This window comes from Streptomyces sp. NPDC001339 (genome assembly GCF_042895955.1).
In the GTDB taxonomy this organism is placed as follows: domain Bacteria; phylum Actinomycetota; class Actinomycetes; order Streptomycetales; family Streptomycetaceae; genus Streptomyces.
Window position 1 is genome coordinate 56,490 of the sequence record NZ_JBIAWT010000005.1, and the last position, 57,233, is coordinate 113,722.

Genomic DNA, 57,233 nt, shown 5'->3' on the forward strand with positions numbered 1-57,233 from the left:
AGCGGAGTGGCGGATTCGGGTCGGCAGGATCGATGGCGCGGGGACGGCCGGACGCCTGGCCGCTCGCGATGCAGTACGCAGCAGTACGCAGATGCAGGCAGCAGTACGCACCGCTGGACCGCCGGGATGTTCTGAGGGGGGGCATCCCGGCCGTCCCCGACCAGCACCAGCCACCAGCACCAGCACCCGAACAGCTTGAGGACTGGCGCGACCAGCTCGGGGGCCGGGGGCGCGCCCGGTGCGGGTGCCGTCCGGGGCACGGTGGACAATGGCCGGGTGACCCGAGCATCCCTGGACAAGCAGCCGCACGAAGTCGCCGCGATGTTTGACGACGTGGCGGCGCGGTACGACCTCACCAACGACGTGCTCTCCCTGGGGCAGGCGCGACTGTGGCGCAAGGAAGTGGACCGCGCGGTGGCCGCACGGCCCGCCGAGCGGGTGCTCGACCTCGCGGCCGGCACCGGCACCTCCTCGCTGCCGTTCGCCAGGGCCGGTGCGTACGTCGTGCCGTGCGACTTCTCCGTCGGCATGCTCGCGGAGGGCAAGAAGCGGCACCCCTGGCTGCCGTTCACCGCTGGGGACGGGACCCGGCTGCCGTTCGCGGACGGGGTGTTCGACGCCGTCACCATCTCCTTCGGGCTGCGCAACATCCAGGACACCGATGCCGCGCTGGCCGAGCTGTACCGGGTCACCAAGCCCGGCGGCCGGTTGGTGATCTGCGAGTTCAGCGAGCCGACCTGGGCGCCGTTCCGGACCGTCTACACCGAGTACCTGATGCGCGCGCTGCCGCCGGTCGCCCGCGCGGTCAGCAGCAACCCGGACGCGTACGTCTACCTTGCCGAGTCCATCCGTACCTGGCCCAACCAGCCCGAACTCGCCGCCCGGCTGCAGGGCGTGGGCTGGACCAAGGTCGCCTGGCGCAATCTGACGGGCGGGATCGTGGCGCTGCACCGGGGGACGAAGCCGGCTGACGGATGACGACAAGACCATCAATGGATGACGGATGACGGCCCGGCGGTCCGATGGCCGGCGGTCGTGATGGTCGACGGTTGATGGGCTTGGGGCGTCTCGGGGGGCTTTGGGCTTGCTTGGGGTGTCAGCTGGGCTGGGCGGTGTCGTAGGTCCGATCCCCGGGGCCGGAGTCGTGGCCGGGGCCGGAGTCGTGGTCATGGTCGTGGCCGTGGTCGAGGCCCTCGTGGAGGGGGACGGCCAGGGCGTCGACCACGTTTTCCAGGCGTTCGGTGCGCTGGTACACGGCGCGTTGTCGTGCGGCGCCCGTGCCGTGTTCTTGCAGGCGCGACAGCCAGCGCCGGACCGTGTCGAAGTCGCCGGCGGTGTGCAGGTGCCCCTGGACGCGCATCACCAGGGCCGTGGCCAGATACCAGGCCGGGACGGTCCTGGGCGGGCCGGGCAGCGGTACGGCCAGGGCCCGGCCTGACATCCCGTCACGGGCGGCGCGCCAGGCTGCCGCGCGCAGGACGGTGTCCTCCACCGGCGGGGCCGGTTCGCCTTTGCGTATCTTCGTCAGCGCCGTGGCGACCAGGGCGCGGACCAGCAGGGCGTAGGCGACGGTGTCCTCGGCGCTGGGTAGGACGTCGGCGACCCTGATCTCGACGGTGGGCACGTGCCGGGAGGGGCGGACGGACCAGTACACCATGGCCGGATCCATCGCCGCCCCGCTGTCCACCAGCGCGGAGACGACCTGCTCGTAGTGGTCCACCGAGCGCAGGTACGGGGGCGGGGCAGCGGTCGGCCAGCGGCCCCACAGCATCGCCCGCCAGCTGGCGTGGCCGGTGTCGCGGCCGAGGCAGAAGGGGGAGTTCGCGGTCAGGGACAGCAGGAGCGGTGTCCACGGCCGCAGGTGGTTGATCACCTGGACGGCCTCTTCCGGATCCGGCACTCCCACGTGCACATGACAGGCATTGGCGCACTGCTGGTCCACCAGAGCCCGGAACTGGGCGGTGATCGCGTGATTGCGCCGGCTGTCCACGACCGGTGGCGGCCCGGGATCGCCCAGCGGCGCCGTGCCGCAGGCTACCAGCAGGTAGCCGGCCTCGCGTGCGGCTCGGGCGGCACACCGGCGTAATCGTGTGACCTCTCCGTACAGCTGCCGTGCGTCGGAGCACACCCCGCCGACGGTCTCCACCTGCCCCAGCGCCAACTCGGCCACCACCTGCCCGTGCCCCGCCAGTCGGTCGGCCGTCTCCACCACGCCGTTCGCCGTGAGCACCGCCTCGCGGGTCACCGGGTCCGCCAGGATGAACTCCTCCTCCACTCCCACCGTCAGTTCCCCGCGTCCTGCCCGGGCCCCCGAACCCCTGGCACCCCTCGCACCCACCGCGTAGGACTCCCGCATGCCGCCTCCACCCTCCGCACCACGCAGCACGACCACGACCGAGCGGCTCCCACAGTAGGCAGGCACGGGGCGATGCGCTGGGCGCGAATGAGGCATTCTCGGTTCGCCTTTGGTTTGCCCTCGGTTCGCCGTTGTCGGCGGAGGTGTTGCGCTGCTGTGCTTCCGCTTTCCGCTGTCATCGGTGCGTTGGGTCCGCACACCGGGCTCACCACAGTCCGGTCGTACGCCGTCGGCCGTTCCCCGCGCCCGAAGCGCCCGAAGCGCCTGAAGCACCCGTACGCCAAGCCGGACAACCCTTCGGGTTCTGCGCGACCGAGGCCCCCATAGACTGCGGGTGCCCAGTGCCGGTCGGCACCCGGATGCCCAGGTATCTAGGTATCTACGTATCCCAGGTAGTCCAGGTAGCCCAGGTATCCGGGTATCGACTTCTATCGACTTCCGGGAGACTTCGCCGTGACCGAGTCCGAGTCCGCGTCCGAGTCCGAGTTCGCGTCCGTGACCGATTCCGTGACCACAGCCCGCTCGGAGTACACCGCGGACGTGATCGTCGTCGGGGCCGGTCCCGCCGGCTCGGCCACGGCCTACCACCTCGCCAAGTCCGGTCTGGACGTGCTCCTTCTGGAGAAGACGGCGTTCCCGCGCGAGAAGGTCTGCGGTGACGGTCTGACGCCGCGCGCCGTCAAGCAGCTGGTCGCGATGGGTATCGACATCTCGGAGGAGGCGGGCTGGCTGCGCAACAAGGGGCTGCGGATCATCGGCGGCGGCTCCCGGCTGCAGCTGGACTGGCCGGAGCTGGCCTCGTTCCCGGACTACGGACTCGTCCGCAGGCGCGACGACTTCGACGAGCAGCTGGCGCGGCAGGCCCAGAAGGCGGGCGCCCGCCTCTACGAGCGCTGCAACGTCGGCGCGCCCCTCGTCAACGAGTTGACCGGCCGCATCACGGGCGTGCAGGCCAAGCTCGGTGAGGAGAAGACGCCGGTCACTTTCCACGCGCCGCTCGTCGTCGCCGCCGACGGCAACTCCACCCGGCTGTCGCTGGCCATGGGCCTGCACCGGCGCGAGGACCGTCCCATGGGCGTGGCCGTCCGTACGTACTTCACCTCGCCCCGGCACGACGACGACTACCTGGAGTCCTGGCTGGAGCTGTGGGACCGCCGCGGTGCCCAGGACCGGCTGCTGCCCGGCTACGGGTGGATCTTCGGCATGGGCGACGGTACGAGCAACGTCGGCCTGGGGGTGCTCAACACCTCGGCGGCCTTCCGGGAGCTGGACTGGCGGGAGATCCTCAAGGCGTGGTGTGCCTCGATGCCCGCCGACTGGGGCTACACACCGGAGAACATGACCGGTCCGATCCGCGGCGCGGCGCTGCCCATGGCCTTCAACCGCCAGCCGCACTACACACGCGGGCTGCTGCTGGTCGGCGACGCGGGCGGCCTGGTCAACCCGTTCAACGGCGAGGGCATCGCGTACGCCATGGAGTCCGGTGCGATTGCCGCCGAGGTCATCGTCCAGGCGCACGCCCGCGCCACGTACGCCCAGCGTGAGCTGGCCCTTCAGCGCTACCCGAAGGTCCTCAAGGACACCTACGGCGGCTACTACTCGCTCGGCCGTGCCTTCGTGAAGCTCATCGGCAGCCCCAAGGTCATGCAGATCGCCACCCAGCGTGGCCTGACCCACCCGCTGTTGATGCGCTTCACCCTCAAGATGCTGGCCAACCTCACCGACCCCACGGGCGGCGACGCGATGGACCGGATCATCAACGGGCTGAGCAAGGTCGCGCCCAAGGCGTGATCACGGGTGGCCCTGCGGCCCCGGGCACCGCGGGGCCGGGCGCCCGGGGCCGTCGTGTCACATTCTCCGTGGGGAGATCCGTCAGTGGGGGTGAGTACCGGTAAAGACGAGATTCCCTGAGGAGAGCCGTGATGGAAGCACGTATGAAGAACCCCGCCGTCGTCATCCCGGAGGCCATGCAGCCGCTCCTGGACGTGGTCAAGGCGACGCGGACGGGCGGAGTGGCGGAGTCGGTGCTGGAGCTGGTGCATCTGCGCGCCAGCCAGATCAACGGCTGCAGTTTCTGCGTCGACGGGGGCGTGAAGAGCGCCCGTAAGGCGGGGGTCGGCGACGACAAGCTGTTCGCGGTCGCGGCCTGGCGGGAGGCGCCGTACTTCAGTGACGAGGAGCGGGCCGCCCTGGCGCTCGCCGAGTCGGCCACCCGTCTCGCCGACAGCTCCGACCCGGTGCCGGACGCGGTGTGGGACGCGGCCGCCGACCACTTCGACGAGAAGCAACTGGCGGCGATCGTGCTGACGATCGGGATCACCAACCTCTTCAACCGGCTCAACGCGACGACCCGGCAGCCGGCGGGGGCGGGTTGGTAGGACAGGGTCGGTAGGACAGAGTTGGTAGGAGAGCGGCAGGCGGCCCACCGGGACGGCAGTACGCCGAGCCGGTGGGCCCCTGGGGCCCTGGGTACCTGGGCCCTGGGCTGTCTATCGGTTCAGTGGACGAGCTGTCGGTTCAGTGGACGAGCCGGGGGCTGTGACCGGGGCCCCGCCCGGCCGTGGCCGGTGCCCGGTCCGGGGCTGGGGCGGCCGGTGCCGTGACCGGGGCTGGTGCCGGAGCCGGGGCCGGGGCCGGGAGGCGGCGAGTGGGGGCGGTGAGCTGTTCGGCGCCCGGCGGGACCGGGACGGCCGCGAAGATCGCGTTCTGCTGCTCCTGGAGTTCGCGGACCCGCTCGGGCGGGGTGCCGGGCAGCCGCTGCTCCTCGTAGAGCTTGTGCGTCACCTCCTGCGCCCGCTTGCTCTCGGGGGTGTGGAACTGGACCTCGAAGAGCTGGTGGGAGCGGGGCGCGCGCCAGGCGGAGTTGATGCCCTTGTAGCCGTGGGAACTGCTCCAGGTGTTGGACCAGCGGGTGGAGTCGTTGCCCCAGGAGGACAGCAGCCCGGCCGCCGTGGTGACGCCCCTGCGGTACGTGGCGTCAGGCCACTGGAGGGTGAAGCGGACCGCGTCATTGATGGTGCCGAGCGCCTGATCGACGGTCTGCCCCGGGTGCTGCTTCAGCTTGGTGGCGACCTTGCGCTTGAGCGAGTCCGGGGACTTCAGCCGGTGGTCGAAGCCGATCAGCTGGGCGTTGGCGATCAGGGCGGCGGCGCGGACCTGGGGGCTGATGGCGCGTTCGGCCCGGCGGGCGCGGGCGGCGAAGGCATCGACTTTTTTGTTGTCGGCGGAGTTCAGCGACAGCCCGTCCTGGTGCCAGCCGCCGTCGGAAGCGGGGCGCGGAGCGGAGGCGGGGTGCGGAGCGGGGGACGTGGTGCGGGGCGGGGCCGCCGCTTCGGCGGTGTGGATCGCCCCCAGGCCGAGGGCGGTGGCCAGGGCGGCGGCCGTCGTCACCCTGGCGAGGAGGCGGCGGGTGGGGCGGTGGGTGTTCACCGGCGGGTGGGTGGGCATCGGTGCGTGGGATTCCTCTCTGCGGGCGCCGCGCCGTTCCTGCGGGGGCAGGTGCGCGGCATGTGGCGAGAGGTGTAACGGCACGGACCGGCCGTCGGTGGCTTTTTGGGCGCACCGGGCCGGTACCTGGCTTGATGATGGCCTCATACGACGCGAAGTCATACATCGTCATGCGTCGTCGTACGTCGTCGTATATCGCGAAGCCATACGAAGCGAAGAGGCCCGCCGTACGAAGCGAAAGCGTGGCGTCGTACCGGGCCCGGGCCCCGTAGCCCGAGCCCGAAGCAGGTTGCCCGTAGCCGTAGCCCGTACACGCAGGACCGCCCCTCCCGGGCGGCGGGAGGGGCGGTCCTGGCGAGGAACGCGGCGGACGGCGGTCCCAGGGCCCTGGGCAGCCCCAGAGAGCCCTGGCGGCGACCCGAGGGAGCCCAGGGGGCCCTGGAGGCCCTGCGGGAGCGCCGGAGTGGAGTCCTGGTGGAGTCCTAGAGGACGCGCACCGCGCCGGTCGGCATGTCGTAGCTGAGCGGGCGCTCGACGATGCCGGTGCTCGGGTTCTGGGCGCCGATGAACTTGCCGTCCCCGGTGTAGACGGCGACGTGGTAGGCGCTGCCCGCGCTGCCCCAGTACAGGATGTCGCCGACCTGGAGGTTGCTCAGGCCCACCTGGGTACCGGTGGTGGACTGGTCCTGCGAGACGCGCGGCAGGTCGATGCCGACCTGCTTGAACGCGGCCATGGTCAGGCCGGAGCAGTCGTACGAGGAGGAGCCGGTGGCGCCCATCACGTACGCCTTGCCCAGCTGCGCCTTGAGGAAGGAGACCAGCGTGGCGACGGAGCCGGTGGCGGACGACGACGAGGTCGAGGTCGAGGCGGAGGACCCGGACGACGAGTCGGACGAAGAGCCGGTCAGGGTCGAACGCTCGGCGGAGCGCGAGGCGCGGGCCTGCGCGGCCTCCTCGGCCTTCCGCTCCTCCTCGGCCTTCTTCTTCGCCTCGGCCTCGGCCTTGGCCTTCTTCACGGCCTCGGCGGCGTGCTCGCCGGCGGCCTTGGCGGCCTCGGAGAAGGCGGTGTCCTGGAGCGCCTGACGCTCGTAGGTGAACGCGACCTGCTCGGCGGTGTCGGCGCTCTTGGCGGCGCTGGTCGCCAGCGCGGCCGTGATCGTCGGCATCTCCTGGGTTTCGGCGACGGGCTTGTCCGTGGCGTTGGCCGGTACGGTCGCGCCGGTCACGGCGAGAGTGAGGAAGCCACCGGTCACACCTGCACGCAGCGCGCGCGAGGACGCGGAGCGACGGGGCTTCCGGTGGCTGGGTATGACTGCGTTCGGGGACATGGGCATAACGGCTATCAGGAGCCTCAGGTTGCTGCCAACAAAGGTGTGTTGCGCCACACTTGACGCGTACGCGATGAACAAAACGGACTTTTGACTACCCATCGACTCGGCGGCGCGATGTCCGGATTTCGCGATCATGTTCCTGGGCACGGCATTTACTGCCCTGTACGGGCCCGCGAGGCGCTTACCACTTCTCCGTGCGCCACGCCAAGGGTTCCGAGGCGTCAAGGATTTGGCGTGGCAATTCACGTGGGATAGGTCACTCTTGAGTGTCCGTTATGTTCCCGTGATGCGACCGTGATCCGGGAGGCGTCGCCATCGGGGCGCCGCTCGTGGAGGGAAGTGCGGGGAAGCCCGCGGCGACTGTCGCGGCCGGAGCGCGAACGGCATCGTGAACGACATCGCGAACGGTATGAGGGCGCCCCGGCTCGACTGCGGTCGACGCGCCACGCATCCAGTCCGACCCATCCAGCCTCATCCGGCCGGCCCCATCCAGTCCCACCCAGAGGGTCGGCCCGCAGCCGGCCCGCGCCGACAGGCCTGCCCCCTATATCAGTTGAGGGCGCCCAGCACCAATTTGCCTGCGATGCCCGCCACTTGATATTGGCCACCCGCCTCTGACCAGTGGTAACCCATGCGAATGTCACCTCTCGTGATCACTCGCGCGCTTCACGTATGAAGATCACCGCCTGTCCTGCTTCATGATCCTTCGCCGGGTGGTGAAGATCACAAAGGTGTTATTCGCCCCCGTGTCGCAGATCACAGACCGGCGGGCATAAGATGCAGGCGGCTTGGGCTTGTGAACTGCCTCACATGTGCACGATCACCGCGAGGCAGGAAGAGATCTCCATAGGGCAATCAGGGGCACTCGAAGAGCCCGAGCGGACCGCCATCCAGTCATCGTCGACTGAAGGGAGCGAGGACGGTGAACGCTTACGCGCCCATCCTCGTACTGGGAGCCCTCGGGGCAGGCTTTGCGATCTTCTCCGTCGTCATGGCCGCGCTCATCGGGCCGCGGCGCTACAACCGGGCCAAGCTCGAGGCGTACGAGTGCGGAATCGAGCCGACGCCACAACCGTCCGGTGGCGGTCGATTCCCGATCAAGTACTACCTGACGGCGATGCTCTTCATCGTCTTCGACATCGAGATCGTCTTCCTCTATCCCTGGGCCGTCACCTTCGACGCCCTGGGGATGTTCGGGCTCGTCGAGATGCTCCTCTTCGCGCTCACCGTCTTCGTCGCCTACGCCTATGTCTGGCGTCGTGGCGGCCTGGAATGGGACTAGGGGCCACACATGGGACTGGAAGAGAAGCTGCCGAGCGGCTTTCTGCTGACCACTGTCGAACAGGCCGCGGGCTGGGTGCGCAAGTCGTCGGTCTTCCCCGCGACCTTCGGGCTGGCCTGCTGCGCCATCGAGATGATGACGACCGGCGCCGGGCGGTACGACCTGGCCCGCTTCGGTATGGAGGTCTTCCGCGGCTCCCCGCGGCAGGCGGATCTGATGATCGTGGCCGGCCGGGTGAGCCAGAAGATGGCCCCCGTGCTGCGGCAGGTCTACGACCAGATGCCGAACCCGAAGTGGGTGATCTCCATGGGGGTTTGCGCCTCGTCGGGCGGAATGTTCAATAACTACGCGATTGTGCAAGGGGTCGACCACATCGTCCCCGTCGATATCTATTTGCCGGGCTGCCCGCCGCGTCCCGAGATGCTGATGGACGCCATTCTCAAGCTCCACGACAAGATCCAGCACTCCAAGCTCGGGGTCAATCAGCAGCAGGCCGCACGCGAGGCCGAGGAAGCGGCCCTCAAGGCACGCCCGCTGATCGAGATGAAGGGGCTGCTGCGATGAGTGAGCAGAAGAACCCCGGGCCGGAGAAGAACCCCGAGCAGAAGAAGAACTCCGAGCCGAAGAGCCCCGAGCCGAAGAGCCCCGAGCGCCCCGGCGAGCCGGACGGCATCGCCGACGCCCTCCCGGCACAGCGCGACGACACCGGCGAGGTGATCGCCACCCGCCGCGGGATGTTCGGCGCCGACAACGGCGGCGACACCAGCGGCTACGGCGGCCTCGTGCGGACCGTCCGGCTCCCCGGCGCGTCCCAGCGGCCGTACGGAGGGCCGGGTGGCGAGGGGGCCGGGAGCGGGGGAGGGTTCGGCGATTTCGACGAGATCGCCGACGAGCTGGAGGGCGCCCTCGACGAGCAGGGGCTGGTCCCCGAGAACGTCATCGCCAAGACCGTCGTGGACCGCGGTGAGCTGACCTTCCACATCGCGCGGGAGTTCCTGCCGGCCGTCGCCAGGATCCTGCGGGACGACCCGGCGCTCCGCTTCGAGCTGTGCACCGGCGTCAGCGGGGTGCACTTCCCGGGCGACCAGGGCCGTGAGTTGCACGCCGTCTACCACCTGCGCTCGATCACCCACAACCGGCTGATCCGGCTGGAGGTCTCCGCCCCGGACGCCGACCCGCACATTCCGTCGCTGGTCGGGGTCTATCCGACCAACGACTGGCACGAGCGCGAGACCTACGACTTCTTCGGCCTGGTCTTCGACGGCCATCCCGCACTGACCCGGATCATGATGCCGGACGACTGGCAGGGCTTCCCGCAGCGCAAGGACTACCCGCTCGGCGGCATCCCCGTCGAGTACAAGGGCGCCCGGATTCCGGCTCCCGACCAGCGGAGGTCGTACAGCTGATGACTACTGCACCGCACTCGCACTCCCCGAACGGCCACCGCACGTCCAGTGACTTCGACACACCGGAATCCCTGGCCCGTGAGACCACCGAGGGCACCGTCTACAACGTCACCGGCGGCGACTGGGACGAGGTGGCGGCCTCCGCCGTGAAGTCCGACGACGAGCGGATCATCGTCAACATGGGGCCTCAGCACCCCTCCACGCACGGTGTGCTGAGGCTGATCCTGGAGATCGACGGGGAGACCGTCACCGAGGCCCGCTGCGGCATCGGCTATCTGCACACCGGCATCGAGAAGAACCTCGAATACCGGACCTGGACGCAGGGCACCACCTTCGTCACGAGGATGGATTACCTCACCCCCTTCTTCAACGAAACGGCCTACTGCCTGGCCGTGGAGCGGCTGCTCGGCATCACCGACGACATCCCCGACCGGGCCACGGTCATCCGCGTGATGCTGATGGAGCTCAACCGGCTGTCGTCCCATCTCGTCGCCATCGCCACCGGCGGGATGGAGCTGGGCGCCACCACGATCATGATCTACGGCTTCCGGGACCGTGAACTGATCCTCGACATCTACGAGCTGATCACCGGCCTGCGGATGAACCACGCCTACATCCGGCCCGGCGGCCTGGCCCAGGACCTGCCCCCGGGTGCCGTGGACCAGGTCCGCTCCTTCGTCAGGAAGATGCGCAGGAACCTCCCCGAGTACGACAAGCTCGCCACCGGCAACCCGGTCTTCAAGGGCCGTATGGAGGGCATCGGCTACCTCGACCTGGCCGGCTGTATGGCCACCGGCGCCACCGGGCCGATCGTGCGCTCCGCCGGGCTCCCGCACGACCTGCGCAAGGCGCAGCCGTACTGCGGCTACGACACGTACGAGTTCGACGTGCCGACCGCCGACACCTGCGACGCCTACGGCCGGTTCCTGATCCGGCTGGAGGAGATGCGGCAGTCGCTGCGGATCGTCGAGCAGTGCCTGGACCGGCTGGAGCCCGGCCCCGTGATGGTCGCGGACAAGAAGATCGCCTGGCCCGCGCAGCTGGCGCTCGGTCCGGACGGCCTGGGCAACTCCCTCGACCACATCAAGAAGATCATGGGCACCTCGATGGAGGCCCTGATCCACCACTTCAAGCTCGTGACCGAGGGCTTCCGCGTCCCGCCCGGACAGGCCTACGCGGCCGTCGAGTCGCCCAAGGGCGAGCTGGGTGTGCACGCCGTCAGCGACGGCGGCACCCGCCCGTACCGGGTGCACTTCCGCGACCCGTCCTTCACCAACCTGCAGGCCATGGCGGCGATGTGCGAAGGCGGCCAGGTCGCCGACGTCATCGTCGCCGTCGCGTCCATCGACCCCGTGATGGGAGGCGTCGACCGGTGACCACTGTGTCTCCCCGGGGGGCAACCCCCGAACCCCCCACCGAACTGGGGATGCCCGCGCTCCCCGCCCCCGACTACCCGGCCGAGGTCCGGGCCCGGCTGGAGGCGGACGCCAAGGAGGTGATCGCGCGCTACCCCGGGGCGCGCTCGGCCCTGCTGCCGCTGCTGCACCTCGTCCAGGCGGAGGAAGGGTTCGTCAGCCGTACCGGCATCCGCTTCTGCGCCGAGCTGCTCGGCCTGACCACCGCCGAGGTCACCGCCGTCTCGACCTTCTACACCATGTACCGGCGCCGGGACGGCGGCGACTACCAGGTCGGGGTCTGCACCAACACCCTGTGCGCGGTGATGGGCGGCGACGCCATCTTCGAGGAGCTCACCGAGCACCTCGGTATCGACAACGGCGAGACCACCGAGGACGGCAAGGTCACCCTCGAGCACATCGAGTGCAACGCGGCCTGCGACTTCGCCCCCGTGGTGATGGTCAACTGGGAGTTCTTCGACAACCAGACGCCGGAGTCCGCCCGGCAGTTGGTCGACGACCTGCGGGCCGGCCGGACCGTCGAGCCCACCCGCGGCGCCCCGCTGTGCACCTTCCGGGAGACCGCCCGGATGCTCGCCGGTTTCCCCGACGAGCGGCCCGGCGCCGTCGGGGCCACCGGAGGCGCCGGCCCCGCCTCCCTGATCGGCCTGCGCCTGGCCAAGGGCGAGGCCGCCCCCGCCCGCGGCGCCGACCACGTCGTCTCCCCGCGGACGACCACCGACGGCCCCACCGCCCAGGGCTCCGGCACGGACGGTCCCGCCGGCGATGCCGGCTCCAGCGCAGAGGAGGGGGAGTGATGACCGTGGCAGCCGACTACGGGGGCGCCTCCCGGCCGCCGGCCGGGGGAGAGGCGAGCCCCGAGAAGCTCCTCACACCGGTCCTGTCCGCCTTCTGGGACCAGCCGGAATCCTGGACGCTGGAGACCTACCGCCGGCACGAGGGCTACGAGGGCCTGCGCAAGGCGCTCGCCATGCCCCCCGACGACGTCATCGCCTACGTCAAGGACTCCGGGCTGCGCGGCCGCGGCGGCGCGGGCTTCCCCACCGGGATGAAGTGGCAGTTCATCCCGCAGGGCGACGGCAAGCCGCACTATCTAGTTGTCAACGCCGACGAATCGGAGCCGGGGACCTGCAAGGACATCCCCCTCCTCTTCGCGAACCCGCATGCCCTCATCGAGGGGATCGTGATCGCCTGTTATGCGATCAGGTCGCACCACGCCTTCATCTACGTGCGCGGTGAGGTCGTACCCGTACTGCGCCGGCTGCACGAAGCCGTACGCGAGGCCTACGCGGCGGGCTTCCTCGGTAAGAACATCCTCGGTTCGGGACTCGACCTGGATGTGATCGTGCACGCGGGCGCCGGCGCGTACATCTGCGGTGAGGAAACCGCGCTGCTCGATTCGCTGGAGGGCCGTCGCGGACAGCCCCGGCTGCGTCCTCCTTTCCCTGCCGTGGCCGGCCTCTACGCCTGCCCCACTGTCGTCAACAACGTCGAATCCATCGCGTCTGTTCCCGCGATTCTGAACCGGGGCAAAGAATGGTTCCGTTCGATGGGCAGCGAGAAGTCCCCGGGCTTCACGCTGTACTCGCTCAGCGGCCATGTCGCCAACCCCGGCCAGTACGAAGCCCCGTTGGGTATCACCCTGCGCCAACTGCTCGACATGAGCGGCGGGATGCGCCGCGGCCACCGGCTGAAGTTCTGGACCCCCGGCGGCTCCTCGACGCCGATGTTCACCGCCGAACACCTCGACGTGCCCCTCGACTACGAGGCCGTCGGCGCGGCCGGCTCGATGCTCGGCACCAAAGCGCTGCAGTGCTTCGACGAGACCACCTGCGTGGTCCGGGCGGTCACCCGCTGGACCGAGTTCTACGCACACGAGTCCTGCGGCAAGTGCACGCCCTGCCGTGAAGGGACGTACTGGCTGGTCCAGTTGCTGCGCGACATCGAGGCCGGTGAGGCCGTGATGAGCGACCTCGACAAGATCGCCGACATCGCCGACAACATCAACGGCAAGTCCTTCTGCGCCCTCGGCGACGGCGCCGCCTCGCCGATCTTCTCCTCGCTGAAGTACTTCCGCGACGAGTACGAGGAGCACATCACGGGCCGGGGCTGCCCCTTCGACCCCGCCAGGTCGACCCTCTGGGCCGACAACGACGCTCACCTGGGGGTGAACGCATGACCGTCACGACAACGGGGTCCACCAGCGGCGCCGCCGCGGTCCCCCCGGAGGACCTCGTCACCCTGACCATCGACGGCATCGAGATCTCCGTCCCCAAGGGGACGCTGGTCATCCGCGCCGCCGAGATGCTCGGCATCGAGATCCCGCGCTTCTGCGACCACCCGCTGCTGGACCCGGCGGGCGCCTGCCGGCAGTGCATCGTCGAGGTCGAGGGCCAGCGCAAACCGATGGCCTCCTGCACCATCACCTGCACCGACGGCATGGTCGTCAAGTCGCAGCTGACCTCCCCGGTGGCCGAGAAGGCCCAGCGCGGGGTGATGGAGCTGCTGCTGATCAACCACCCGCTGGACTGCCCGGTCTGCGACAAGGGCGGCGAATGCCCGCTGCAGAACCAGGCGATGCAGGTCGGCGACCCGGAGTCCCGCTTCGAAGGCCGGAAGCGCACGTTCGCCAAACCGGTGCCGATCTCCACCCAGGTACTGCTGGACCGCGAACGCTGTGTGCTGTGCGCGCGCTGCACCCGCTTCAGCAACCAGATCGCCGGCGACCCGATGATCGATCTGATCGAGCGCGGTGCCCTCCAGCAGGTCGGCACCGGGGAGGGCGACCCCTTCGCGTCGTACTTCTCCGGCAACACCATCCAGATCTGCCCGGTCGGCGCGCTCACCTCCGCCGCGTACCGCTTCCGCTCCCGCCCCTTCGACCTGGTCTCCTCGCCGTCGGTCTGCGAGCACTGCGCGGGCGGCTGCGCGACCCGTACGGACCACCGGCGGGGCAAGGTCATGCGCCGGCTGGCCGCCAACGACCCGGAGGTCAACGAGGAGTGGATCTGCGACAAGGGGCGCTTCGCGTTCCGCTACGCGCAGCTGCGCGACCGGCTGGAGCACCCGTGGGTGCGCAACCGGGAGTCCGGTGAACTGGAGCCCGCGAGCTGGCCGGAGGCCCTGGAGGCGGCGGCCCGCGGACTGGCCGCGGCCAGGGGCCGCACCGGCGTCCTGACCGGCGGACGGCTGACCGTCGAGGACGCCTACGCCTACGCCAAGTTCGCCCGGGTCGCGCTGCACGGCAACGACATCGACTTCCGCGCCCGGGTGCACAGCGCCGAGGAGGCCGACTTCCTGGCGGCCATGGTCGCCGGCCGGGGCCGTGACCTGGACGGCGGAGGAGTCACGTACACCGCCCTGGAGCAGGCGCCGGCCGTCCTGCTGGCCGGTATCGAGGCCGAGGAGGAGGCCCCCGGCGTCTTCCTGCGGCTGCGCAAGGCCCACCGCGGGCACGGCCAGCGCACCTACGGGCTGGCCAGTCACGCCTCCCGCGGCCTGATGAAGGCCGGCGGCACCCTGCTCCCGGCCGCCCCCGGCACCGAGACCGAGTGGCTGACGGCGCTGGCCCAAGGCGGGCTCGCCGGCGGCGCCGGCCTGGACGGCGAGGGGCGCGCCGCGGCCGAGGCGCTGCGCGCGGACGGCGCGGTGATCGTCGTCGGGGAGCGGCTGGCGGCGGTGCCCGGCGCGCTGACCGCCGCGGCCCGTACCGCCGCCGCCACCGGCGCCCGCCTGGTGTGGATGCCCCGCCGGGCGGGCGAACGCGGCGCCCTGGAGGCGGGCGCGCTGCCCGGTCTGCTGCCCGGCGGGCGGCCGGCCACCGACCCGCGGGCCCGCGACGAGGTCGCCGCCGCCTGGGGTGTGGCCGAGCTGCCGCACCGGCACGGCCGGGACACCGGCCAGATCATCGAGGCCGCCGCGACCGGTGAACTCGGCGCGCTCCTGGTGGCGGGCGTCGAGGTCGCCGACCTCCCGGATCCGGCGCGCGCGCTGACGGCGCTGGACGAGGTCGGCTTCCTGGTGAGCGTGGAGCTGCGGCCCTCCCAGGTGACCGAGCGGGCGGATGTGGTCCTCCCGGTGGCCGCGGTGACCGAGAAGGCCGGAACGTTCCTCAACTGGGAGGGCCGGGCCCGGCTGTTCGAGGCGGCGCTCAAACCGGACCAGATGACCCGCCGGCAACTGCAGCCGGACTGCCGGGTGCTGACCCTGCTCGCGGACGCCATGGCGGCGGCCGGCGGCGGCTCCGGCACGGGGCGGCTGGGGCTGCCCGACGTCCGCTCCGTACGCCGTGAGATGGACCGGCTCGGCAGCTGGGACGGCCCGTACGCGGCCGGTCCCCTGGAAACCGCGCGGCCACTGCCGCGGCCCGGCACCGGCGAGGCCGTGCTCGCCGGACACCGGCTGCTGCTGGACCGGGGGGTGCTCCAGGAGGGCGACGAGGCGCTGGCCGGCACCCGGCACGCCGCCGTCGCCCGGCTGTCGCAGGCCACCGCGGAGGAGACCGGCGTCAAGGACGGTGATCTGCTGGCGGTCGGCGGCCCGGCCGGTTCGGTCTGCCTGCCGCTCCAGGTCACGCCGATGCCCGACCGGGTGGTGTGGCTGCCGCTCAACTCCACCGGCGGCGGGGTCGCCGCCGACACCGGGGCCCGCCCCGGGGACCTGGTGAGGATCTCCGCCGTCCCGGGCACACCGGAGCCGGCCAAGGAGGTGGACGCGTGATGCGGCTCGACCAACTGGCCGCGGCGGGCGGTGCGCTGGCCCAGGAGGACCTGTCGCTGTTCGGCCGCGACCCGTGGTGGCTGATCGTCATCAAGGCGGTCTTCTGCTTCGCGTTCCTGATGCTGACGGTGCTGTTCTCGATCGTCTGGGAGCGCAAGGTCGTCGCCTGGATGCAGCTGCGGATCGGCCCCAACCGGCATGGCCCGTGGGGGCTGCTCCAGTCGCTCGCCGACGGCATCAAGCTGATGCTGAAGGAGGACCTGGTCGTCAAACGGGCCGACAAGGCGGTCTACCTCCTCGCCCCGGTCGTGGCGGCCATCCCCGCCTTCATGGCGATCGCGGTGATCCCCTTCGGGCCGGCCGGCAACGAGGTCTCCGTCTTCGGCGTCCGCACCCCGATGCAGCTGACCGACCTGCCGATCGGCGTCCTCTACGTCCTCGCCACGGCCTCGGTCGGCATCTACGGCATCGTGCTGGCGGGCTGGTCGTCCGGTTCGACGTACCCGCTGCTCGGCGGTCTGCGGTCGTGCGCGCAGATGATCTCGTACGAGATCGCGATGGGCGCCGCCTTCGCGTCGGTCTTCCTCTACTCCGGGTCGATGTCGACCTCGACGATCGTGGAGGCCCAGCAGAACCGTTGGTTCGTGGCGCTGCTGCCGGTGTCGTTCCTGATCTACATCGCGACGATGGTGGGGGAGACCAACCGGGCGCCGTTCGACATGCCGGAATCCGAGGGCGACCTCGTCGGCGGGTTCAACACCGAGTACTCGTCCATCAAGTTCGCGATGTTCATGCTCGCCGAGTACGTGAACATGGTGACGGTCTCGGCGGTCGCGACCACCCTCTTCCTGGGCGGCTGGCGGGCCCCGTACCCGGTCTCCGCCTTCTGGGAGGGCGCGAACCACGGCTGGTGGCCGATGCTCTGGTTCACCGTCAAGGTGCAGCTGCTGCTGTTCTTCTTCATCTGGCTGCGCGGCACGCTCCCCCGGGTGCGCTACGACCAGCTGATGCGGCTGGGCTGGAAGGTGCTCATCCCGGTCTCGCTGGTCTGGCTGCTGCTGGTCGCCGCCGTGCGGGCGCTGAAGAACGAGGGCTACGACTTCTCACAGATCGTGCTGTACGTCGGCGGCGGTGCGGTCGCCCTGCTGCTGGTCTCCCTCCTCGTGGACTTCTTCCGGCGCGGTGAGGAGGAACCGGAGACGGACGGCGACGGGGAGGCCTTCGACCCCATGGCGGGCGGTTTCCCCGTGCCGCCGCTGCCCGGACAGAGCCTGCCGCCCGTGCCGCGCCGAGGCCCGCGCCGGCCGCGCGAGTTGATTGTCAGTGGTCGGGTGGACACTGCCAGTGACGGAAAGACAACCGACGGAAAGGGGGGCGACGGTGCCTGAGTTCCAGAACCCCGTGGCCGGCTTCGGCGTGACCTTCAAGGCCATGTTCAAGAAGCGGCTGACCGAGCAGTACCCGGAGGAGAAGAAGCCGACGGCGCCGCGTTTCCACGGCCGCCATCAGCTCAACCGCCACCCCGACGGGCTGGAGAAGTGCATCGGCTGCGAGCTGTGCGCCTGGGCCTGCCCGGCGGACGCGATCTATGTCGAGGGCGCGGACAACACCGACGAGGAGCGCTACTCGCCCGGCGAGCGCTACGGCCGCGTCTACCAGATCAACTATCTCCGCTGCATCCTGTGCGGCCTGTGCGTGGAGGCCTGTCCGACCCGCGCGCTCACGATGACCAATGAGTACGAACTCGCCGACCGGTCCCGCGAATCGCTCATCTATACCAAGCAGGAGCTGCTCGCCGGCCTGGAGGACACCATGGTCGACACACCGCATGCCATTTACCCCGGCATGACGGAGAAGGACTACTACAACGGGCTGGTCACCGAGGCCGCACCGGGAACGGTCCGCCAGACCGCCGTCTCCAAGGGCGAACAGCCCGCCGATGAGGGGGTGCAGGCATGACCGGCCTCACCGCCTCCGTGACCTCCACGGGCGAGGCCGTCCAGTTCTGGATCCTGGGCGCCGTCGCCGTCCTCGGCGCGCTGGGCACGATCCTGATGAAGCGGGCCGTGCACAGCGCCCTCTCACTGGCCGGCACCATGATCGTCCTGGCGGTCTTCTACCTCGCCAACGGCGCCTACTTCCTCGGCGCCGTCCAGATCGTCGTCTACACGGGCGCGGTCATGATGCTGTTCCTGTTCGTCGTCATGCTGGTCGGTGTCACCGCCGCGGACTCCCTCAAGGAGACGCTCAAGGGCCAGCGCTGGCTCGCCGCCGGCCTGGGCGTCGGCTTCGGCGTCCTGCTGATCGCCGGGATCGGCAACGCCTCCCTCAAGGAGTTCAACGGGCTGGGCGAGGCGAACGCCGGCGGCAACGTACAGGGTCTGGCAGCCCTCGTCTTCACCAAGTACGTCTACGCCTTCGAGCTCACCGGCGCCCTGCTGATCGCGGCGGTCGTCGGCGCGATGGTGCTCACCCACCGGGAGCGCACGGAGCGCGCCAGGACGCAGCGCGAGCAGTCCGAGGCAAGGATCCGCGAGGGCAGGCACATCCCGCCGCTGCCCGCTCCTGGTGTCTACGCCCGGCACAACGCCGTGGACATCCCCGGCCTGCTGCCCGACGGCACCCCGTCCGAGCTGACCGTCAACAAGACCCTGCGGGAGCGCGGCCAGATCCGCGACGTCTCCGGTGAGTCGCTCGCCGAGCTCAAGGCGCTGGAGGAGCGCTCCGAGGACTGGCTGGGGCGCGGCCGGGAGGACGAGCCCGGGACCGGGCCGTCCGGTGGCGCGACGCGGAACGAGCACACCGAGGGGGCCACGAAATGAACCCGGTCAACTACCTCTACCTCGCCGCCCTGTTGTTCACCATCGGCGCGGCCGGGGTGCTGATCAGGCGGAACGCCATCGTGGTGTTCATGTGCATCGAGCTGATGCTCAACGCCTGCAACCTCGCCTTCGTCACCTTCTCCCGGCTGCACGGGAATCTGAACGGCCAGATCATCGCCTTCTTCACGATGGTCGTCGCCGCGGCCGAGGTCGTGGTCGGCCTGGCGATCATCGTGACGATCTTCCGCACCCGTCATACGGCCTCGGTCGACGACGCCAGCCTGATGAAGCTGTAAGGGGTCGACAACGTGGAGAACCTGATCGCGCTGCTGGTAGCGGCACCGCTGGCCGGTGCGGCCCTGCTGCTGTGCGGCGGCACCCGGCTCGACCGCACCGGCCACTGGATCGGCTCGCTGCTCGCGGTGGTGTCGTTCGCCGTCGGGGCGGTGCTCTTCGCCGACCTGCTCGGCCGGAGCCCCGAGCACCGCACCCTGCACCAGCATCTGTTCAGCTGGATCCCCGTCGGCGGCTTCCGGGCCGACGTCGCCTTCCAGCTCGACCAGCTGTCGATGACCTTCGTCCTGCTGATCACCGGAGTCGGATCGCTGATCCACATCTACTCGATCGGCTATATGGAGCACGACGAGCGGCGCCGCCGCTTCTTCGGCTACCTCAACCTCTTCCTCGCGGCGATGCTGCTGCTCGTCCTCGCCGACAACTACCTTCTGCTGTACGTCGGGTGGGAGGGCGTCGGCCTGGCCTCGTACCTCCTCATCGGGTTCTGGCAGCACAAGCCCAGCGCGGCCACCGCCGCCAAGAAGGCGTTCCTGGTCAACCGCGTCGGCGACATGGGCCTGTCGATCGCGGTGATGGTGATGTTCACGACGTTCGGGACGTTCACCTTCGGCCCGGTGCTCGGCGCCACCGGTGACACATCCCAGGGCACGCTGACCGCGATCGGGCTGTTGCTGCTGCTGGCCGCCTGCGGCAAGTCGGCGCAGGTGCCGCTGCAGTCCTGGCTCGGTGACGCCATGGAGGGCCCGACCCCGGTGTCGGCCCTGATCCACGCCGCCACCATGGTCACCGCCGGCGTGTATCTGATCACCCGCTCCGGGGCGATCTTCAACGCCGCGCCGGACGCCCAGCTGGCGGTCGTCGTGGTCGGCGCGGTCACCCTCCTCTTCGGTGCGATCGTCGGTTGCGCCAAGGACGACATCAAGAAGGCGCTGGCCGGCTCCACGATGTCGCAGATCGGCTACATGATCCTCGCCGCCGGGCTCGGCCCCGTCGGCTACGCCTTCGCGATCATGCACCTGGTGACCCACGGCTTCTTCAAGGCCGGCCTCTTCCTCGGCGCGGGCTCCGTGATGCACGGGATGAACGACGAGGTGGACATGCGCCGTTACGGCGGCCTGCGCAGGTATATGCCGGTCACGTTCCTCACATTCGGCCTCGGCTATCTGGCGATCATCGGCTTCCCCGGCCTGTCCGGCTTCTTCTCCAAGGACAAGATCATCGAGGCGGCGTTCGCCAAGGGCGGCACCGAGGGCTGGATCCTCGGCGGCGCGGCCCTCCTGGGCGCGGCGATCACCGCGTTCTACATGACCCGGGTGATGCTGATGACGTTCTTCGGCGAGAAGCGCTGGGACCCTGCCGAGACCCATCCGCACGAGTCACCGAAGGTCATGACGATCCCGATGATCCTGCTGGCCGTCGGATCGGTCTTCGCGGGCGGGCTGTTCAGCGTCAACGAAGCCTTCGTGACGTGGCTGGAGCCGGTCACCTCGTTCTCCCACGGCCACTCCCCGGTCGGCGCCACCACGGTCACCGCCTCGACGATCGTCGTGCTGCTCGTCGGCGTCGGCATCGCCTGGCTGATGTACGGCCGCAAACCCGTCCCGGCACGCGCCCCGCGCGGCTCGCTGCTGACCCGGGCCGCCCGCCGCGATCTGCTCCAGGACGACTTCAACGACATCGTCTTCGTCCGCGGCGGCGGCCAGGTCACCCGCACGCTCGTCCAGCTCGACCGCTCCCTGGTGGACGGCGCGGTCAACGGCACGGCGGCCTCGATGGGCGGACTCTCCGGCCTGCTGCGCCGGTTGCAGAGCGGTTTCGTCCGCTCGTACGCGGTCCAGATGCTGGGCGGGGCCGCCGTTCTCGTCGCCGCGACCCTGCTGATGAGGGGTGTCTGAGCCATGTCGTTTCCCCTGCTGACGGCAGCGGCCGCGGTACCGGCGATCGGTGCGATCGCCACCGCGGCGCTGCCCGCCGCGAAGCGCACCGCCGCCAAATGGCTCGCGCTGCTCTTCTCGCTCGCCACCCTGGTACTGGCCCTGGTCATCGCCGTACGCTTCGACCCCGGTGGCGAGGGCCCGTACCAGCTCACCGAATCACACGCCTGGATCCGGGACTTCGGCGTCCGCTACGAACTCGGCGTGGACGGTATCGCCGTCGCCCTGATCGCGCTGACCGCCGTGCTGATCCCGTTCGTCATCCTGGCCGGCTGGCATGACGCCGATCCCCTGGAGGCAGCCACACCCGACCGGCGCTGGCGGCCCACCCAGGGCTTCTTCGCGCTGATCCTGGCCGTCGAGGCGATGGTGGTGCTCTCCTTCGAGGCCACCGACGTCTTCCTCTTCTACATCTTCTTCGAAGCCATGCTGATCCCGATGTACTTCCTCATCGGCGGCTTCGGGGACCGCGCGGGACCGGACGGCGAGGAGCAGGCGGCCGGCCGGCGCTCGTACGCCGCGGTGAAGTTCCTGCTCTACAACCTCGCCGGCGGACTGATCATGCTGGCCGCGGTGATCGGGCTCTACGCCGTCACCGCCGACCAGCTCGGCACCGGCACGTTCTCCCTCCAGCGGATCGTCGAGGCGCGGGCGGCCGGCGAGCTGGACATGGCCACCGGCACCGAACGGCTGCTGTTCCTCGGCTTCTTCTTCGCCTTCGCGGTGAAGGCGCCGCTGTGGCCGCTGCACACCTGGCTGCCCGGCGCCATGGGCGAGTCGACCGCGCCGGTCGCCGTGCTGATCACCGCCGTGGTCGACAAGGTCGGCACGTTCGCCATGCTCCGCTTCTGCCTCCAGCTCTTCCCGGAGGCCAGCGCCTGGGCCACCCCGGCGATCCTGGTCCTCGCGCTGATCAGCATCGTCTACGGCGCGCTGCTCGCGGTCGCCCAACGGGACATCAAGCGCCTGATCGCCTACGCCTCGATCTCCCACTTCGGCTTCATCATCCTGGGCATCTTCGCGATGACGTCCCAGGGCCAGGGCGGCGCCACCCTCTATATGGTCAACCACGGCCTCTCCACCGCGGCCCTGATGCTGGTGGCCGGTTTCCTGATCAGCCGCCGCGGCTCGCGGATGATCACGGACTTCGGTGGTGTCCAGAAGGTCGCCCCGCTCCTCGCCGGCACCTTCCTCATCGGCGGTCTCGCCACCCTGTCGTTGCCCGGCCTGGCACCGTTCATCAGCGAATTCCTCGTCCTGGTCGGCACGTTCAGCCGCTATCCGGTGATCGGCGTCATCGCCACCTCCGGCATCGTCCTCGCCGCCCTCTACGTCCTCGTCCTCTACCAGCGGACGATGACCGGGCCCGTGAAGGCCGAGGTGAAGAGCATGCCCGACCTGCGGGTCCGGGAGCTGGTGGTGGTGGCGCCGCTGGTCGCGCTGCTGATCTGCCTCGGGGTGTATCCGAAGCCGCTCACCGACATCGTCAACCCGGCGGTCCAGCACACCCTGTCCGTCGTCGACGAGCAGGATCCCCAGCCCACGGTGCAGGTGAACGCCGTGCCCGGCGGAGACCGGGACGGCCACACCGTGAATGACCGAGATGCGGAGGCCGCGAAGTGAGTTCCGTGGCAAGTGTCCACAGCCTGTGGACGGTGGCGGCCGGCACACCGGGCAAAATCCCGGCGCCGCACATCGAGTACGCCGAACTGTCGCCGGCCCTGATCGTCTTCGGCGCGGCGGTCGCCGGCATCCTCGTCGAGGCGGCGGTGCCGCGCCGCCACCGCTACGCCGTCCAGCTGCTGCTGTCCCTGGTGGCGCTGGCCGCCGCGTTCGCCGCGGTGATCGGCCTCGCGGCCGCCGGCTTCGGCTCGTCCAAGGCACATATCGCGGCGATGGGTGCCCTCGCCGTCGACGGCCCGGCGCTGTTCCTCCAGGGCACCCTTCTCCTGGTGTCCCTGGTCGCCGTCTTCACCTTCGCCGAGCGGCGGCTCGACCCGGCGGCGGACGGCAACCGGGTGGACTCCTTCGCGGCGCAGCCCGCCGCCGTCCCTGGCGGCCCGGCCGAACAGGCCGCCGTCAAGGCCGGGTTCACCACCACCGAGGTCTTCCCGCTCCTGCTCTTCGCGGTCGGCGGGATGCTGGTGTTCCCCGCCGCCAACGATCTGCTGACGCTCTTCATCGCGCTGGAGGTGTTCTCCCTCCCGCTGTACATCCTGTGCGCGCTGGCCCGCCGCCAGCGGCTGCTGTCCCAGGAGGCCGCGGTGAAGTACTTCCTCCTCGGCGCCTTCTCCTCCGCCTTCCTCCTCTTCGGCATCGCCCTGCTCTACGGCTACGCGGGCACGGTGACCTACGCCGGAATCGCCGAGGTCATCTCGGACGGCGCCAAGCAGATCGATCCGGCGCTGGCCGGTTCGATGGGCAGTGACGCACTGCTGCTGATCGGCGGGGCACTGGTACTGATGGGGCTGCTGTTCAAGGTCGGCGCGGTCCCGTTCCACATGTGGACCCCGGACGTCTACCAAGGCGCCCCCACCCCGGTCACCGGCTTCATGGCGGCCGCCACCAAGGTCGCGGCCTTCGGCGCGCTGCTCCGGCTGCTGTACGTCGTCCTGCCGGGCTTGCGCTGGGACTGGCGGCCGGTGATGTGGGGCGTCGCGATCATCACCATGCTGGGCGGCGCCATCGTCGCCATCACCCAGACGGATATCAAGCGGCTGCTGGCCTACTCCTCCATCGCGCACGCCGGATTCATCCTCGCCGGCACCCTCGCCACCAGCGAGGACGGCATCTCCTCGGTGCTCTTCTACCTCGGCGCCTACTCCTTCGTGACGCTCGGTGCCTTCGCCGTCGTCACGCTGGTCCGGGACGCCGGCGGCGAGGCCACCCAGCTGTCCAAGTGGGCTGGCCTCGGCCGCCGTTCGCCACTCGTGGCCGCGGTGTTCGCCGTCTTCCTGCTGGCCTTCGCGGGCATCCCGCTGACGTCCGGCTTCGCCGGGAAGTTCGCGGTGTTCAAGGCGGCCGCGCAGAGCGGCGCCGGCTGGCTGGTGGTGGTCGGTGTCCTCGCCTCCGCCATCGCCGCGTTCTTCTACATCCGCGTCATCGTGCTGATGTTCTTCAACGAGCCCAAGGCGGAAGGGCCGACCGTCGCGGTGCCCAGCCCCCTGACGACCACGGCCATCACCATCGGCGTCACGGCCACACTGGTGCTGGGCCTGGCGCCGCAGTACTTCCTCGACCTGGCCGGCCAGGCGGCGACCTTCGTGCGCTGAACCGCCGCGCCTGCCGTTGCGTGTGAGCGGTGGGGTGGCGGTCGCGGTCAGTTCTTGGGCAGGCCGCTCGGCAGCTCCGGCATCTCGGGGATCTTCACGCTGCCGTCCCCGGACTTGGTGTACTTCTCGGTGGGGCCGTTCTTCCATTCCACGGTCAGGGTCTTGCCGTCCGCCCCGGGCTTCAGGGTGCCCATGGTGCGGGTGGTGTCCCCGTCGGTGCACTTGAGCGCGGCCATGGTCATCCCGGCCATCTCCTGGACCTTGCCCAGGCAGGCCGCCTTGTGGCCGTTGCTGAAGGCGACCGTTCCCTTGGTGATCACGAGGACCAGCGGGCTGCTCGCCGATCCCGCCTTCCACGCGCCCTCGACCGCCTCGGGGCTCGCGGGCTTGTCCGCGCCTCCCGGAGTCGACGGAGCGGCACCCGGCGTCTTGTCCGGCTTGCTGTCGCTGCCCTTGTCGCCGCTGCTTCCGCAGCCGCTGAGCAGCATCGCGGCGATGGCTGCCGCCCCGGCGATCTGCGCTGCCTTGCGCACGTACGTCTCCTCCGTTGTGGGACAGGTCCGTTGTTCCGTTGCGGGACAGACCCGTTGTAGGACGGTCTGTCAGGGAACAGGGAGACGCGAGGCTAGCAGCGGCCCCCGCCCCCGTCCGGCCTCTCGCCGGGATTGCGGCTACGCCGGTACGGACTTGGTGTGAGCCTGTGACAGGAAAAACGGCCGTGCCGGGCGAAGGGGATGAAGCGGGCGGGGTGGAGGGGTTCCCTTCCCTTCTGGGGGGGGGCTCCCCCTCCCCCTCCCGCCCCCACCCCTCCCTCCCGCCCCCACCAGCCGCCGACGATGCACGGCACACCGGCAACGCTCCTGTCGGGGCACCCCCGGGGCATCCCGACGTACTCGTACTCCCTCTCGTCCCTGGACCCCCTGGGCCTCTCCCCCCTGGGCCTCCTAGGCGCCGCCCCCCGCCGCGCTCTTGTCGTGCTGGACGGCGCGGAAGGCGGCGTACGCGGTCCACTCCTCCTTGGCCAGGCGCCGCAGGTCGCGCCGTAGGGGGCGATGGGCGCCGCCCGGCAGGAGGCCGGTGTCCAGACCGGTTGCCGAGACGTAGGCCGCCAGCAGTCGGCCGCGCCGGTCGGGGAACCGGGCATCGGCAGCCGCTGTGAAGCGGGCACGGGCCGGGGCCGCCAGATCCACCGGGCCCGCCGGGAAGCGGTCGTACGGGAAGAGCCCCAGGGCCCGGTGGTGCTCTCTGCGCAGAGCGCCACGCTCCTCCAGCCGGCGGAGGCACAACTCCTGGACGGACCGGCCGGAGCCGCGTACCCAGCGGTGCGCCTTGACGCCGTCGCCGCCCTTGGCCGGTGCGGGGAGCGCCGTCAGGGCGTGGTCGAGTACGGGATCGTCCAGCGGCAGTGGGTTGGTCACGGTGATGCGGTCGCCGCGGTCGACGGCGATCCGGCCGGCCGCCTCCAAGTCGGCCAGTGCCGCCCCGGCCAGCCCGTACCGGAGATACGTGGGGTTGTTCAGGAGGCGGCCGCGGACCGGGTCGAGGGCGAGGAGGAGTAACTCCTCGGGGAGCGTGAGCGGATTGCCGGTCATGTCGCCTCGCGGTCCGGGACGGCGGGCGCGGGCAGGATGCGGCCGGTGACCTCGCCGAAGCCGATCCGGGCGCCGTCGGGGCCCGGCGCCCAGGCCGTGAGGGTGACCTCGTCGCCGTCCTGGAGGTAGGGGCCCTTGCCCTGGGTGAGTTCGAGCAGACAGCCGAGCTGGTCCGGCTCGGGTCCGGAGACGGTGCCGGACGCGAAGAGGTCACCGGTGCGCAGGGAGGCGCCGTTGACGGTCATATGGGCCAGTTGCTGGGCCGCGGTCCAGTACATCGTGGAGAACGGGGGCCGGGAGACGGTCTCGCCGTTGATGTGGACCTCGATGCGGATGTCGATGCCGCCCGGTTCGGCGGTCGTGTCGTCGAGGTAGGGGAGCAGCGGCAGGTCCCGGGCGGGCGGTGTCGTACGGGCCGCGTCGAGGGCGTCGAGCGGGGTGACCCAGGCGGACACGGAGGTGGCGAAGGACTTTCCCAGGAACGGGCCGAGCGGCAGGTACTCCCAGGCCTGGATGTCCCGCGCGGACCAGTCGTTGAGCAGGCAGACGCCGAAGACGTGATCGCGGAAGGAGTCGAGTCCGACCGGCTCGTGGAGTGTGGACGGTGTGCCGACGACGAAGCAGACCTCGGCCTCGATGTCGAGGCGGATGGACGGGCCGAAGACCGGCGCCTCGTCCGTGGGCGCCTTGCGCTGGCCGTTGGGCCGTACGACCGGGGTGCCCGTGGCGACGACCGTGCCCGCCCGGCCGTGGTAACCGATCGGCAGATGCTTCCAGTTGGGGGGCAGGGCCGCACCGTTCGGGCGGAAGATCCGGCCGACGTTGGTGGCGTGGTGCTCGCTGGAGTAGAAGTCGACGTAGTCCGCGACCTCGAAGGGGAGATGGAGGGTGACCTCGTCCAACCGGTGGAGAAGCGGCGCCACTTCGTCGCGGTGCGTCCGGTCGGTCACGGCGCTGTGGACGGCCGTGCGGATCTGCTGCCAGACGGGGCGGCCCGCGGCCATCAGCGGGTTGAGGGTCGGTGCGGCGAGCAGTTCGGCGTGCGGATGGATGGCGGCGGGCAGCGCGCTGGGCAGGGCGCTCAAGTCGAGGACATGGCTGCCGTAGCGGACGCCGAGGCGGTGCTGGTCGGGCGCGTCGGTGGTACTGAAGACGCCGTAGGGGAGGTTGTGCGGGCCGAAGGGGTCGCCTTCTGCCAGGTCGAACGGGCTCTGCTCGGGCATGGACAGCTCCTCGCGTTCGTCGTCGCCAGTGGGCCGGCCGGACCGGTCAGGGGGCTGATCAGAGGGCTGATCAATCCCCTGCCCGGCGGCTCTGTCGATCAGAGTACGGCCGGGCAGGCCGCGGCGATGAGGCCTGTGGATAACTTGCGTGAGGGGCGGGCCGGGCGGGTGAGCGGCACCCGCCCTCCGGCCCGGGGCGGGCGGGAGGGCGCCCGGCGGCCCTGGCGGCGCGGGGGTGGGACCGGCCGCCTCGGCCCTCCGCGGCCGCCGGGGCGAGGAGAGCCGCGCGCGTACGGAACGCGGCCGGCCGCGGCGCCGTACATACGCCCCTGCGGCACGGCACCCACACCCCGGGGGCGCCGCACGTACCCCGAGGCCCGGCAATGTCCGGAAAACCCTTGCCGGACGGCGCAATTCGGTTCTGGATTCGGTTCTGGCTTCTTCGTGCGCCGCCACGCAGGACCGTTCGCGCAAGTCCGTTTCAGCCCCCCGCGCGGCTCCGTGGCTCACGGCCCGCCGCTCCCCGTCCGCCCTGCTGCTCCCCGCCCGCCCCGCTGCTCATGGCGCCGCCGCTCCGTCCTGCCGCGCGGGTCGGCCGCGCAGGTCGGCCGCCCCGTTGAAGACCGGTCCGGCGAAGATGGCCGAAGGGCGCGAAGCCGGCGCGGTATATCGGCCCTCCGGCCACAGCTGTGGCTCCTGGGGCAGCCGGGAATGTGAGGACTGTCGCCATCGCCGCTCCTCGACGTCAACAACACAGCACAATGTGATCCACGCCATGCCGCCCGGGGATCGTCGCGCTTCCCGGGCGGCTCAGGGGGCGGGCGCTCACGGTGATCGAACTGGGACCGGATACGCTGGCCAATGGTGGAGACAGCGACAGATCGACATTCAGTTTGATCGTCAGCAGACAGGAGTACCCCTCGTGACCGTCGTCGGGCCCTTCGGGCTGAGCGTGCGGGACCAGGCTCTTGAGGCCGATGTCCAGGCCGGGTTGGCGGCTGTCGAGGAGGGCCTGCTGGAGGCCACCAAAAGCGACGTGCCGTTCATCACCGAGGCCGCGCAGCATCTCGTGCGCGCGGGCGGCAAGCGGTTCCGGCCGCTGCTGGTGATGCTCGCCGCCCAGTTCGGTGACACCCACAGCCCGGGCGTGGTGCCCGCCGCGGTGGTCGTGGAGCTGACCCACCTGGCGACGCTGTACCACGACGACGTGATGGACGAGGCCGATGTGCGCCGCGGCGTGGCCAGTGCCAACGCCCGCTGGGGTAACTCCGTCGCGGTGCTGACCGGCGACTTCCTCTTCGCCCGCGCCAGCCACATCCTCGCCGACCTCGGGCCCGAGGCGGTCCGTATTCAGGCCGAGGCGTTCGAGCGCCTGGTGACGGGCCAGATTCTGGAGACCGCCGGCCCGCGTGACGGCTGCGACCCCATCGACCACTATCTGGACGTCCTCGCGGGCAAGACCGGATCGCTGGTCGCCGTCGCCTGTCGGTTCGGCGCCATGATGTCGGGCGCTGACGAGTCGACGGCCAACATCCTCACTCAGTACGGAGAGCGGCTGGGCACCGCGTTCCAGCTGGCCGACGACGTTCTGGACATCGCCAGCGACTCGCACGAGTCCGGCAAAACGCCCGGAACCGATCTGCGCGAGGGCATCCCGACGCTGCCCGTGCTGCATCTGCGGGCCCGGGCCGAGAGCAGCTCCGGCACGCCCGAGGACCGGGCGCTGTGCGAGCTGCTGGCAGGGGACCTCACCGATGATGCCCGGCACGCCGAGGCGCTGGTCCGGCTGCGCGCCCATCCGGCGCTCGAAGAAGCCCGTCGGGACACCGTGCGGTACGCGGAGGAGGCGCGCGCCACGCTGGCGCCGCTGCCCGCGTGCATGGCCAAGTCGGCTCTCGAGGGCCTGTGCGACGCGGTGGTCCACCGGGCCGGGTGAAGCCGGGGCGGGGGCACCGGGCAGGCGGTCGGGGTCTGGCCGCCGGGTCCCCTAGGGGTACTCGAACAATCCCCTTAGGGGATGGGTCCGACTCCTGTTGTATGTGTTCCGCCGTGCGTTGACCGGCTGTCATACCTCAGCAGTACGACGAGTTGGGCCCGCGGGCTGACGCCTCGTGCCGGGCGTTTTGGTGAGATGGAGAGCACCACAGCGCGGCGGTCGGGTCCCCAGCGGCTCCAGGGGTGGGCGCTTGGACAGCGCAGCAACCGCCGCAGACGACGGAGGTAGGGCAGATGCCACGGAACGAACCGACAGAGGCCAACGAACCGACAGAGGTCACCGACGCATGGGGCGAGGAGCGTTCCTCGAAGCGCCGTAAGGCGGTGCGGTACGGCGTGCCGGTCGCGGTGGCGGGAGTCGCGGCGGCCACGATCGGGCTGGTTCCGGCGTTCGCCGGCTCCGGTTCCCCGGATCTGCCGAAGATCTCCGCACAGGACCTGATAGCCAAGATCGCCACGTCGGACGTCCAGCAGCTCTCCGGCACGGTCCGGGTCACCACGGACCTCGGCCTGCCGTCCCTGCCGGACGGGCTCGGCGGCGGGGCCGGTGGCTTCGGCGGCGGCCAGGGCAGCGCGGGCAGCGGTGAGAAGGACGGGGACGGCGCGTCCGTGTCGCCTGCGAAGAAGCTGATGGAGCTGGCGTCCGGTACGCACACGCTCCGTGTCGCCGCCGACGGCCCCGACAAACAGCGGGTGTCCATCGTCGACAAGGCCGCCGAGTACAGCCTCGTCCACAGCGGGAACGAGGTCTGGGCGTACGACAGCGGCAGCAACACCGCGGTCCACAGCACCGCGCCCGACGCGGGCCGGCACAGCGAGCGGGAGAAGCCCCGGGGCCTCCCCGGGGACCTGAAGAACGCCACCCCGCAGGACCTGGCGAAGCAGGCTCTGAAGGCGGTCGGTGACACCACCTCGGTCACCGTTGACGGCACCGCCAAGGTCGCCGGACGGGACGCCTACCAGCTGCTGATCAAGCCGAAGCAGGCCGCCTCGACGGTCGGGTCGATCCGGGTAGCGGTCGACGCGGCCAACGGGACGCCGCTGAAGTTCACCCTGACCCCGAAGAGCGGTGGCCCGGCCGCCATCGACGTCGGTTACACCAGCGTCGACTTCGCCAAGCCCGCGGCGAGCACGTTCTCCTTCACTCCGCCCAAGGGCGCCGAGGTCGTCGACGCCGTCAAGGAGCGGGCGAAGGAGGCGAAGGGCGAGCGCGCACACGGTAAGGACGTCACCGGGCGCAAGGACGTGAAGGAGTTCCGGAAGGGGCTGACGAAGGACCTGGGCGGGCTGAACGTCATCGGCGAGGGCTGGACGTCGATCGCCACGGTCAAGGGCGCCGGCTCCGGCCTGCCCACCGGCAAGGACAAGGCTGCGGGCGGGGACGCGGGCGCATTCCTGGACAGCATCGGCGAGAAGACCAGCGGCTCCTTCGGATCCGGCCGGATCTTCAGCACCCGCCTGGTCAACGCCCTGATAACGGACAACGGCGCCGTCTACGTCGGTGCCGTCGACAAGCAGGCCCTGATCGACGCGGCCAACGCCGCCAAGTAACGGGCCGCCGCGGTACGCCAGGGGCAGCAGGCGGTAGCCCGCCAGCGGTCCACCAGGCGGTAGTCCGTTAGCGGTCCACCAGGGGCAGCAGTACCAAGGGCTGCCGCGTCGCCCTGTCCCGGGCGGCGCGGCGCCACCCGCGGGCGACTCACCCATACGACCGCGGGTGGTACCCCCTCGGCGACCGGGCGATCGAGACCAGGGGGCCGACCAAGGCCTATCGCGTCACGGCGTGGCTGCTGTGGCCGTCGTAGCTGTCGTGGCCGCCGAGGCCGCCGTCTCGTTGGCGCGGGCCTCGGCCTCGGCCAGCTCCGCCCGTGCCCGTCGCGCGGTGCGCAGTGCGTCCCAGGTCAGCATCGCCAGGGCCACCCACACCAGCGCGAAGCCGGCCCAGCGCTCCGGCGGCATCCGCTCGTGGAAGGCCGTGAGCCCCAGCACGAACTGAAACGTCGGCGCCAGATACTGCATCATCCCGAGCACGGTCAGCGGCAGCCGCATGGCCGAGGCGCCGAAGCAGATCAGTGGTACCGCGGTGGCGACGCCGCAACCCGCGAGCAGCAGCGCCTGGTCCACCCCGCCGCTGAGGAAGTTCGACTCGCCGCGCGCACCGAGGAAGACCAAGTAGCCCAGCGCGGGCAGCAGCTGGAGGGCCGTCTCGGCGCTGAAGCCCTCGATGCCGTCGAGCTTGATGCCCTTCTTGACCAGCCCGTACGTCGCGAACGAGAGGGCCAGTCCGAGTGCGATCCAGGGCACCTTGCCGTAGGCGACGGTCATCACGACCACGGCCAGGGCGCCGATGCCCACCGCCGTCCACTGCAGCGGCCGCAGCCGTTCACGCAGCACGAGGACGCCGAAGGCGATGCTGACCAGCGGGTTGATGAAGTAGCCGAGCGACGCCTCCAGGACGTGGCCGGAGTTCACCGCCCAGATATAGAGGAACCAGTTCGCCGAGATGACCAGGGCGCAGACCAGGATCAACGCGAGCTTCCTGGGCTGCCGCAGCAGCGGGCCTATCCAGGCCCAGCGGCGCAGCACGGCCAGGATGACGACGGCGACGGGCAGTGACCACACCATGCGGTGGGCCAGGATCTCGGACGGCGCGGCGGCGTCCAGCAGATGCCAGTACAGCGGCAGCAGGCCCCACATGGTGTAGGCGGCGAGGCCGTAGGCGAGTCCGGTGCGCTGATCGGTTCTGGACGGCAAGGGGACCCTCCTGACGGTGCTGCGTTGACCCTGTGACGGTAGCGTCGTTCGGCCCCGCTCGTCATGTGCGTTCCGGCATACGGTCATGACGGGCGCGGGCAGGCGGGCCGCGCCGTGATCGCTGCGGACAAGCCGTGATCCCTGCGGACAACGAGTCCCGGACGCACGGTGCTCGGACAGCAAAGGTTCCCGGACGGCAAAGGTGCCCGGACGGCGAAACGGGGGCCTCCGGAAGTCCGTAAGAACGTCCGGAGGCCCCCGCCGGGCCGGAGTGGACTGTCGTGGGCCGGTCGGCCGTCAGCCCACGACCGTCCAGGTGTCGTTGCCGGTGAGCAGGGCGGCGAGGTCGCCCTTGCCCTGCTGTTCGGTGGCGGTGTCGAGCTGCTGGGCCATGAGGGTGTCGTAGACGGGCCGGTCGACGTTGCGCAGCACACCGATCGGGGTGTGGTGGAGGGTGTCCGGGTCGGCGAGCCGGGAGAGCGCGAAGGCCGTGGTGGGGGAGGGGCTGTGCGCGTCGTGCACCAGCACGGCGTCGGCGCCCTCCTCGGTGACGTCGATGACCTTGAGGTCGCCGGTGGCCGGGTCGCGGACCACGCCCTTGGAACCGAGGCCGTCGGGGGCCGGCGCGCCGAAGCGGATCGGCCGGCCGTGCTCCAGGCGGATAACGGCCTCCTGGGCCTGCTCCTTGTCCTTGAGGGCCTCGAAGGCGCCGTCGTTGAAGATGTTGCAGTTCTGGTAGATCTCCACCAGCGCCGTGCCCGGGTGGGCCGCGGCCTCGCGCAGCACCGAGGTCAGATGCTTGCGGTCGGAGTCGACGGTGCGGGCCACGAAGGACGCCTCGGCGCCCAGGGCGAGGGAGACGGGGTTGAAGGGGGCATCCAGCGACCCCATCGGCGTCGACTTGGTGATCTTGCCGATCTCGGAGGTGGGGCTGTACTGGCCCTTGGTCAGACCGTAGATCCGGTTGTTGAACAGCAGGATCTTGAGGTTGACGTTGCGGCGCAGGGCGTGGATGAGGTGGTTGCCGCCGATGGACAGCGCGTCGCCGTCGCCGGTGACGACCCAGACGCTCAGGTCGCGCCGCGAGGAGGCCAGGCCCGTGGCGATGGCCGGGGCGCGGCCGTGGATGGAGTGCATCCCGTAGGTGTTCATGTAGTACGGGAAACGGGAGGAGCAGCCGATACCGGAGACGAAGACGATGTTCTCCTTCGCCAGGCCCAGCTCGGGCATGAAGCCCTGGACGGCGGCGAGGACGGCGTAGTCACCGCAGCCGGGGCACCAGCGCACTTCCTGATCGGACTTGAAGTCCTTCATGGACTGCTTGCCCTCGGCCTTGGGCACCAGGGAGAGCGCCTCGATCTGCCCGGGCTTCTCCTCTGCGGTCTTCCCCTCCGCGGTCTTCCCCTCCGCAGTCTTCCCCTCCGCAGTCTTCTCCTCCGCGATCGTGTCAGTCATCGATGGCCTCCTTAAGGACCTCCGCGAGCTGCTCGGCCTTGAACGGCATGCCGCTGACCTGGGTGTGCGAGCGCGCGTCCACGAGGAACTTGGCGCGCAGCAGGGTGCTGAGCTGTCCGAGGTTCATCTCCGGCACGATCACGTGGTCGTAACGCCCGAGCACCTCGCCGAGATTCCTCGGGAAGGGGTTGAGGTGGCGCAGATGCACCTGGGCGATGTGCGCCCCTGCGCCCCTTACGCGCCGTACCGCCGCGGTGATGGGCCCGTATGTCGAACCCCAGCCCACCACGAGCGTGCGGGCCGCACCGGACGGGTCGTCGACCTCGACGTCCGGGACCTCGATGCCGTCCACCTTCGCCTGGCGGGTGCGCACCATGAAGTCGTGGTTGGCGGGGTCGTAGGAGATGTTGCCCGTGCCGTCCTGCTTCTCGATGCCGCCGATACGGTGCTCCAGGCCCGGCGTGCCCGGCACCGCCCAGGGGCGGGCCAGCGTCCGCTCGTCGCGCTTGTAGGGCCAGAACACCTCGGTCCCGTCCGCCAGTTGGTGGTTGGGGCCGGAGGCGAACTGGACGCGCAGATCCGGGAGTTCGTCGACATCGGGAATCCGCCAGGGCTCGGAGCCGTTGGCCAGATAGCCGTCGGAGAGCAGGAAGACGGGGGTGCGGTAGGTCAGCGCGATACGGGCCGCCTCCAGCGCCGCGTCGAAACAGTCGGCGGGCGTCCTGGGTGCCACGACCGGCACCGGGGCCTCGCCGTTGCGGCCGTACATCGCCTGGAGCAGGTCGGCCTGTTCGGTCTTGGTGGGCAGACCCGTCGACGGCCCGCCGCGCTGGATGTCCACGATCAGCAGCGGAAGCTCAAGGCTCACCGCCAGGCCGATGGTCTCCGACTTCAGCGCCACACCGGGGCCCGAGGTCGTCGTCACCGCGAGCGAGCCGCCGAACGCCGCGCCCAGCGCCGCGCCGATACCCGCGATCTCGTCCTCCGCCTGGAACGTCCGCACACCGAAGTTCTTGTGCCGGGACAGCTCGTGCAGGATGTCGGAGGCCGGAGTGATCGGGTACGAGCCCAGGTAGAGCGGCAGATCCGCCTGCCGGCTCGCCGCGACCAGCCCGTAGGAGAGCGCGAGGTTGCCGGAGATGTTGCGGTAGGTGCCGGTCGGGAAGGCCTTGGTGGCCGGGGCGACCTCGTACGACGTCGCGAAGTCCTCGGTGGTCTCGCCGAAGTTCCAGCCCGCCCGGAAGGCGGTGACGTTCGCCTCCGCGATATCCGGCTTCTTCGCGAACTTCGCCCGCAGGAACTTCTCCGTACCCTCCGTCGGACGGTGGTACATCCACGACAGCAGACCCAGCGCGAACATGTTCTTGCTGCGCTCGGCCTCCTTGCGGGAGAGCCCGAACTCCTTGAGCGCCTCGATCGTCAGCGTCGTCAGCGGTACCGGATGGACGTGGTACGCGGACAGCGAGCCGTCCTCCAGGGGGCTGGTCTCGTAGCCGACCTTCGCCATCGGGCGCTTGGTGAACTCGTCGGTGTTGACGATGATCTCCGCGCCCCGGGGGACGTCGGCGAGGTTCGCCTTGAGGGCGGCCGGGTTCATCGCGACCAGGACGTTCGGGGCGTCGCCGGGGGTGAGGATGTCGTGGTCGGCGAAGTGCAGCTGGAAGCTGGAGACCCCCGGCAGCGTGCCGGCGGGCGCCCGGATCTCGGCGGGGAAGTTCGGCAGCGTCGACAGGTCGTTGCCGAACGACGCCGTCTCGGACGTGAAACGGTCCCCGGTGAGCTGCATACCGTCACCGGAGTCACCGGCGAACCGGATGATCACCCGGTCCAGACGCCGGACTTCCTTGCCTTGCCCGCCGTCACCGGCAGAGCGCTGTTCCCCGACAAGCGCTGCGTCGGTCTGCTCGGCTGGGCTACTGACCTGGCTGGTCACTGCTTCGGACCTCCCTCGAGGGGTGCGGCGTCCCCGCCGGAGGCAGGGCTCGGGACGTGTCGTACCGGACGGTTGTCCCATAACCATCGTACGTGGGTAAGGGTGCCCTTCCCCGGGGTGATCGCATGGTGGGCCTTGATATGAGACACCGGTCTGGTGTGTTTTGTCATGAAATCACCGCCCCCGTGAGCCCTTATCCATGACGCTCCGGACTCGTGCTTTGGTTCTCGGTCCAAAGTCCTGGTCCCTGGGGGGTGGGGCGGTCCGGGGTGCGTCCCTGGGGGACGGGGCGGTCCTGTCTGGGGTGCGGGTGGTGGCCTGCCCTGGGGCCGGGCGACGGTCCGCGTCGACTCCGGGGCGACTCCGGGTCTACTCCGCGTCGACCGGCCCACCTGGCAGTGCGTCGTCGACCGGCTCACCTGGCAGTTCGTCAGGGCACGTCAGGCCTGAGTTGCGGGTCACGAGAGGGGCTGCGGCAGGGGCTGCGACAGGGGCTGTGATGCGGGTCGCGATGCGGGTCGAAACAGGGGCTGCAACAGGGGGCGCCGTCCGAGGCCACTCAGGACCTGGGACAGAGGCCCCTCAGGTCCTGAGACAGAGGCCCCTCAGGTCCTGAGACAGAGGCCCTCAGGACCTGAGACAGGTGAGCACGGCGAGCACCCTGCGGTGATCCTCGTCACTCTGCGCCAGCCCCAGCTTCAGGAAGATGTTGCTCACGTGCTTCTCCACCGCACCACCGCTGACCACCAGCTGACGGGCGATGGCGGAATTCGTCCGGCCCTCGGCCATCAGCCCCAGCACCTCCCGCTCCCGGGGAGTCAGATGCGCCAGTACATCCTGCTTACGGCTGCGTCCCAGCAGCTGCGCCACCACCTCCGGGTCCAGCGCGGTCCCGCCCTCGGCGACCCGGACCACCGCGTCGACGAAGTCGCGCACCTCGGCCACCCGGTCCTTGAGCAGATAGCCGACGCCCCGGCTCGAACCCGCCAGCAGCTCCGTGGCGTACTGCTCCTCGACGTACTGCGAGAGCACCAGCACCCCCAGGCCGGGGTGGTCCCGGCGCAGCCGGATCGCGGCCCGCACCCCTTCATCGGTGTGCGTCGGCGGCATCCGTACGTCCGCCACCACCACATCCGGCAGCGCGCCCCCGTCCGCCAGCTCCCCGATCGTCCTCACCAGCGCCTCGGCGTCGCCCACGCCCGCCACGACCTCGTGCCCCCGGTCGGTGAGCAGCCGGCTCAGCCCCTCCCGGAGCAGTACCGAATCCTCGGCGATGACCACCCGCACTTTGCCCTCGTCCTCCATCTCCATGTCCGCCACGGCCCGGCTCCCCCGCCCCTCCCTCATCCACCACACACCGCCCTGCCGGCCTCCAGCATCCCAGCATCTGGAAGGGCGGGGTGGGAAGGGGAGTGGGGAAGGGGAGCTGGGGGCGCTGATGGGCCGGCGCCCTCGTTGCGGTGAGCCTCGTTGCCTGGAGGCCGCCTGGAGGTTGTCCGCGGTTATCCGCGCCAGGGCAGCTCGGCGGTGATGGCCGTCGGGCCGCCGACCGGGGAGTCCACTGTCAGCAGGCCGTCGACGGAGGCGAGCCGTTCGGCGAGGCCCGCCAGGCCGGTGCCGCCGTGGGTGTCGGCGCCTGCATCGGTGCCATCGGTGCGGGGGCCGGTGCCGTGGATGCGGGCACCGTGGATGTGGGCACCGCCCCGTCCGTTGTCCGTCACCAGCAGCATGAGCCGGTCGGCGGTGCGCCGGACGTCCAGCGTCGCGCTGCCGGCCCGGGAGTGCTGGGAGACGTTCCGCAGCAGCTCACAGGCGGTGAAGTACGCCATGCCCTCGATCGCCGCGGCGGGCCTGCGGGCCAGGCTCAGGCCCGGGTCCACGGTCACCCGCACCGGAACCGTGCACCGCGCGGCGAGCGCCGACAGCGCCGGGCCGAGCCCCCGGTCGGTGAGGATCGCCGGGTGTATCCCACGGGCCAGGTCCCGCAGCTCCTGGAGCGCGATCTTCACCTCGCCGTGCGCCTCGTCGACCATCTTCGCGGCGGCCTGCGGATCCTCTGCCAGCTTCGCCTTCGCCAGCCCGAGATCCATCGCCAGCGAGGCCAGGCGGGCCTGCGCCCCGTCGTGCAGATCGCGCTCGATCCGCCGCAGGTCGGCCGCCGCGGTGTCGACCGCCGCCCCGCGCCCCGACTCCAGCTGCGAGACCCGTGTGACCAGGGACGACGGACCCAGCAGGCCCTGGACCATGATCCGGTCCACCTGCGTCAGCCCGTGGATCACCCACGGCCCGGCAAGCACCAGCAGCAGCCCGATCCCGCTGGTGAACCCGATCTCCGCCGGAGTGTCGACGTAGAAGCGGTGGCCACTGCCGAAGTCCCCCATCTGGATACCGGGCCGGCCGAGGTACGCGGGGAACGTCCACCGCCACAACGGATAGGACAGCAGCAGCCAGCCGACGGACCAGATCACCAGCGAGAAGACGAAGGCGAAGATCGCCCACGGGAAGTGCAGCAAGCAGTAGAGGTGGTGCCGCCAGGACGCCCCGCTCTTCAGCACGGCCCCGATCCACGCCGTCAGGCCCGGCTTCGCGGGACGCACCGGTTCTGGGGCGGCCACCTCCAGCCCCAGCAGTGCCCGGGCCCGCGCCCGCTCCAGGCCGCCCAGCGCCCGGCTGCCGGCCAGTCCGCCCGCCAGCACCGGGATGCCCAGGAACGTGACCAGCAGACCGGCTCCGAGCGCGATCACCGTTACCGCGTACGTGAACATCAGGACAGCCATCGGAAGGCTGAGAAAGAGGTACAGAAACTCCCGCCACGCCCGCCCGGAGAAGGGAGCCCGCAGCCCCGCGGGCACCCGGGAGCCGCGGGGGCGCGGTGCGTGCGGTGCGTGCGCTGCCTTCGATGTCTGCGATGAGTTCGATGCGTGCGATGAGTTCGATGCGTGCGATGAGTTCGATGTGTGTGGTGCGTGTGGTGCGTGCGATGCGTATGCGGTGTCCATCTCGTCCCGTCGTCTGCTCTGCCGTCTGCGGTCCCCGTACGCGGTCTTCGTACGCGCCACCCGTGTGGCCTTCCGCCCAGTGGCGTTTCCGCCCAGTGGCGTTTCCGCTACGACAAGCCTTCGCGACCCCGGCTCCCCGCACCATGAGGCTCTTTGCAGTCTTCTCCTGGGGTTTTCCCCACCCCCGAACCCGCGATCGAGCGCAATCGGCTGGTCAGCGGCCCTTCGGCGCCGGCCGCCACGGGAGCTCCGCCGTCACCCGTGTCGGCCCGCCGACCGGAGAATCCAGGACGAACAGACCGTCCACCGACCCCAGCCGCTCGGCGAGCCCGGCCATCCCGCTACCGCCGTCCAGCCGCGCCCCGCCCTGCCCGTCGTCCACCACCTTGATCAGCAGCCGATCGCCCACCCGTCGCCCACCACCGCCCTTGCCCGAGGGCCCTGCGGGCCCGCCCCTCTTGACGCGCCGCACCTCGACGGACGCCTGCCGCGCTCCGCTGTGCTTGGCGACGTTCTGCAACAGCTCGGAGACGGTGAAGTAGACGATCCCCTCGATGGCCGGCGCGGGCCGCTCGTCCAGAACCACGGAGGTCGTCGTGGGCACCGTGCAGCGCCCGGCCAGGGAGGCCAGGGCAGGCCCCAGACCACGGTCGGTGAGGATCGCCGGATGGATGCCCCGCGCCAGATCCCGTAGCTCTTGCAGCGCCAGCTTCACCTCACCGTGTGCCTCGTCCACCATCGCGGCCACGCTCGCGTCGGCCTGCCCCTCCAGCAGCTTCTCCTTCGCCAGGCCGAGCCCCATGGCCAGCGCCACCAGCCGGGCCTGTGCCCCGTCGTGCAGATCCCGTTCGATGCGCCGCAGGTCGGCGGCCGCGGTGTCGGTCACCGTCATCCGGTCCGACTCCAGCTCGGCGATCCGCCGCTCCAGCTCGTCGGACGGCGACAGCAGCCCGCGCACCATCGCCCGGTCCACGTTCGACAGCCAGCGCGCCGTCCACGGCAGCACCGGCCATGCCACCAGGAGCGAGACGAGGACGACGCAGAACGTGAGCAGCGCCCACGGCAGCCGGACGAACGCGAACAGCGCATGCCGCCACGCCACCGGATCCTTCAGACCCGTCCACAACCAGGGGAAAAAGCCCTGCTCCCGCACCCGCACCGGGCTCGGTTCCTCGATCCGCACCCCGAGCAGCACCCGCGCCCGGGCCCGCTCCAGCTTCCCGTACCGCCGGCACACCCTCAGCCCCACGGCCAGCAGCGGCAGCCCGATCACCGTGACGGACATCCCGATGCCCAGCGCCAGCCACACCGCCAGCGCCACGAACGCCGCGAGGCCCAGCGGGAGGTTGGCCAGCAGATACCCGATCTCCCGCCAGGTCGCACCACTGAGCGCCGGGCGGGGCGGCGGTGGCGTATCGCCGCCCGGCGCGCCGTCCAGTGCGCCGTCCAGCGCGCCGTGCAGTGCGCCGTCCTGGGCGTTGCCCGGTGTGGTGCCGGGCTGGTCTGTGGCGCTGGACTGGTCTGTGGCGCTGGGCTGGTCTGTGGCGCTGGGCCGGAAACTCTCCATCATGCGCACAGCGTGCCTGGCCGCTCCACCCCGTGCCATGGGGTGGCCGGGGTGATCGGCGGTGGGGTTTACCCCACGTCTTTCGACGCACCTGACTCGACCGACGCCGTCCGCTCTGTGAGATGGCGGCTGAGACGGCCGGGCGGGCCGTCCGCGCCGCACGCCGCCCAGGTGGGGTGAAGTCGGGGCGAAGTGCGGACAAGTTCACTGTCGGCTGACCATCGGCTCACCGTCGGCGAAGACGCGGCTGCTCGGGGCGGCGTCCCAGGGCCTAGACTCCCGTTCCGTACAGATCGTCGAAGTCGTTGAACAAGCGCAGTCAGGGAGCGAGGGGCGGACGTGCCGGACGCGACCGTACGCACCACCGTCGCCGCGGACTACTTCCAGGGTTACTCGGTCGTCGGGATCATCGCCGTGGTCGGCGTGCTCTTCGTCGCCGTGGCCTTCGGGGCCGGGCGGCTGCTGAGGCCTGTCGTACCGACGCCCGAGAAGCTGCTGACGTACGAGTGCGGCGTGGACCCGGTCGGTGAGGGCTGGGCGCACACCCAGGTCCGCTACTACGTCTACGCCTTCCTCTACGTCATCTTCGCCGTCGACTCGATCTTCCTGTTCCCCTGGGCGACGATCTTCGCCGCCCCCGGCTTCGGCGGGGTGACGCTCGTGGAGATGTTCATCTTCCTCGGGTTCCTCGCCATCGGCCTGCTCTACGCATGGAAGAAGGGCGTCCTGCAATGGACGTGACTCCCGCCTCCGCCGGCCCGGCAGCCGCCGCGTCCCAGAGCTCCGGACCCGAGGGCCCCGCGCCCGAGTTCCTGCCGGCGCCGCGCCGTCTGGGCACACTCGCCCGGCTCGCGCCGGAACCGATGAAGGTCGTCCTCAACTGGGGACGCCGCTACAGCCTGTGGGTCTTCAACTTCGGCCTGGCCTGTTGCGCCATCGAGTTCATCGCCGCTTCCATGGCGCGTCACGACTTCATCCGGCTCGGCGTGATCCCGTTCGCGCCCGGCCCGCGCCAGGCCGACCTGATGGTCGTCTCCGGCACCGTCACCGACAAGATGGCGCCGGCGGTCAAGCGGCTCTACGAGCAGATGCCCGAGCCGAAGTACGTCATCTCCTTCGGGGCCTGCTCCAACTGCGGCGGTCCCTACTGGGACTCGTACTCGGTCACCAAGGGCGTCGACCAGATCATCCCGGTCGATGTGTACGTACCGGGCTGCCCGCCGCGGCCGGAGGCGCTGCTTCAGGGGATCCTCAAGCTCCAGGAGAAGATCGCGCGCGAGTCGCTGGGGGAGCGGTACCGGGAGCCGCGCGCGAAGGGCGGTGCCGGGCGGCCCTCGGCGGCCGCGCTGCGCAGCGGACTGGTGACGGCGCCCTCGGCGCCCGCGCCGACGGCTGCCGGGCCGACGGCTGCCGGATCGGCCGGATCGGCCGGGTCGGCCGACTCGGCTGGGGAGTCGGCGGCGCCAGGGGAGGAGCCCCGATGAGCGAGCGGCCGCAGAACTCCGAGACGCCGGAGAACCCCCGGACGCCCGAGCAGGCGGAGCAGCCGGAGCCGGCGGAGCAGGCTGCCCCTGCTCCTGGGCCCGCCTCTGGTCCTGAGCCCGCTCCCGCTCCTGAGGCTGCCTCTGCTCCTGAGCCCGCCCCCGAGCCTGAGCCTGTCGTCGGCTGGCTGTCGCGGCCCGCGAGCGAGATCTTCGGTACGGGGGCCACGGCGGAGCTGGCGTACGACCTGCTGACCGTCGACGTCCCCGCGGACGGCTGGCTGACCGCGCTCACGGCCGCGCGCGACGACCTCGGCTGCCGCTACTTCGACTGGCTGAGCGCCGTCGACGAGCCCGGCACCGGCTTCCGGATCTGCGCGCACCTCGCGGACGTGGCCCACCCGGGGACGGTCCGCCGGCTGGTCATACGGACGACGGTGCCGCACGAGGCGGCCGCGCTGCCCACTGCTGTGGGCGTGTACGCGGGCGCGGGCTGGCATGAGCGCGAGACCCACGAGATGTTCGGCGTCGACTTCACCGGTCACCCGCACCTCGTCCCGCTGCTGCTCCCGGACGGTTTCGAAGGGCACCCGCTGCGCAAGGACTTCGTGCTGGCGGCGCGGGTCGCCAAGGCGTGGCCGGGGGCGAAGGAGCCGGGAGAGTCCGAGCATGGCGGGCCCAAGCGGCGGCAGATGCTGCCCCCGGGGGTTCCGGACCCGAATGAGTGGGGGCCGTTGAAGGGCCAGTTGCCGCCCGCGCCCGCGCGGCCGGCGCGGGGTGCCCGCGCGGCCGGCGGTGCCAGGGCGGCCGGCGGTGCCCGGGCGGCAGGGGCCGCGGCCGGCGAACGGCCGGCCCGGCGTACCCGTAGCGCGAGCGCGGGCTCGGCGAGCCAGCAGGCCGCGGGGGAGGGGGCCGGAGCCCCGGCCACCCCGGCGGCACCCGTAACCCCTGCGCCCCCGGCGGCCGGGGAAACCCCGACCCCGCCCCCGACGCCGGCGACGCCCGCCGCCCCGGCGCGTACCGAGCGGCCGGAGCGCCCCGAGCGCCCGGCCCGCCGTACCCGCTCGGCGAGCGAGGGGTCGGCGAGCCAGCAGCGGGCCGCGGCGGAAGCGCCGGAACCGTCCGACGCGCCCTGGCACCACGCCCGCCCCGCCTTCGACGAGCCGGAGCAGAAGCCCGCGCCCGAGAAGCCGGAGATGCCGGAGAAGCCGGAGACGTCCGAGAAACCGGCACCGAAGAAGCCCTCACCAGAGGAGCCCTCACCCGAGAAACCTGCGTCCGAGAACTCGGCATCCGAGAACTCCGCCTCCGAGAAACCCGAGTCCGAGAAGCCCGCACAGGGAGGTGACACCCCATGAGCGAAGCTCTCGACATCGCGCTGCGCCTCCTCGCCGTCTTCGTCGTGTTCCTGGTGTTCCCCCTGGTCATCGGGCAGACCGAGCACAAGGTCATGGCCCATATGCAGGGCCGCCTCGGGCCCATGTACGCGGGCGGGTTCCACGGCTGGGCCCAACTGGTCGCCGACGGTGTGAAGTTCGCGCAGAAGGAAGACATCGTTCCGGCCGGCGCCGACCGGCGGATCTTCCAGCTCGCACCCGCCGTCGCCCTGCTGCCGTACCTCCTGGTCCTGATCGCCATCCCGATCGGCCCGGACAACGCGGTGGGGCAGGCCCTGGACGCCGGGATCTTCTTCGTCCTCGCCGTCATGGGCGTCGGCGTACTCGGCTCGCTGATGGCCGGCTGGGCCTCCGCGAACAAGTTCTCGCTGCTCGGCGGCCTGCGGACGGCCGCACAGCTGCTGGCGTACGAGCTGCCGATGCTGCTCGCCGCGGCGTCGGTCGCCATGGCGGCCGGCACGCTCTCGTTGCCCGGCATCGTCGAGGCCTTCCACTGGTGGTGGGTGCCGTGGCAGCTCGTGGGCGGGCTGGTCTTCTTCACCGCGGGGCTCGCCGAGCTCCAGCGGCCGCCGTTCGACATGCCGGTCGCCGACTCGGAGATCATCTTCGGTGCTTACACCGAGTACACCGGGCTGCGCTTCGCGCTCTTCCTGCTCGCCGAGTACGCGGGCATCGTCGTCCTGTGCGCGCTGACGTCCGTGCTCTTCCTCGGCGGCTGGCACGGCCCGTTCGGCGCCGACGGCCTGGGCTGGCTGTGGACGCTGCTGAAGACCGCGATCCTCGCGTTCGGGGTCATCTGGCTGCGGGTGACGTACCCGCGGCTGCGCGAGGACCAGCTCCAGAAGCTCTCCTGGACGGTCCTCATCCCGCTGGCCCTGGCCCAGATCGCCGTCACCGGCGTCGTCAAGGTGGTGATCTCCTGATGGGCATCCCTGGATCGGGCCTCGCCAAGGGCCTGGCCGTCACCCTGCGGACGATGACGCGGAAGTCCGTCACCGCGCAGTACCCGGACGTCCAGCCCGACCTCCCGCCCCGTACCCGCGGTGTCATCGGGCTGTTCGAGGAGAACTGCACGGTCTGCATGCTGTGCGCCCGTGAGTGCCCGGACTGGTGCATCTACATCGACTCCCACAAGGAGACGGTGCCGCCGGCCGCGCCCGGAGGACGGGAGCGCAGCCGCAATGTGCTGGACCGCTTCGCGATCGACTTCTCGCTGTGCATGTACTGCGGTATCTGCATCGAGGTCTGCCCCTTCGACGCGCTCTTCTGGTCGCCGGAGTTCGAGTACGCCGAGACGGACATCCGCGAGCTGACCCATGAGCGGGACAAGCTCCGCGAATGGATGTGGACGGTGCCCGAGCCGCCGGCGCTCGACCCGGCGGCCGAGGAGCCCAAGGAGCTCGGCGCCGCCCGCAAGGCCGCGGACAAGCTCGCCGCCCAGCAGGCGGCGGAAGCCGCGGCGCAGGCGGCAGCGCAGGCCGAGGCCGGAAACCAGCAACGACCGGAGAACTCAGAGCCCTCAGAAGGCTCATCAGAGAACTCAGAGACCTCAGCAACCTCATCAGAGAACTCGGGGAACTCAGAGAACTCAGGGACCTCAGACGCCTCGGACACCTCAGGGGAGGAAGCGTGACGCTCGCCGCCACGGCCGCAGCAGGCCACGGCTTCCTCTCGCCCACCGGTGTCGAGATCGCCTTCCTGCTCGTCGGGATCGCCACCCTCGGCGCGGCCGTCATCACCGTCACCACCCGGCAGCTGGTGCACGCCGCCCTCTGGCTGGTCGTCGCCCTCGGTGGGGTCGCTGTCGAATACCTCCTCCTCACGGCCGAGTTCATCGCCTGGGTGCAGGTGCTGATCTATGTCGGCTCCGTGGTCGTCCTCCTCCTCTTCGGGCTGATGCTGACGAAGGCGCCCATCGGACGGTCCCCGGACGCCGACTCCGGCAACCGCTGGGCGGCGCTCGCGGTGGCCCTCGCCTCGGCCGCCGCCCTGGTCTGGGTGGTCGTCGATGCCTTCCGCGCCACCTGGATCGATCTGGGCACCCCCCAGGGCTCCAGCGAAACCGCGGGGCGCAGCCTCTTCCAGTACTGGGTGCTGCCCTTCGAGGCGCTGTCCGTGCTGCTGCTCGCCGCGCTCGTCGGGGCGATCGTGCTGTCCCGCAAGACGGGCGAGGGCAAGGGCGCCGCGGCCACCCTGACGAACGGCGCCTCCGGCGCTCCCGCAGCGGCCCCCGCGACCCCCGCCGCCCCCGCGGCCCCGGCAGATCCCGCAGGTCCCCCGGCCCCGGCCCCCGCCCCGCGAGAGGAGCGGCGCTGATGCACCTGCACCTCGCCTACCCGGCCGTCCTCGCCGTCCTCCTCTTCTGCACCGGTCTGTACGGCGTGCTCGCCCGCCGCAACGCGATCCTGGTCCTGATGTCCGTCGAGCTGATGCTCAACGCCGTCAACCTCAACCTCGTCGCCTTCGACGTCTGGCTGCGCGACACCCTGCACTCCGGCCAGGCGCTCACCCTCTTCACCATCGCCATCGCCGCCGCCGAGATCGGCATCGGCCTGGCGATCGTGCTGCTCGTGTACCGCAACCGCGGCAGCTCCGACATCGACCGGCTCCGTGACCTCGCCGAACGGCCGGACGGCGCGGACGACACGGACGGCGCGGGCGGTACGCGGGCGACCGCGACCCCGCAGCCGGACACCAAGGCGGAGGCCACCGCGTGACACTCACGACCACCGCCTTTCTCGTTCCCCTCCTGCCGTTCCTCGGGGCCGCCGCCGGCCTCCTCCTGGGCCGGCGCGCGCCCGGTTTCGTACGGCCGCTGGCCGTGCTGCCGACGCTGGCCGCGGCCGTGCTGACCGTCGTCGTCGCCTTCGGGCAGGGCGGCGGCCCGGCCACCGATGTCGCCACCCGGCTCACCCCGACCGGCTCGGTCCCCGTCGACCTGGCCCTGCACATCGACGGCTTCGCCGCGCTGATCGCCGTCCTGGTCGGCGTCGTGGCGACCTGCGTGCAGATCTACTCCACCGGCTATCTGCGCGACGACCCGCGCTACCCTTCCTACGCTGCGCTGGTCTCCCTCTTCACCGCCGCGATGCTGCTGGTCGTCTACACCGGCGACCTGATGCTGCTGCTGGTCGGCTGGGAGGTCATGGGCATCTGCTCGTACTTCCTCGTCGGCCACTACTGGGAGACCGAGACCGCCCGCGCCGCGTCGCTCAAGGCCTTCCTCGTCACCAAGCTCGGCGATGTCCCCTTCCTCTTCGGCATCTTCGCGCTGGCCGCCGACGCCGGAACGTTCCGCATCACCGGCATCCTGGGCGCCGTCACCAGCGGCGGCCTGGACCACCCGACGCTGATCGCGCTGCTCCTGCTGGGCGGCGTCGCGGGCAAGTCCGCGCAGTTCCCGCTGCACACCTGGCTCCCGGACGCGATGGCCGGCCCGACGCCGGTCTCCGCGCTGATCCACGCCGCGACGATGGTGGCGGCCGGTGTCTATGTCGTGGCCCGTCTCCTCCCCGTCTTCGCGGCCTCCGCGGTCGCGCTGGCCGTGCTCGCCGTCCTGGCCGCGATCACCATGATCGGCTCCGCGCTCGCCGCGCTGGCCCAGGACGACATCAAACGCGTCCTGGCCTATTCGACGGTCGGCCAGCTCGGCTACATGCTCGGCGCGCTGGCCGTCGGCGACCGCGGCGCCGCCGTCTTCCACCTCCTCACCCACGGTGCGTTCAAGGCCCTCCTCTTCCTCGGCGCCGGCGTGATCATCCACGCCGCCGGCACCAACTCGCTGGCCGCCATGTCCCGGATGGGCGGTCTGGCCCGGCGTATCCCGGACGCGTACTGGACCGTCACCGTCGCGCTGCTCGCCCTCGCCGCGATCCCGCCGTTCGCCGGCTTCTTCTCCAAGGAAGCCGTCCTGGGCGCCGCCGAGCACGCCGCCCACGGCGCCGCGCACGGCGTTCCCGGCGCCGTCGGCTGGACCGTACTGCTCTCCGGACTGCTCACGGCCCTCCTCACCGCGGCGTACGCCGCCCGCCTGTGGCTGCTCGCCTTCAAGGGCAGGGGCGCCGAGGCCCCCGACCACGGCCCGCAGCCGGTCGTCATGAACGGCGTGCTGTGGGTGCTCTTCGTCCCCACCGTCGCGCTCGGCCTGACCGCCCCCCTCCTGCCCGACTGGTTCGACGGGCGCTCCCTCGCCCCGACCCTGACCACCTCCGTTCTCGGCACCGTCATCGCCCTCGCCGGCGTCCTGCTCATCTACGTCGCCTGGCGGCACACCGCCGGCCTCGCCGCCCGTACGCCGATCGGCGCGGTCATCACCGCCCCGGACGCCGCCCCCGGCCTCGCCGAGGAGACCGCCCTGGCCACCCACGCCCCGGTCTACGGGAGCGTCTCCGGCGCCGCCGACCCGGCCGACCCGGGCCGCCTCCTCCTCGGCCCGCTGCACCGCCACGCGGCCGTCGGCTTCCACCTCGACGCCGTCTACTCCGCGCTCTTCGTCCGGCCCGTACGCGCCGCCGCCTCACTCGTCCGCTTCCTGGACCGCGAGGTCGTCGACACCTACGTCCGCGGCGCGGGCACCGCCCCCCGCCTGCTGGGCGCCGCCGTCCGCCGCGCCCAGACCGGGAACGTGCAGACCTACCTCGGCGCGCTGCTCGCGGGCTCGCTCGTCCTGGCCATCGCCGCCGTCCTCGTCGCTACGGGCACGGGAGCCTGACCGATGCACCTGACTCACACCGCCATGCAGATCCTCCTCGCGGCCGTCGTCGTCCTCCCCCTCCTCGGCGCCCTGGCCGCACTGCTCCCGGCCCCGCCCGGCCTCAAGGGCCGGAACCCCGACCAGGCCGTACTGCGCCACGGTGTGACCGTCACCGGTGCCGTGCTCGCCGCGACCGTCGCACTGGCCGCCGGTTTCGACCACGGTCACCCGGCCCGTATGCAGGCCACCACCGACCTCAGCTGGATCCCGGCGCTCGACATCCGTGTCCACCTCGGCGTCGACGGCATCTCGCTCCCCCTCCTCGTCCTGACCGCGCTGCTGACCTTCCTCTGCGCGCTCTACTCCTACTTCCACATGCCATCGGGCCCGTCTCCCAAGGCATTTGTGGCCCTGCTGCTCGTCCTGGAGGCCGGCACCCTCGCCACCTTCGCCGTCCTGGACCTGGTGCTCTTCTTCCTCGCCTTCGAGATGGTCCTCATCCCGATGTACTTCCTCATCGCCCGCTGGGGCGGTGCGGGGAAGCAGGCGGCGGCCTGGAAGTTCATCCTCTACACGCTGCTCGGCTCCGTCGTGATGCTGCTCGGCCTCCTCCTCATCGGCCTGAAATCCGGCACGTTCGACATGGTGGCACTAGCCACTGACAACGGCCCGAAAGCCCAGCTCAGCCACACGATTCAGGTTCTGGCCGTACTCGCGATCGGCATCGGACTGGCCGTCAAGTCCCCGATGTGGCCGCTGCACAGCTGGCTGCCCGACGCCCACACCGCCGCCCCCACCGTCGGCTCGGTGCTGCTGGCCGGCGTCCTGCTGAAGATGGGCACGTACGGCTTCGTGCGGATCGCGCTGCCCGTCACACCCGAGGGCATGCAGACCTTCGCGCCGTACCTCGCCGCGTTCGCCGCCGTCGGCATCATCTACGGCTCGCTCGCCTGCCTCGCCCTCGTACGCAAGGGTGCCAAGGGCGACCTCAAACGCCTGATCGCCTACAGCTCCGTCGGCCACATGGGCTTCGTCCTGCTCGGCATCGCCAGCATGACCCCCACCGGGGTCAACGGCGCGCTCTTCGCGAACATCGCGCACGGCCTCATCACCGGCCTGCTCTTCTTCATGGTCGGCGCCCTCAAGGACCGCACCGGAACCACCGACCTCGACGCCCTCGCCGGAACCACCGGCGCCGCCCTCTACGGCAAGGCCCCTCGCTTCGGCGGCCTGCTCGCCTTCGGGGCCATCGCCTCCCTCGGCCTCCCCGGACTGGCCGGTTTCTGGGGCGAGATGCTCGCCATGTTCGGCGCCTTCCGGCCGGCCGAAGGCCTCAGCCGCCCCGCCTTCCTGACGTTCATGGCCCTGGCCGGCTTCGGCACCCTGCTGACCGCCGCCTACCTGCTGCTCGTCGTCCGCCGCGTCTGCATGGGTGGCACCCCGCACCTCGCGCCGACCGCCCCGCTCGCCGCCGCCGTCGGCCCGGCCGACCCCGCCGATCCCGCCGACCCGGACGGCGAGGGCGCCGGGACGCCCGGACGCGCGTCCGCACGGGCCGCCACCGCCGCCCCCGCCCTCCCCGACATCGCGCGCTACGAGTACGCCGCCTGGACCCCCCTCGCCGTGCTCACCGTCCTCGCCGGACTGTGGCCCGCGGCCCTCCTCGGCCTCACCGACCCGGCCGTCCAGCAGCTCCTCGGAGGCGGTAAGTGATGAGCCCGATCACCTCTCTGGTCCAGTCCGTCGACTGGGTCGCCCTCGCACCGCCCACCATCGCCGCGGTCGTCGCCCTGGTGGTGCTCGTCGCCGACCTCTTCCTCCCGGTGGCCCGCAAGCCGCTGCTGGGCTGGATCGCCACGGCCGGGCTCGCCCTCGCCGCCCTGTCGCTGCTGCCCCTCCTGAACGCCGGCCGCAGCACCTTCTGCCTCTCCGGGCACCCCACCGTGTGCAGCTACGTGGCCGACCCGTTCACCCTGGTCATCCAGTTCCTGGTGCTCGCCGGCGCGCTGCTGACCGCCCTGCTGTCCATCGACACCGTGCGGGACCAGGGCCTGCCCACCGGCGAGTACTGGTTCCTGCTGCTGTCCTCGGCCGCCGGCGCCGCCCTGCTGCCCGCCTCCAGGGACCTCGCCACGCTCGTCATCGCCCTCGAAGTCGCCTCGCTGCCCGCCTTCGCCCTCGTGGGGCTGCGCCGCGGCGACCGGCTCTCCTCCGAGGCGGCGCTGAAGTTCTTCCTCTCCTCCGTGGCCGCCACCGCCGTGATGCTCCTCGGCGTGAGCTTCCTGTACGCCACCACGGGCAGCCTCCACCTCACCCGGGTGGCGCACGCCCTCACCAGCCTCCCCGATCCGCGCCTGGCCACGCTGGCCGGCGCCGGCGTCGCGCTCACCCTGGTGGGCTTCGCCTTCAAGACCGCGGCAGCCCCGTTCCACTTCTGGGTGCCGGACACCTACGTCGGCGCTCCGCTGCCCATCGCCGGCTACCTCTCCGTGGTCGGCAAGGCCGTCGGCTTCTCCGGCCTGATCCTCGTCACGGTCCAGGGCTTCCCCTCGTACGCGAACGTCTGGGGCCCGGCGCTGGCCGTGCTCGCCGCGCTCACCATGACCGTCGGCAACGTCGCCGCCCTCCGCCAGGACCCGCGCCGCGCGCACAGCGCCGTACGGCTGCTCGCCTGGTCCTCGGTCGGCCAGGCCGGCTACCTCCTGGTCCCCCTCGCGGCGGCCGGTTACGCGCGGCAGCCCGCGCACGCCATCGGGTCGACCGTCGCCTACGCCCTGATGTACGCGGTGGTAAACCTCGGCGCCTTCGCCGTCGCCGCCCTGGTGGCCCGTACGCGCCCCGCCAACCGCCTCACCGACTACCGGGGCCTGTACCAGCGGCGGCCCCTGGTGGCGCTCGCCCTCGGCTTCTTCCTGCTCTGCCTCGCCGGTCTGCCGCCGGGCATCATCGGCCTGTTCGCCAAGGTCGTGGTCTTCTCCGCGGCCGTCGACGCCGGGCTGGCCTGGCTCGCGGTGGTCATGGCGGTCAATGTCGTGATCGCGCTCTACTACTACCTGCAGTGGACCGCGGTGCTCTTCCGGGGCGCCGAGGCCGCCGGGGCCGGTGAGATCGCCGGGGCCGGTGAGACCGCCGGAGGGGCGGTGCCCGAGGCTGCCCTCGCGGCACCGCGGCCGTACCGGGCGGCGGCCGGGATCCCGGCCCCGCTCGCCACCGCCATCGTCCTCGCCACCGTCCTCGGCATCGCCCTCTCCGGCGCCCCGCAGCTCGTCCTGCGCTTCGCCTCCGGGGCACTGCTCTGACGGACGCGGCCCGGGAGCGCGGCTCCTGGCTGGGCAGTTCCCGCCCTTCGCACCGGACAACGTGCCCTTCGCACCGGACAACGCGGCCTTCGCACCGGACAATGCGGCCTTCGCGCCGGGGAACCACTCCCCTCCATCTCACGTTGACCAGTGAGTAAGGATCCACCGGAGAGTGGAGCAACGCAGCACAGGGTTCCCCTGCCGCACCGCTTGGAGGGCGTACCGTGCACCGCCGGCACAACGGGCTGAGAACCGCCGTACTCCTCGGGGGACTGTCCGCACTCATCATCGTCATCGGCGGCCTGTTCGGCCGTACGGGCCTGATCGTCGCCGTCCTGGTCGCGCTGGGCACCAACGCCTACGCGTACTGGAACAGCGACAAACTGGCCCTGCGCGCCATGCGTGCCCGCCCGGTCAGCGAGTTCGAGGCGCCCCAGCTCTACCGGATGGTCCGCGAGCTCTCGACGACGGCCCGCCAGCCCATGCCGCGGCTGTACATCTCCCCGACCGAGGCCCCCAACGCCTTCGCCACCGGCCGCAACCCGCGCAACGCCGCGGTCTGCTGCACCGACGGCATCCTGCGGCTGCTGAACGAACGCGAACTGCGCGGCGTCATCGGCCATGAGCTCAGCCACGTCTACAACCGCGACATCCTCATCTCGTCCGTCGCCGGCGCGCTGGCCTCGGTCGTGATGTTCCTGGCCAACTTCGCCTTTCTGATTCCGGTGGGCCGCTCCGACGACGACGAGGGCCCCGGCATCCTGGGCATGCTGCTGATCGCCATCCTCGGGCCGATCGCGGCCTCGCTGATCCAGCTGGCGGTCAGCCGGTCCCGCGAGTACCAGGCGGACGCCTCGGGCGCCCAGCTCACCGGCGACCCGCTCGCCCTAGCCTCCGCTCTGCGCAAACTGGAGACGGGCACCCAGCAGCTCCCGCTCCCGCCCGAGCCGCGGCTGGAGACCGCCGGCCACATGATGATCGCCAACCCGTTCCGCGCGGGCGAGGGCATGTCCCGCCTCTTCTCCACCCACCCCCCGATGCGTGAACGGATCACCCGCCTGGAACAGCTCGCGGGCCACCACCGCCCGTAGAGCCGCACTCACAGGGGCCGCCGGCTCATGAGCGCAACGTTTCACCAGGCCCGGTGCGTCCACCACGACAGATACGTTCTGTGCCGTGCCCGTGGAAGGCTGCCGATCATGAAAACCCTGCTCAACATCCTCTGGCTGGTCCTCAGCGGCTTCTGGCTGGCGCTCGGCTACGTCCTTGCGGGCATCATCTGCTGCGTCTTGGTGATCACCATTCCGTTTGGCGTTGCCAGTTTTCGTATCGCCGGCTACGCCCTGTGGCCCTTCGGTCGTACGACCGTGGTGCGGAACGACGCCGGCGCCGGTTCCGCGATCGGCAATGTGATCTGGTTCGTCTTCGCGGGCTGGTGGCTGGCCCTCGGGCACATCGTCACCGGTATCGCCCTGTGCGTGACGATCATCGGTATCCCGTTCGGCATCGCCAACTTCAAGATGATCCCGGTCTCCCTGGTGCCGCTCGGCCGCGAGGTCGTCCCCACGGACCAGCCCTTCGCGACCCGCTGACAATCTGGCTCTGGCCCGGATCCGGGCCAGGGGCCCGCACCCGATGCGTCCGGTACATCCGGTATGTACGGGCCGACCCCGGGCACCCCCGTGAGAGCCCGGGGTCGTGCCCGTACGGGCACCGGCTCATCCCCGTACGAGTCCCCTGGGGAGACCCGCGTGAGAAGAAGTCACGTGAGGAGAAGCCATGGAACGACCGTGCAACCTCAACCAAGGTTGACGTCAAGTGGCCACCGGGAAATGCCGGGACGCCGGGACGCCAGGACGCCAGGACGCCGGTGGGGCGGTACGCCGCAGCGCACCGCCCCATCCCGTGGCACCCGAGAAACGTGGACTACCGGTAGTTCACGAACTGGATGGCGAAGTCCAGGTCCTTGCCCTTCAGCAGCTGCTGCACCGCCTGCAGGTCGTCGCGGCTCTTGGAGCTGACCCGCAGCTCGTCGCCCTGCACCTGCGCCTTGACGCCCTTGGGGCCCTCGTCGCGGATGATCTTCGCGACCTTCTTCGCGTTCTCCTGCGAGATCCCCTCCTCGATCGAGGCGAAGATCTTGTACTCCTTGCCCGAGGGCTGCGGCTCACCGGCGTCCAGCGCCTTCAGCGAGATCCCGCGCTTGACCAGCTTGGACTGGAAGATGTCGAGCACGGCCTTGACCCGCTCCTCGGCGTTGGCCCGCATCTCGATCTTCTCGCCGGACCAGGCGATGGACGCGCCCACGCCCTTGAAGTCGTAGCGCGTGGAGATCTCCTTGGCGGCCTGGTTGAGGGCGTTGTCGACCTCCTGCCGCTCTACCTTCGAGACGATGTCGAAACTGGAGTCGGCCATGTTGAGTTGGCTCCTCGTACGTAGATCCGTCAGGGGTGCGGCCCGTGCCCGGACCGCTTGCCAAGCCTAGCCACCCGGCCAAGATCCAGCGGCTCCGAATCGAGTGGCGGAGCACCCCCGGGCATCAGGTATCGTTTACGTCGTTGCCACGGAGCGCCGCCCACAGCGGGTCTCTGTCGGTAAACCCTGGCGGTGTGCCCGAGCGGCCAAAGGGAGCAGACTGTAAATCTGCCGGCTTCGCCTTCCTAGGTTCGAATCCTAGCGCCGCCACAGGAGGGAAAACCCCTCTCCTCTCTGCGAGAACAGCAGACGGGAGAGGGGTTTTTCGTTTTCCTGCCAGGCGTCGCCCTCACCTGGCGTCGCCCTCACCCGGCGGCGACGGCGCGTACGGCCTCGGGGATCGGGACGTTGCCACCGATCAGCTCCAGGGTGCGCCCGATGGTGCGCGGCTCGTCGAGCAGCTCCACCAGGACGGCCGCCACGTCGTCGCGGGTCACGTCGTCGCGCCCGGTGGTGTCGGCGAGCGTCACCAGGCCGGTGCCCGGGTCGTCGGTCAGCCGGCCGGGCCGCAGGATCGTCCAGTCCAGGCCGGCGCGGGCCCGTACGTCCGCGTCCGCGGCGCCCTTCGCCCGCAGGTACGCGGCGAAGACCGGGTCGGTGCCCGCCGGCGGCTCGCGGTCCGCGCCCATGGAGGAGACGACGAGGAAGCGGCGTACGCCCGCGGCCTCGGCGGCGTCCGCGAACAGCGCCGCCGCGCCACGGTCCACCGTGTCCTTCCGCGCGGCGCCGCTGCCCGCGCCCGCGCCCGCCGCGAAGACCGCCGCGTCGGCGCCCGCCAGATGCCGGGCGAGATCCTCCACCGACGCCGACTCCAGGTCGCAGACCACCGGCTCGGCGCCCGCGGCCAGCACGTCGCCGGCCTGCTCCGTCCGGCGGATGACGCCCGCGACCTCGTCCCCGCGCTCGGCGAGCAACCGCTCCAGCCGCAGCGCGATCTGACCATGTCCACCTGCGATGACAATGCGCATGATCCCGACCGTACGCCGTACCGGCCGCCGGGGAGCGGGGGACCGGCCGGAGGAGCGCCGCCTTCCCGCCGCCCGGCCGGAAGCGGCGCAGCCCCGGGCATGGCGCCCAGACGCGGCCCAGGCGCGGCTCAAGCACGGCCCAGGACTACGGTTCAACGGTGCGCTCAGCCCCGTGACGGCAGGGCCTCGACAGGGCCTCGACAGGGCCTACCGCTGTGACTGCCGGGGCAGTTCCAGCGCCACCTCGGCCGCGGAGTCGCAGTACTCGCGCACCGCGCTGGTGCGGGCGACCACCCGCCCCCGGTGGACCACGATCCGGCTGTACGCCAGCGAGAGCACCCCGGCGATCCGTTCGCCGCGCACCGCCAGCAGCTCCGCGGGGAAGCCCGCCTCGACGCGGACCTCCGGCAGCCCCAGCGTCGCCCGCGCCGCCGAGCTCACCGCCTCGTACGCCGCCTCCGGCGTGGCCTCCCCCAGGGACGCCAGGAGGTACGCGGCCTCCAACGGGTCACCCCGCCCCACCGGGTTCGCCACGTCCCGCAGCGCCCCGCTGCCGGCCGCCACCCGCACCCCGGCCGCCCGCAGCAGCCGTACCGGAGCCGGCCGCGCCACCCGCGAGCCGTGGCGCTCCAGGCCTGTGCAGTCGCCCTGCGGCAGGCAGACGACGGCCACATCGGCGGCGGCCAGCTGCTCGGCGACCCGGGCCGCCACACTGCGCGGCATCCGGGCCATCCCGGCGCACGGGCCGAGCGCGACGCCCGGCCGCAGTCCGCCGGACATCGCCGCGAAGCGGGCCAGCCGGGCCGGGTCGTCACCGTCGGTGTGCAGGTCCACCGGGCAGCCGTGTTCCCCCGCCAGCTCCAGGACCGTCTCGACGTATCCGGCCGGGTCGGGGTCCAGGTCGGGGCAGCCGCCGATCACCGAGGCGCCCATCTTCACGGCGTCCCGCAGCATCGCCACCCCGTCCGCGCCGGCCACCCCGGTCAGCACCCGCGGTACCGCGACCGCCGCCAGATCGGCCAGCCCGCGCAGCGACCGGCGGGCCTGGAGCACCGCCTGGAGGGAGCGCAGCCCCTGGACGTCGCCGATCCGGACGTGACTGCGGGAGGCGGTGGCACCGTGCCCCAGCTGGAGCAGCGCGGCCTCGGTGGTGCGCCGCTGGACGTCGTCGGGGGAGTCGGAGGCGGGGCCCTCGGAGTCCGCCGTCAGCGCGGTGTCGCAGTGCGCATGGGGCTCGGCGGGGGCGGGCAGCAGGAGGTACCCGGCGAGGTCGACGCGGGAGCCCTGCGGGGCGAGGCTGCCGGCCGTCCCCACGGCCTCGATGCTTCCGCCGCCCAGCCGTACGTCCACGGTGCGGCCGTCGGCGAGCCGGGCGCCGCACAGGACCAGCGCGCCGCTGTCCGCCCGGGTGTGCCGGCCGGGGCCGCCCGGCTTTCCCGGCTGGGGCTGCGGCTGCGGCGAAGTGCTGTCGGTCATCGCGCTCCTCGAGGGCCCGGCGTACATGATCACGCAGCGTGCCTTTGAGATTAGGGCGCCGCCGGGGGAGCGTGGCGCAGGCGCGCAATAGTCGTACCGGTGTGGTGCGCGGGGCGGGTGCGCCGCTGCCGTGGATACGGATTTCACGTTTGGCGGCGGGCCGTGTAATGTCTTCATCGCTCGCCCCAATAGCTCAGTCGGCAGAGCGTCTCCATGGTAAGGAGAAGGTCAACGGTTCGATTCCGTTTTGGGGCTCTGATGCGTGAGGCTCCCGTCTTCGGACGGGGTCCGCATCGCATCGCAGCGGTGTAGCTCAGTCGGTAGAGCAAGCGGCTCATAATCGCTGTGTCACCGGTTCAAGTCCGGTCACCGCTACTAACAGTAGCCGATTGTGGGGTCGGTCCTTCGATCGGCTACTCTTTTCTGCGTTAATCCGTCCATCCGTCCGTCAAGGAGCACTCACGTGGCTGCCACCGACGTCCGCCCGAAGATCACGCTGGCCTGCGTGGAGTGCAAGGAGCGGAACTACATCACCAAGAAGAACCGGCGTAACAACCCGGACCGCATGGAGATGAAGAAGCACTGCCCGCGCTGCAACTCGCACACCGCGCACCGCGAGACGCGATAACACAGGCTCGTTCGTGAGGCCGTCCCCAGGCTTGGGGGCGGCCTCACGGCGTTATCACCATCAGTAAACGGAGGTTGCGGGCCATGGCGCTCGACCAGTCCTTTGTCGGCCGTACGTATCCGCCCACCACGCCTTACGAGGTCGGCCGGGAGAAGATCCGGGAATTCGCCGAGGCGATCGGCGACACCAACCCCGCTTACACCGACGCCGAAGCAGCCAAGGCGCTCGGTCACCCCGATGTGATCGCGCCGCCGACTTTTGTGTTCGCGATCACTTTCGCGGCCGCGGGAGAGGTCGTCGCGGACCCGCAACTGGGTCTGGACTACGGCCGCATGGTGCACGGCGACCAGAAGTTCGCCTACACCCGGCCGGTACGCAGCGGTGACCGGCTGACCGTCACCTCCACCATCGAAGCGATCAAGTCGATGGCCGGCAACGACATCATCGACATCCGCGGCGAGGTGCACGACGAAGCGGGCGAACACGTCGTCACCGCTTTCACCAAGCTGGTCGTCCGCGCCGCGAAGGAGGAGGCCTGAGATGACTGCCAAGATTTCCTACGACGATGTCGAGGCCGGTACCGAACTCCCGGCGCAGGACTTTCCCGTGAGCCGCGCCACACTCGTCAGGTACGCGGGCGCCTCCGGCGATTTCAACCCTATCCACTGGAACGAGAAGTTCGCCAAGGAAGTCGGGCTGCCGGACGTCATCGCCCACGGCATGTTCACCATGGCCGCGGCGATCCGGGTGGTCACCGACTGGACCGGCGACCCGGGTGCGGTCATCGAGTACGGCGTGCGCTTCACCAAGCCGGTCATCGTCCCCAACGACGACAACGGCGCGCTGATAGAGGTCAGCGCCAAGGTCGCGGCCAAGCTCGACGACGACGCCCGTACGGTCCGGGTCGACCTCACCGCGAAGAGCGCGGGCCAGAAGGTGCTGGGCATGGCCCGCGCGGTGGTCCGCCTGGCCTGAGCGGCCGCATGGCGGGCCCACGGAAGTACGGGCACCCGGTGA

General features: G+C 70.9%; 49 protein-coding genes and 3 tRNA genes. 37 read left to right on the forward strand and 15 right to left on the reverse strand.

Annotated features, from left to right (window positions below; genetic code table 11):
* Positions 1-276 precede the first annotated feature (276 nt).
* On the forward strand, positions 277-978 hold the full coding sequence (locus ACFY12_RS15615) for a demethylmenaquinone methyltransferase (protein WP_390716334.1): 702 nt from the start codon (positions 277-279) through the stop codon (positions 976-978).
* 118 nt (positions 979-1,096) lie between these two features.
* Here the strand turns inward: ACFY12_RS15615 and ACFY12_RS15620 are convergent, their stop codons facing one another.
* Complete coding sequence (locus ACFY12_RS15620; RefSeq protein WP_390716335.1) at positions 1,097-2,356, reverse strand: glutamate--cysteine ligase; 1,260 nt, start codon at positions 2,354-2,356, stop codon at positions 1,097-1,099.
* Between the two features lie 495 nt (positions 2,357-2,851).
* Between ACFY12_RS15620 and ACFY12_RS15625 the strand changes: the two genes are divergently transcribed.
* Both ACFY12_RS15625 and ACFY12_RS15630 read left to right on the forward strand, forming a co-directional pair.
* Positions 2,852-4,147, forward strand: a complete 1,296-nt coding sequence (locus tag ACFY12_RS15625; protein ID WP_390716795.1) for a geranylgeranyl reductase family protein — start codon at positions 2,852-2,854, stop codon at positions 4,145-4,147.
* A 131-nt stretch (positions 4,148-4,278) separates the two neighbouring features.
* The gene (locus tag ACFY12_RS15630) at positions 4,279-4,734 is read left to right on the forward strand and encodes a carboxymuconolactone decarboxylase family protein (protein WP_390716336.1); all 456 of its coding nucleotides are present in this window, start codon (positions 4,279-4,281) and stop codon (positions 4,732-4,734) included.
* Between the two features lie 139 nt (positions 4,735-4,873).
* On the opposite strand, the gene ACFY12_RS15635 is transcribed toward ACFY12_RS15630, so the two are convergent.
* On the reverse strand, positions 4,874-5,803 hold the full coding sequence (locus ACFY12_RS15635; protein ID WP_390716337.1) for an ATP nucleotide 3'-pyrophosphokinase: 930 nt from the start codon (positions 5,801-5,803) through the stop codon (positions 4,874-4,876).
* A 482-nt stretch (positions 5,804-6,285) separates the two neighbouring features.
* Positions 6,286-7,131: a C40 family peptidase gene (locus tag ACFY12_RS15640; RefSeq protein ID WP_390716338.1), complete on the reverse strand. Its 846-nt coding sequence runs from the start codon at positions 7,129-7,131 to the stop codon at positions 6,286-6,288.
* 925 nt (positions 7,132-8,056) lie between these two features.
* On the opposite strand from ACFY12_RS15640, the gene ACFY12_RS15645 reads away from it, so the two are divergent.
* From ACFY12_RS15645 to nuoN, 14 genes are read left to right on the forward strand one after another with little or no spacing between them, the layout of a single operon-like run.
* A complete protein-coding gene (locus ACFY12_RS15645; RefSeq protein WP_390716339.1) occupies positions 8,057-8,416 on the forward strand; it encodes an NADH-quinone oxidoreductase subunit A in 360 nt (119 codons plus the stop codon).
* A 9-nt stretch (positions 8,417-8,425) separates the two neighbouring features.
* Positions 8,426-8,980 carry an NADH-quinone oxidoreductase subunit B family protein gene (locus ACFY12_RS15650; protein WP_066931101.1) on the forward strand — a complete coding sequence of 185 codons (555 nt, stop codon included), beginning with the start codon at positions 8,426-8,428 and terminating at the stop codon, positions 8,978-8,980.
* Positions 8,977-9,822 (forward strand): NADH-quinone oxidoreductase subunit C, encoded by an 846-nt coding sequence (locus ACFY12_RS15655; protein WP_390716340.1) that lies wholly within the window; start codon positions 8,977-8,979, stop codon positions 9,820-9,822. Before ACFY12_RS15650 ends, ACFY12_RS15655 begins: the two co-directional genes overlap by 4 nt.
* Positions 9,822-11,198 carry an NADH-quinone oxidoreductase subunit D gene (locus tag ACFY12_RS15660; RefSeq protein WP_390716341.1) on the forward strand — a complete coding sequence of 459 codons (1,377 nt, stop codon included), beginning with the start codon at positions 9,822-9,824 and terminating at the stop codon, positions 11,196-11,198. The genes ACFY12_RS15655 and ACFY12_RS15660 overlap by 1 nt, the downstream gene beginning before the upstream one ends.
* A gap of 50 nt (positions 11,199-11,248) precedes the next feature.
* Positions 11,249-12,034 (forward strand): NADH-quinone oxidoreductase subunit NuoE, encoded by a 786-nt coding sequence (gene nuoE / locus ACFY12_RS15665; protein WP_390716796.1) that lies wholly within the window; start codon positions 11,249-11,251, stop codon positions 12,032-12,034.
* Entirely contained in the window at positions 12,034-13,416 is a 1,383-nt protein-coding gene (nuoF, locus tag ACFY12_RS15670) for an NADH-quinone oxidoreductase subunit NuoF (RefSeq protein WP_390716342.1), read from the forward strand. Before nuoE ends, nuoF begins: the two co-directional genes overlap by 1 nt.
* Positions 13,413-15,956 (forward strand): NADH-quinone oxidoreductase subunit G, encoded by a 2,544-nt coding sequence (locus ACFY12_RS15675; protein WP_390716343.1) that lies wholly within the window; start codon positions 13,413-13,415, stop codon positions 15,954-15,956. Before nuoF ends, ACFY12_RS15675 begins: the two co-directional genes overlap by 4 nt.
* Positions 15,956-17,344, forward strand: coding sequence for an NADH-quinone oxidoreductase subunit NuoH (nuoH, locus tag ACFY12_RS15680; protein ID WP_390716797.1), 1,389 nt, complete (start codon positions 15,956-15,958; stop codon positions 17,342-17,344). Before ACFY12_RS15675 ends, nuoH begins: the two co-directional genes overlap by 1 nt.
* Positions 17,337-17,915 carry an NADH-quinone oxidoreductase subunit NuoI gene (nuoI, locus tag ACFY12_RS15685; protein WP_390716344.1) on the forward strand — a complete coding sequence of 193 codons (579 nt, stop codon included), beginning with the start codon at positions 17,337-17,339 and terminating at the stop codon, positions 17,913-17,915. The genes nuoH and nuoI overlap by 8 nt, the downstream gene beginning before the upstream one ends.
* Complete coding sequence (locus ACFY12_RS15690; protein ID WP_390716345.1) at positions 17,912-18,778, forward strand: NADH-quinone oxidoreductase subunit J; 867 nt, start codon at positions 17,912-17,914, stop codon at positions 18,776-18,778. The genes nuoI and ACFY12_RS15690 overlap by 4 nt, the downstream gene beginning before the upstream one ends.
* A complete protein-coding gene (gene nuoK, locus ACFY12_RS15695; RefSeq protein WP_390716346.1) occupies positions 18,775-19,074 on the forward strand; it encodes an NADH-quinone oxidoreductase subunit NuoK in 300 nt (99 codons plus the stop codon). The genes ACFY12_RS15690 and nuoK (ACFY12_RS15695) overlap by 4 nt, the downstream gene beginning before the upstream one ends.
* 12 nt (positions 19,075-19,086) lie before the next feature.
* Complete coding sequence (nuoL, locus tag ACFY12_RS15700) at positions 19,087-20,970, forward strand: NADH-quinone oxidoreductase subunit L (RefSeq protein WP_390716347.1); 1,884 nt, start codon at positions 19,087-19,089, stop codon at positions 20,968-20,970.
* Between the two features lie 3 nt (positions 20,971-20,973).
* Positions 20,974-22,632 carry an NADH-quinone oxidoreductase subunit M gene (locus ACFY12_RS15705; protein WP_390716348.1) on the forward strand — a complete coding sequence of 553 codons (1,659 nt, stop codon included), beginning with the start codon at positions 20,974-20,976 and terminating at the stop codon, positions 22,630-22,632.
* Positions 22,629-24,281 carry an NADH-quinone oxidoreductase subunit NuoN gene (gene nuoN, locus ACFY12_RS15710; RefSeq protein WP_390716349.1) on the forward strand — a complete coding sequence of 551 codons (1,653 nt, stop codon included), beginning with the start codon at positions 22,629-22,631 and terminating at the stop codon, positions 24,279-24,281. Before ACFY12_RS15705 ends, nuoN begins: the two co-directional genes overlap by 4 nt.
* A 47-nt stretch (positions 24,282-24,328) precedes the next feature.
* Here nuoN and ACFY12_RS15715 read toward each other — a convergent pair whose 3' ends face one another.
* The 3 genes from ACFY12_RS15715 to fahA all read right to left on the reverse strand — a co-directional run bounded on the left by ACFY12_RS15715 (position 24,329) and on the right by fahA (position 27,096).
* Positions 24,329-24,814, reverse strand: coding sequence for a hypothetical protein (locus tag ACFY12_RS15715; protein WP_390716350.1), 486 nt, complete (start codon positions 24,812-24,814; stop codon positions 24,329-24,331).
* Positions 24,815-25,225: 411 nt separating this feature from the next.
* Positions 25,226-25,873, reverse strand: coding sequence for a GPP34 family phosphoprotein (locus ACFY12_RS15720; protein ID WP_390716351.1), 648 nt, complete (start codon positions 25,871-25,873; stop codon positions 25,226-25,228).
* A complete protein-coding gene (gene fahA / locus ACFY12_RS15725) occupies positions 25,870-27,096 on the reverse strand; it encodes a fumarylacetoacetase (protein WP_390716352.1) in 1,227 nt (408 codons plus the stop codon). Before fahA ends, ACFY12_RS15720 begins: the two co-directional genes overlap by 4 nt.
* 922 nt (positions 27,097-28,018) lie before the next feature.
* On the opposite strand from fahA, the gene ACFY12_RS15730 reads away from it, so the two are divergent.
* On the forward strand, positions 28,019-29,032 hold the full coding sequence (locus ACFY12_RS15730) for a polyprenyl synthetase family protein (RefSeq protein WP_390716353.1): 1,014 nt from the start codon (positions 28,019-28,021) through the stop codon (positions 29,030-29,032).
* A 293-nt stretch (positions 29,033-29,325) separates the two neighbouring features.
* On the forward strand, positions 29,326-30,642 hold the full coding sequence (locus tag ACFY12_RS15735) for an outer membrane lipoprotein carrier protein LolA (RefSeq protein WP_390716354.1): 1,317 nt from the start codon (positions 29,326-29,328) through the stop codon (positions 30,640-30,642).
* Positions 30,643-30,867: 225 nt separating this feature from the next.
* Here ACFY12_RS15735 and rarD read toward each other — a convergent pair whose 3' ends face one another.
* The 6 genes from rarD to ACFY12_RS15765 form a co-directional block, all read right to left on the reverse strand.
* Complete coding sequence (gene rarD / locus ACFY12_RS15740) at positions 30,868-31,845, reverse strand: EamA family transporter RarD (protein WP_390716355.1); 978 nt, start codon at positions 31,843-31,845, stop codon at positions 30,868-30,870.
* Positions 31,846-32,142: 297 nt separating this feature from the next.
* Entirely contained in the window at positions 32,143-33,159 is a 1,017-nt protein-coding gene (locus ACFY12_RS15745) for a 2-oxoacid:ferredoxin oxidoreductase subunit beta (RefSeq protein WP_390716798.1), read from the reverse strand.
* A gap of 133 nt (positions 33,160-33,292) precedes the next feature.
* Positions 33,293-35,233, reverse strand: a complete 1,941-nt coding sequence (locus ACFY12_RS15750) for a 2-oxoacid:acceptor oxidoreductase subunit alpha (protein WP_390716356.1) — start codon at positions 35,231-35,233, stop codon at positions 33,293-33,295.
* 627 nt (positions 35,234-35,860) lie between these two features.
* Entirely contained in the window at positions 35,861-36,520 is a 660-nt protein-coding gene (locus ACFY12_RS15755) for a LuxR C-terminal-related transcriptional regulator (RefSeq protein ID WP_390716799.1), read from the reverse strand.
* Between the two features lie 215 nt (positions 36,521-36,735).
* Complete coding sequence (locus ACFY12_RS15760) at positions 36,736-38,085, reverse strand: sensor histidine kinase (RefSeq protein WP_390716357.1); 1,350 nt, start codon at positions 38,083-38,085, stop codon at positions 36,736-36,738.
* 361 nt (positions 38,086-38,446) lie between these two features.
* Complete coding sequence (locus ACFY12_RS15765; protein WP_390716358.1) at positions 38,447-39,802, reverse strand: sensor histidine kinase; 1,356 nt, start codon at positions 39,800-39,802, stop codon at positions 38,447-38,449.
* A 336-nt stretch (positions 39,803-40,138) separates the two neighbouring features.
* On the opposite strand from ACFY12_RS15765, the gene ACFY12_RS15770 reads away from it, so the two are divergent.
* The 12 genes from ACFY12_RS15770 (at position 40,139) to ACFY12_RS15825 (ending at position 52,261) form a co-directional block, all read left to right on the forward strand.
* A complete protein-coding gene (locus tag ACFY12_RS15770; protein WP_066930976.1) occupies positions 40,139-40,540 on the forward strand; it encodes an NADH-quinone oxidoreductase subunit A in 402 nt (133 codons plus the stop codon).
* A complete protein-coding gene (locus tag ACFY12_RS15775; RefSeq protein WP_390716359.1) occupies positions 40,531-41,283 on the forward strand; it encodes an NADH-quinone oxidoreductase subunit B in 753 nt (250 codons plus the stop codon). Before ACFY12_RS15770 ends, ACFY12_RS15775 begins: the two co-directional genes overlap by 10 nt.
* The gene (locus tag ACFY12_RS15780) at positions 41,280-42,638 is read left to right on the forward strand and encodes an NADH-quinone oxidoreductase subunit C (RefSeq protein ID WP_390716360.1); all 1,359 of its coding nucleotides are present in this window, start codon (positions 41,280-41,282) and stop codon (positions 42,636-42,638) included. The genes ACFY12_RS15775 and ACFY12_RS15780 overlap by 4 nt, the downstream gene beginning before the upstream one ends.
* Positions 42,635-43,600 (forward strand): NADH-quinone oxidoreductase subunit H, encoded by a 966-nt coding sequence (locus ACFY12_RS15785; RefSeq protein ID WP_390716361.1) that lies wholly within the window; start codon positions 42,635-42,637, stop codon positions 43,598-43,600. Before ACFY12_RS15780 ends, ACFY12_RS15785 begins: the two co-directional genes overlap by 4 nt.
* Positions 43,600-44,310: a NuoI/complex I 23 kDa subunit family protein gene (locus tag ACFY12_RS15790; RefSeq protein WP_390716362.1), complete on the forward strand. Its 711-nt coding sequence runs from the start codon at positions 43,600-43,602 to the stop codon at positions 44,308-44,310. The genes ACFY12_RS15785 and ACFY12_RS15790 overlap by 1 nt, the downstream gene beginning before the upstream one ends.
* Positions 44,307-44,993, forward strand: a complete 687-nt coding sequence (locus tag ACFY12_RS15795; protein WP_390716363.1) for an NADH-quinone oxidoreductase subunit J — start codon at positions 44,307-44,309, stop codon at positions 44,991-44,993. Before ACFY12_RS15790 ends, ACFY12_RS15795 begins: the two co-directional genes overlap by 4 nt.
* Positions 44,994-44,998: 5 nt before the next feature.
* On the forward strand, positions 44,999-45,394 hold the full coding sequence (gene nuoK, locus ACFY12_RS15800; RefSeq protein WP_390716800.1) for an NADH-quinone oxidoreductase subunit NuoK: 396 nt from the start codon (positions 44,999-45,001) through the stop codon (positions 45,392-45,394).
* Positions 45,391-47,388 (forward strand): NADH-quinone oxidoreductase subunit L, encoded by a 1,998-nt coding sequence (locus ACFY12_RS15805; RefSeq protein ID WP_390716364.1) that lies wholly within the window; start codon positions 45,391-45,393, stop codon positions 47,386-47,388. Before nuoK (ACFY12_RS15800) ends, ACFY12_RS15805 begins: the two co-directional genes overlap by 4 nt.
* Positions 47,389-47,391: 3 nt before the next feature.
* A complete protein-coding gene (locus ACFY12_RS15810) occupies positions 47,392-49,083 on the forward strand; it encodes a NuoM family protein (protein WP_390716365.1) in 1,692 nt (563 codons plus the stop codon).
* Positions 49,083-50,669, forward strand: coding sequence for an NADH-quinone oxidoreductase subunit N (locus tag ACFY12_RS15815; RefSeq protein ID WP_390716366.1), 1,587 nt, complete (start codon positions 49,083-49,085; stop codon positions 50,667-50,669). The genes ACFY12_RS15810 and ACFY12_RS15815 overlap by 1 nt, the downstream gene beginning before the upstream one ends.
* 224 nt (positions 50,670-50,893) lie before the next feature.
* Positions 50,894-51,760, forward strand: a complete 867-nt coding sequence (htpX, locus tag ACFY12_RS15820) for a zinc metalloprotease HtpX (RefSeq protein ID WP_390716367.1) — start codon at positions 50,894-50,896, stop codon at positions 51,758-51,760.
* A gap of 108 nt (positions 51,761-51,868) precedes the next feature.
* Complete coding sequence (locus ACFY12_RS15825; RefSeq protein ID WP_390716368.1) at positions 51,869-52,261, forward strand: YccF domain-containing protein; 393 nt, start codon at positions 51,869-51,871, stop codon at positions 52,259-52,261.
* Positions 52,262-52,595: 334 nt separating this feature from the next.
* Here the strand turns inward: ACFY12_RS15825 and ACFY12_RS15830 are convergent, their stop codons facing one another.
* Positions 52,596-53,084, reverse strand: coding sequence for a YajQ family cyclic di-GMP-binding protein (locus tag ACFY12_RS15830; RefSeq protein WP_360949652.1), 489 nt, complete (start codon positions 53,082-53,084; stop codon positions 52,596-52,598).
* 188 nt (positions 53,085-53,272) lie between these two features.
* Here ACFY12_RS15830 and ACFY12_RS15835 point away from each other — a divergent pair.
* Positions 53,273-53,354, forward strand: a tRNA-Tyr gene (locus ACFY12_RS15835).
* A 95-nt stretch (positions 53,355-53,449) separates the two neighbouring features.
* Here the strand turns inward: ACFY12_RS15835 and ACFY12_RS15840 are convergent.
* The gene (locus tag ACFY12_RS15840; protein WP_390716369.1) at positions 53,450-54,112 is read right to left on the reverse strand and encodes an NAD(P)H-binding protein; all 663 of its coding nucleotides are present in this window, start codon (positions 54,110-54,112) and stop codon (positions 53,450-53,452) included.
* 207 nt (positions 54,113-54,319) lie between these two features.
* Positions 54,320-55,588, reverse strand: a complete 1,269-nt coding sequence (locus ACFY12_RS15845) for an amidohydrolase family protein (RefSeq protein ID WP_390716370.1) — start codon at positions 55,586-55,588, stop codon at positions 54,320-54,322.
* A 182-nt stretch (positions 55,589-55,770) separates the two neighbouring features.
* Here ACFY12_RS15845 and ACFY12_RS15850 point away from each other — a divergent pair.
* The 5 genes from ACFY12_RS15850 to ACFY12_RS15870 all read left to right on the forward strand — a co-directional run bounded on the left by ACFY12_RS15850 (position 55,771) and on the right by ACFY12_RS15870 (position 57,191).
* Positions 55,771-55,843 (forward strand) — tRNA-Thr (locus ACFY12_RS15850).
* Between the two features lie 47 nt (positions 55,844-55,890).
* A tRNA-Met gene (locus ACFY12_RS15855) sits at positions 55,891-55,963 on the forward strand.
* Positions 55,964-56,051: 88 nt separating this feature from the next.
* Positions 56,052-56,216: a 50S ribosomal protein L33 gene (rpmG, locus tag ACFY12_RS15860; RefSeq protein WP_007265873.1), complete on the forward strand. Its 165-nt coding sequence runs from the start codon at positions 56,052-56,054 to the stop codon at positions 56,214-56,216.
* A gap of 83 nt (positions 56,217-56,299) precedes the next feature.
* Positions 56,300-56,755, forward strand: a complete 456-nt coding sequence (locus ACFY12_RS15865) for a MaoC family dehydratase N-terminal domain-containing protein (RefSeq protein ID WP_390716371.1) — start codon at positions 56,300-56,302, stop codon at positions 56,753-56,755.
* A gap of 1 nt (position 56,756) precedes the next feature.
* Positions 56,757-57,191, forward strand: a complete 435-nt coding sequence (locus ACFY12_RS15870; RefSeq protein WP_390716372.1) for a MaoC family dehydratase — start codon at positions 56,757-56,759, stop codon at positions 57,189-57,191.
* The last annotated feature ends 42 nt before the right edge of the window (positions 57,192-57,233 follow it).

Excerpts from the sequence above, each read along its gene's own strand:
- ACFY12_RS15620 (WP_390716335.1), bottom strand. The coding sequence starts at position 2,356 with ATGCGGGAGTCCTACGCGGTGGGTGCGAGGGGTGCCAGGGGTTCGGGG.
- ACFY12_RS15630 (WP_390716336.1), top strand. The coding sequence starts at position 4,279 with ATGGAAGCACGTATGAAGAACCCCGCCGTCGTCATCCCGGAGGCCATG.
- ACFY12_RS15635 (WP_390716337.1), bottom strand. The coding sequence starts at position 5,803 with ATGCCCACCCACCCGCCGGTGAACACCCACCGCCCCACCCGCCGCCTC.
- ACFY12_RS15640 (WP_390716338.1), bottom strand. The coding sequence starts at position 7,131 with ATGTCCCCGAACGCAGTCATACCCAGCCACCGGAAGCCCCGTCGCTCC.
- ACFY12_RS15650 (WP_066931101.1), top strand. The coding sequence starts at position 8,426 with ATGGGACTGGAAGAGAAGCTGCCGAGCGGCTTTCTGCTGACCACTGTC.
- ACFY12_RS15655 (WP_390716340.1), top strand. The coding sequence starts at position 8,977 with ATGAGTGAGCAGAAGAACCCCGGGCCGGAGAAGAACCCCGAGCAGAAG.
- ACFY12_RS15660 (WP_390716341.1), top strand. The coding sequence starts at position 9,822 with ATGACTACTGCACCGCACTCGCACTCCCCGAACGGCCACCGCACGTCC.
- nuoE (WP_390716796.1), top strand. The coding sequence starts at position 11,249 with ATGCCCGCGCTCCCCGCCCCCGACTACCCGGCCGAGGTCCGGGCCCGG.
- nuoF (WP_390716342.1), top strand. The coding sequence starts at position 12,034 with ATGACCGTGGCAGCCGACTACGGGGGCGCCTCCCGGCCGCCGGCCGGG.
- ACFY12_RS15675 (WP_390716343.1), top strand. The coding sequence starts at position 13,413 with ATGACCGTCACGACAACGGGGTCCACCAGCGGCGCCGCCGCGGTCCCC.
- nuoH (WP_390716797.1), top strand. The coding sequence starts at position 15,956 with ATGCGGCTCGACCAACTGGCCGCGGCGGGCGGTGCGCTGGCCCAGGAG.
- ACFY12_RS15690 (WP_390716345.1), top strand. The coding sequence starts at position 17,912 with ATGACCGGCCTCACCGCCTCCGTGACCTCCACGGGCGAGGCCGTCCAG.
- nuoK (WP_390716346.1), top strand. The coding sequence starts at position 18,775 with ATGAACCCGGTCAACTACCTCTACCTCGCCGCCCTGTTGTTCACCATC.
- ACFY12_RS15705 (WP_390716348.1), top strand. The coding sequence starts at position 20,974 with ATGTCGTTTCCCCTGCTGACGGCAGCGGCCGCGGTACCGGCGATCGGT.
- ACFY12_RS15720 (WP_390716351.1), bottom strand. The coding sequence starts at position 25,873 with ATGACCGGCAATCCGCTCACGCTCCCCGAGGAGTTACTCCTCCTCGCC.
- fahA (WP_390716352.1), bottom strand. The coding sequence starts at position 27,096 with ATGCCCGAGCAGAGCCCGTTCGACCTGGCAGAAGGCGACCCCTTCGGC.
- ACFY12_RS15735 (WP_390716354.1), top strand. The coding sequence starts at position 29,326 with ATGCCACGGAACGAACCGACAGAGGCCAACGAACCGACAGAGGTCACC.
- ACFY12_RS15745 (WP_390716798.1), bottom strand. The coding sequence starts at position 33,159 with ATGAAGGACTTCAAGTCCGATCAGGAAGTGCGCTGGTGCCCCGGCTGC.
- ACFY12_RS15765 (WP_390716358.1), bottom strand. The coding sequence starts at position 39,802 with ATGATGGAGAGTTTCCGGCCCAGCGCCACAGACCAGCCCAGCGCCACA.
- ACFY12_RS15775 (WP_390716359.1), top strand. The coding sequence starts at position 40,531 with ATGGACGTGACTCCCGCCTCCGCCGGCCCGGCAGCCGCCGCGTCCCAG.
- ACFY12_RS15780 (WP_390716360.1), top strand. The coding sequence starts at position 41,280 with ATGAGCGAGCGGCCGCAGAACTCCGAGACGCCGGAGAACCCCCGGACG.
- ACFY12_RS15785 (WP_390716361.1), top strand. The coding sequence starts at position 42,635 with ATGAGCGAAGCTCTCGACATCGCGCTGCGCCTCCTCGCCGTCTTCGTC.
- ACFY12_RS15790 (WP_390716362.1), top strand. The coding sequence starts at position 43,600 with ATGGGCATCCCTGGATCGGGCCTCGCCAAGGGCCTGGCCGTCACCCTG.
- ACFY12_RS15810 (WP_390716365.1), top strand. The coding sequence starts at position 47,392 with ATGCACCTGACTCACACCGCCATGCAGATCCTCCTCGCGGCCGTCGTC.
- ACFY12_RS15815 (WP_390716366.1), top strand. The coding sequence starts at position 49,083 with ATGAGCCCGATCACCTCTCTGGTCCAGTCCGTCGACTGGGTCGCCCTC.
- ACFY12_RS15825 (WP_390716368.1), top strand. The coding sequence starts at position 51,869 with ATGAAAACCCTGCTCAACATCCTCTGGCTGGTCCTCAGCGGCTTCTGG.
- ACFY12_RS15830 (WP_360949652.1), bottom strand. The coding sequence starts at position 53,084 with ATGGCCGACTCCAGTTTCGACATCGTCTCGAAGGTAGAGCGGCAGGAG.
- ACFY12_RS15840 (WP_390716369.1), bottom strand. The coding sequence starts at position 54,112 with ATGCGCATTGTCATCGCAGGTGGACATGGTCAGATCGCGCTGCGGCTG.
- ACFY12_RS15845 (WP_390716370.1), bottom strand. The coding sequence starts at position 55,588 with ATGACCGACAGCACTTCGCCGCAGCCGCAGCCCCAGCCGGGAAAGCCG.
- ACFY12_RS15865 (WP_390716371.1), top strand. The coding sequence starts at position 56,300 with ATGGCGCTCGACCAGTCCTTTGTCGGCCGTACGTATCCGCCCACCACG.
- ACFY12_RS15870 (WP_390716372.1), top strand. The coding sequence starts at position 56,757 with ATGACTGCCAAGATTTCCTACGACGATGTCGAGGCCGGTACCGAACTC.